Source organism: Kytococcus schroeteri, assembly GCF_042433515.1.
In the GTDB taxonomy this organism is placed as follows: Bacteria; Actinomycetota; Actinomycetes; order Actinomycetales; family Dermatophilaceae; genus Kytococcus; species Kytococcus schroeteri.
Genome location: NZ_JBHLVH010000013.1, coordinates 1 through 56,803, shown reverse-complemented (window position 1 = coordinate 56,803; position 56,803 = coordinate 1). Strand labels below are relative to the sequence as shown.

Below are 56,803 nucleotides of genomic sequence, written 5' to 3'. Positions count from 1 at the left end.
GTCGGCCCGGGTGGCGTCGTCGATGCCGTCCCAGCCCGGCTCCGCCCCCGGGCGGGTGGCCAGGGCGGTGCCGACCTCGGCGGCGGCCGCCGCGTGCGCGTGGTGCACCAGGTCGTCGGCGTGCTCACGCGGCCACGGCGCGGTCACCGGCTCGGCCCGCACCGGGTTCTCCGGCACCGGGTCGGTCGGAGGCATCGGCGCCCAGGCACCCACGGCGCACCGGTCGAGCACCTCGGTGAGGAAGTCGCTCGTGGGCGTGGGGGCGGCAGACTCCCCCCAGACCGATGCCGTGAGGTGCAGCCAGGAGCGCGCCCGGGTGACGCTCACGTAGGCCAGGCGCCGTTCCTCCTCGAGGGCGCGCGCCCCGTTGGCCCGGCCGAAGTCCTCCATCGCGGCGTCGAAGTCCGCCTTGTCCGCATCGGGCGGGAGGGTCCAGACCGGCAGGGACGGGGAGTCGCCGCGCAGCGCGAAGGGCAGCTGGCCGCTGGCCGGGGCCCACCAGGCGCTGTCGGTGGCCGGCCGCGCCACCCACTCGTCGTCCACGGCGCGCACGGTGCCGGTGCCGCTGGGGAAGGTGCCGGCCACCAGCCCGGGCACCCACACGGCATCCCACTCCAGGCCCTTGGAGGCGTGCACGGTGAGCACCTGCACGGCGTCAGGGTCCACCTCCACCGCGCCGGGCTCCAGCGCGCCGTCGTGCTCCTCGGCGGCGTCGAGCCAAGCCATGAGCGCCGAGAGGCTCGGCTCGCGGGTGCCGGCCTCGGCGAAGGTGGCCACGTGCTCGTGGAAGGCATCCAGGTGCGCCCGCGCCCGCCACACCGGCAGGTCAACCCGCGAGGCGAGCTCCACGTCCACGCCGAGGGCCTGCTCGGCCACCAGCGCCAGCTCGCCCACCCCGCGGTGCTGCGCGCCCAGGCACTGCGTCACGGCCTCGGCGAGCACGGCCAGCCGAGACCGGGCGGTCTCCCCGACGTGCTCGCCCTCCGGCCCGGTCCAGTCGGGGTCCACGGGGGTGAGCACGGCATCGAGCAGGGTGACCTGCGTCTGCAGCTGGTCGCGCCGCTCGGCCAGCCCCTCGTCACCGCGGGGGCGGGTGTTCCAGCGGCGCTCGAGCTCCCGACGCCAGGCGTGCAGGCCCACCAGGTCGGCCGCCCCGAGGCGGGTGGCCGGGCCGGTGAGCAGGCGCACCAGGTGGTCGCCGCGGGTCGGGTCGTCCACCACCGCCAGCAGGGCGCGCACGTCGGCCACCTCGGGCACCAGGAGCAACCCGCCCAGACCCACCACCTCGTAGGGCAACCCGGCGGCCTCCAACGCCTCGGTGACCAGTGGGAACCACGACCGCTTGCGGCAGAGCACCGCGGCCGAGGCCTCCCCGGGACGCCAGTGCCGGCCCAGCCAGGCCGCCCCCTCGGCGGCCTCCTGCGCCGGTGTGGTGCTGCGTACCGCGCTCACCACCGACTCCCCGTGGTGGCCGGGGCGGGGCGAGAGCTCGGGCAGGTCGAGGCGACTGGCCGCCCGCAGCGGCGCCGCCACGGCGTTGGCCACCTCGAGCACCTGCGGGGAGTTGCGCCAGCTCACCGAGAGCGAACGCTGCGTGGCACCGAAGGCCTCCACGAAGGACTCCATGGTGCGCGCCGAGGCCCCCCGGAAGCCGTAGATGGACTGGTGCGGGTCGCCCACGGCGGTGACGCTCACCCCGGCGTGGCCGGCGAACACCCCGCGCACCACCTGCAGCTGCGCCTCGGTGGTGTCCTGGAACTCGTCCAGCAGCACCGCCCGGCTGCGGGCCCGCTCCACCCGACCCACGGCCCGGTGGCCGCCGGCGAGCAGCGCCGAGAGCCGCGTCTGGTCGGAGAACTCGATGACCTGCCGCTCGGCCTTGACCTCCTGCCAGCGCTGCACCAGCGGCACCAGCGCGCGGCGGGCGGCGAGCGTCGCGCGCGCCCTGGTCACCGCGGCCGCCTCCTTGCCGCCCCGCACCGGGGCCACGGTGTCCAGCAGCGCATCGATGCGGTCGAGCTCGGCCTCCACCTGCGCGCCGGTCACGAGGTGGTCGCCCATCTGCCCGGCCAGGGTGCGCACGCCCTGCACCACCGACCCGATGGAGGTCAGCCCCTCGGGCAGGTCGCCCGGCCAGGCGGTGGCCAGGTCGGTGACGCCCTGCCACGCCTCCACCTCCGAGAGCACACGGGCACCGGGCTCCACGCCCACCCGCAGGCCGTGCTCGGCCACGATGCCGCCGCTCCACGCGTTGTACGTGGAGACCACCGGCGGCTGCAGCTCCTCCTCCCCGAGCACCCCGGCCCGGGCGAGCGCCTCGAGCCGCGCGCCGAGCCGTTCGGAGAGCTCCGCGGCGGCCTTGCGGGTGAAGGTCAGGCCGAGCACCTGGTCGGGCCGCACCACGCGGTTGGCCACGAGCCACACCACGCGGGCGGCCATGGTCTCGGTCTTGCCCGACCCGGCACCGGCCACCACGAGCTGCGCCGGCGCCGTGCACTCGATGACGGCGGCCTGCTCCGGAGTGGGCCGGTGCTGGCCGAGTACGTCGGCGAGGTCGGCGGCGCTCCAGCGCCGGCCGGCCGGCCGCGCTCCGGACCCCTGCGCCGGGTCGGTGGTGCCGGTGGGCTCGCTCATGCGACCTCCTTGCCCTCGGGGCGGGCCGGGCAGCTGGACCGGACGGGGCAGTGCCGGCAGGCCTCCCCCACCGTGGCGACGTGGCGGGCCTGCACCATCCCCACGCCGGCCTCGGCCACCCGGGCACGGTGGTCCACCGGCCCGTCGGCGAGGGCCGGCTGACGCCGGTCGATGGTGCTCACCTTCTCGCCGGAGTCCAGCTGCACCAGGGAGGCACCGCCGGAGTGGTCACCGGCCTCGAAGGCCCCCGCCTCCACGGCCACTTGGTAGGCGCCGAGCTGGGCGTTGTCCGGCAGGTCCTTGGGCGAGCCCACGTGGCCGGTCTTGAGGTCGGCCACGTGCAGCGCCCCGCTGCCGGGGTGACGTTCCAGCCGGTCCACCCGACCGGTGAGGCGCACCCCCTCGGCCTCCACGCGCAGCGCCAGCTCGGTCCCCACGAGCTCGCGCCCGCACTCGCGGCGGTAGACGTCGTAGCGGCGCAGCCACTGGGCCATGCGCTCCCCTTCCCGGCGCGACCACCACACCTCCGGCGAGCCGAGCTCCTCCCGCCGGCGTGCGGCCTCGGCCCGCAGCTCCTCCAGCGGGGCCTCGGGGTGCTCGGCCAGCAGGTCGTGGAGCAGCGTTCCGATCTCCTGCGCGCGACCGGGCGGGGTGCTGCCGCCGTGGGTGGTGAGGAACCACTTGAGGCCGCAGTCCTGCCAGGTGCCCAGTGAGGAGGGGCGCACCACCGGCAGCGTGCCGGGTGCCCAGGGGGCCTCGGCGGAAGACACCTGGCGCAGTGCCCACCACGCCTCGGGGTGGGCGTGGGGCACCTCGGCCCGCACCAGGGCGGCGAGCTCGGCGGCCCACGCAGCACGGGCCCCGGGGTCGGTGCGGGCCGTACCGGCACCCGCGGGTTCGTCGGCCTCGGGCACGGCGCCCGCGGCGTGCAGGAGCTCGCGCCGGGCGTGCGCCACCTGGTGGCGCAGGTCCACCGGCACCGACCACGGCGCGAACTCGCGCTGCTCCACCCCCTCGGGCAGCGGGTCCACGAGGTCGAGGAAGGGCGAGGGGGTCTCCTCGGCGTCCCGCACCGCCGTGACCACGAGGCGCCGGGTGGCCCGGGTGCAGGCCACGAGGAACTGCCGTAGCTCGTCGTGGCGCACGGCTGCCAGCTCCTCGGCGATGCCGCCGGTGCGCCCCTCGACCAGCTCCACCAGCCGCGAGGACCCCACGAGCGATCCGCGCAGCCGCAGGTCCGGCCACACCCCGGTCTGCACACCGACCACGGCCACCACCTCCCACTCCCGCCCGGCGGCGGCCTGCGGGGTGAGCACCTGCACGGCCTCCCGCTCCCGCCCCAGCACGAGGGAGTCGCGCGCCACCTGCGAGGAACGCATCCGCTCGGTGAACACCTCCGGCCCGGCGCCGGGGTGCCGCTCGACGAACTGCTCGGCCGCGGCGAAGAGCCCCAGCACGGCGTCGAGGTCGCGGTCGGCGCGCTGCCCGGCCGCCCCGCCGGCCAGGGCCTGCCGCTGCCAGGAGGCCGAGACCCCCAGCCCGTCCCACACCGCCCAGAGCACCGTCTCGGCATCGACCCCGACCGCCCAGCCGCGTCCACCGGCGGCCCGCGGCGCAGCGGCCACCCCCGCCTGCAGGGCGGTGGCCAGCCGGCGCAGGGCGCCGGTCTCCGCACCGCGCCGCTCCCAGGGGTGGGCCGGGTCGGTCACCGCGGCCACGAGCAACTCCCCGCTCGTGGCGCGTGAGTCGGTGCCCGCCTCGGCCCGCAGCACCCGCCGCAGCCGCCGCACCGAGGAGCTGTCCAGGCCCCCCACCGGCGAGGTGAGCCAGCGCGTCACCCGCGCCTCGTCCACCACGGGTGCCGCCGGGTCGTCGGTGCCCTGCCGCGCGAGGTCGAGCGCCGCGTCCACGAGGTCGAGCACCGTGGACACCACCGGCTGGCTGCCCGCGGGCTGCCCGCCGCCGGAGACCTGCACCGGCACCCCGGCCCGCTCCAGGGCCCGTCGCACCTGCTCGGTGCGCCCGCGCCCGCGCGCCAGCACGGCCATGCGGCGCCAGGGCACGCCACCCATCACGTGCTCACGACGCAGCAGGGTGGCCACCTGCGCGAGCTCCGCGTGCGCGCTGGGCAGCACGAGCGCCTCGGCCCGCTCGCCGTCGTCCCCCTCCTGCGCCGGTGCGGGACGCCGGTGCGCCACCGCCGTGGCCCCGATGCGGGCGGTCACCCGGTCGGCCACGGCGCGCAGCACCGGCCCGTGCCGGACCGAACGCCCCAGCACCTCCGGCTCCGGGTCACCCGCCCACTCCACGAAGGCCCCCGGGCGGGCACCCCGGAAGCCCTGCACGGCGGCGTCCGGGTCGCCCACCAGCACCCACCGCGCGTCCGGCGCCCGTACGGCCAGGGCGTCCAGCAGCGCCTGCGTCCCGGCCGTGAGCTCCTGCGCGTCGTCCACGAGCACCAGCCGCAGCGGCTCGGCCACCACCTGCGCCAGCGCGTCGTCCACCACCAGCAGGTCCGCGGCGGCGGCCACCACCCACGCCGCGTCCACCGCCTGGTGGTCGGCGAGCGCCGTGACCTGCTCGTACTCCCGCATCAGGCCCGCCGCGGCGCGCCACAACCCCGACGTGCCGCACTCCCCCTGCTGGTCGTCCAGCGCGGCGAGCTCCCCGGCGGTGACCCCGTGCTCCACCGCACGCATGAACAGGTCCCGCACCTGGTCGCGGAAGCCCTGCGTGCCCACCGCCGCCCGCACCTCCTCGGGCCAGCCTGCGGCGGCGAAGGCCGCGTCGTCACCGGCCACGCCGGCCAGCAGGTCGGCCAGCACCGCGTCCTGGTCGGCGCCCGTGAGCAGGCTCGGCGGCTCGGCCCCGGTGAGCCGCGCGTGGTGGCTGAGCACGGAGAACCCGAAGGCCTGGTGCGAGTAGACGGGCATGCCGGTGGCACCCCGCTGCCAGCGCTCCTCGAGCCGCTCGCGCAGCATCGATGCCGTGAGACGCGAGGGCGCCAGCACGAGCACCTCCGAGAGGTCTCCCCCGCCCTCGAGGTGGGCCAGGACCTCCTCGACCACCCGGGTGGAGCGGCCGGTGCCGGGGGCACCGAGCACGAGGTGGGCGCGGGGCGAGGGGGTCATGCCCCCATCGGACCACGGGCCACCGACAACCTCCGGCCCGGGCCGACTCACCAGACGGGCAGCTCGGGGTCGACCTCGCGCGCCCACTGCGTGAGGCCGCCGTCCAGGAGGAAGACCCCGCCGAAGCCCTGCGCGTGCAGCTGGCGCGCGGCCTCGGCCGAGCGGCGCCCGTTGCGGCAGTAGACCACCACGTTGTCGTGCGGCCCGAAGACCTCCTTGGCCTTCCCCTCGCGCACCTCGTCCAGCGACAGGTGGAAGGAGCCGTCCAGGGCCACCACCTCGCGCTCGTGCTCCCCGCGCACGTCGAGCAGCACGAAGGGCTCGAACTCCTCCCGGTTCTGCATCATCTGCTGGAGCGTCGAGGCGTCGAGCTCCGGCGGCTGCCACAGCTCGTCGGCCGGCGGCAGCGTGATGCCGCCGGTGTGCGCCCAAGCCCGCTCGCTGGAGGCCGCGGGACGGCACACGGGGCACTGCGGGTCGGCGGCGCGGCGGTCGTCCGTCCACTGCTGGGTGAGGGTGTCCACCTGCAGGATCCAGCCCAGCAGCGGCTCGCCGAGAGCCAGCAGCAGCTTGAGCGCCTCGGTGGCCATGACCATGCCCACCTGGCCGGTCACCGGGCCGAACACGCCGGACTCGGTGAACGACAGCGCCGAGGAGCTCGGCGGCTCGATGTCCGGGGTGCACTCCGAGCAGGGCCCGTGCGGCGCCCACCAGGTGGCCACTCGCCCGCTGAACTGCTCGACGGCGCCCCACACGTGGGGCACGGCCAGCTCCGCCGCGGTGCGGGCGATGACGCGGCGCGCCTCGGGCGTGTCGGTGCAGTCGACGATGACGTCGTAGCGCTCCAGCAGCCCCAGGGCGTTCTCCGCCGTGACGTAGCCGTCCACCATCCGCACGGCCACCCGGTCGTTGATGCGGTGCACGCCCGCGGCCGCCGCCTCCACCTTCGGCCGTCCCACCCACTCGGTGCCGAAGATGGGCTTGCGCTGCAGATTGGAGAGCTCCACCGGGTCCACGTCCACCACGAGCAGCTCCCCCACGCCGGCCCCGGCGAGGTACTCCAGCACCGGGGAGGCCAAGCCACCCAGACCCACCACGGCCACCCGGGCGGCCGACCAGCGGCGCTGCCCCACCATGCCGATGCCGGGGGTGGCGATGTTGCGGGCGTAGCGCTGCACCGTGGCGCGGTCGAACTCGGGGGCCATGTCGGCCAGGGGGGTGCCGGGGCCGGCCATCCGCCGCTCGGGCGGGGTCGACGGGGCGGTCTGGTCGGGGGCGACGGTGGACATGGCCTCCACCCTAGGCGTCAGGGCGCCGGAGCACACGACATACGCTGGGGCAGGACCCATCCCCCGAGGTGAAGACGAGGTTTGAGCATGGACATCCGCATCGGCATCCGCGAGGTCGCCCGCGAGGTCACGATCGACGTCGACCAGCCCGCCGCCGAGGTGCGCGCAGCCGTGCAGGCCGCCCTCGAGGGCAGCACCCCGGTGCTGGAGCTCACCGACGCCCAGGGCCGCTCCGTGATGGTGCCCAGCGCCCAGATCGGCTACGTGGACCTCGGCAGCGAGGACCGTGGCCGCGTGGGCTTCGGCACCGCCTGAGCCCCCACCGCCCGACGCCGCGCCCCTCCCCCGGTGGCGCGGCGTCGTCGTGCACCGGCCCCAGGTGCCGCGGTGCCCCTAGGATGGCCCGGACACCCGGTGCCCGGTCGGCACACCGTGAACGGGGCGCGACGCCCCCGGTCCGCAGCAGCGCACACCGCGCGCGGACACCCAGAGAGACCTCCGATCGGCCCGCAGACAGCGCCTCCGGCGCCCGATCAGGAGATCCATGAGCGACAAGACCTTCGCCGACTTCGGCATCCACCCCGAGATCGCCGCCGCCCTGGAAGAGGCCGGCATCACCACGCCCTTCCCCATCCAGGCCATGACGCTGCCGGTGGCCCTGGACCGCCAGGACATCATCGGCCAGGCCAAGACCGGCACCGGCAAGACGCTCGGCTTCGGGGTGCCGATGGTGCACCACGTGGTCTCGCCGCAGGACCCGGGCTTCGACGCCCTCGACCAGCCCGGGGCACCGCAGGCCCTGGCCGTGGCCCCCACCCGCGAGCTGGCCCTGCAGGTGGCCAGCGACCTGGAGCGCGCGGCCGCCCAGCGCGGCATCCGCGTGCTCACCGTGTACGGCGGCCGGGCCTACGAGCCGCAGATCGAGGCGCTGGAGCGCGGTGTGGAGATCGTGGTGGGCACCCCGGGCCGCCTCATCGACCTGTGCGAGCGCGGCCACCTGACGCTGGCCCACGCCCGCACCGTGGTGCTCGACGAGGCCGACGAGATGCTCGACCTGGGCTTCCTGCCGGACGTGGAGAAGCTGCTCTCCCTCACGCCGGCCGGCCGCCAGACGATGCTGTTCTCCGCCACCATGCCCGGCGCCGTGGTGGCCATGGCACGCCGCTACATGAACCAGCCCACCCACATCCGGGCCATGGAGGAGGTGCCCGGCGCGGGCGCCATCGTGGAGGCGATCGACCAGTTCGTCTACCGCGCCCACGCCATGGACAAGGTGGAGATGCTGGCCCGCCTGCTGCAGTCGAAGGGCCGCGGCCTGTCGATCGTGTTCACCCGCACCAAGCGCACCGCCGCCAAGGTGGCCGAGCAGCTCGTGGAGCGCGGCTTCGCGGCGGCGGCCATCCACGGCGACCTCGGCCAGGGGGCCCGCGAGCAGGCCCTGCGCGCCTTCCGCACCGGCAAGGTGGACGTGCTCGTGGCCACCGACGTGGCAGCCCGCGGCATCGACGTGGACGACGTCACCCACGTGGTGAACTACCAGTGCCCCGAGGACGAGAAGACCTACCTGCACCGCATCGGCCGCACCGGGCGCGCGGGCAAGCGGGGCACGGCCGTGACCCTGGTGGACTGGGACGACCTGCACCGCTGGGCGCTCATCAACCGGGCGCTCGACCTGGGCGCCCCGGAGCCGGCGGAGACCTACTCCACCTCCCCGCACTTCTACGCCGACCTGCAGATCCCCACCGACGTCACCGGTGAGCTCCCGGACGCCCAGCGCACCCGCGCGGGCCTGGACGCCGAGCGCCTCGACGAGGCGGGGGACCTGAAGTCCGCCCGGAAGCCCGAGGGCGGACGCGGTGGCCGAGGCGGGCGCGGCGGCTCGGGCGGGCGTGGCCGGCGAGGCGGCCAGGGCGGCCGTGGCCGCGGCGGTCGGGGCCGCGGCGGTCGGGGCGAGCAGCGCAACGCCTCGGGGGGCGACGCCCGCACCACCCCGGTGTCCGAGTCCCCCGAGGGCGGGGCGCGCCGGCCGCGTCGTCGCCGTCGCACCCGCGGCGGGTCCGCCTCCTCCGAGGGCTGAGGCCCAGCGGCGCAGGGCCCGGCCTCAGCGGCGGAGGAACTCCTCCCACACCTCCAGCGGGGTCGTGTTCTCCGCCAGGAGGTTGGGCTTGCCCGTGCCGTGGTAGTCGCTGGACCCCAGCGGGACCAGACCGAGCGACTCGGCCCACCCGGCGGCGCGGCGCCGTTCCTCGGCGTCGTGCTCGCGGTGGCGCACCTCGAGGCCGGCCAGCCCCAGGTCCACCAGCTCCTCCACCTCCTCGCGGGTGACGTTGCGGCCGCGCGACCCGGTGAGCGGGTGCGCGAGGGCCACGACGCCCCCGGAGGCCTCGGCGGCCCGCAGCACGTCCGCGGCGTCGGGCACCGGGTGGTGCAGGTGATAGCGCCCGCCGCGCCGCAGCGGTCCGGCGAAGGCCTCGTCACGGTCCCGGACCACCCCGGCGGCCACGAGCGCGTCGGCGATGTGGGGGCGCCCCGGCGTGGCGCCCGGCGGCACGTGCGCCCACACCTGCTCGGTGGTCCACCCGGTGTCCTCGGCCACCAGCTGCGCCATCCGGTCCATGCGTCGGTGGCGCCCCTCCACGGTCGCGCGCAGCAGCGCCACCAGGGCGGGACTGTCAGCGGGCACCCGGTGCACCAGCAGGTGCACGGGCACCGGCCGGTCGGGGCGCGGCACCTGCGCGCTCACCTCGATGCCGGGGTGCACCCGGATGCCGTACCGCTGGCCGGCCGCCAGCGCCTCGGACCAGCCGGCGGTGGTGTCGTGGTCGGTGAGCGCCACCGCCCCGAGCCCCAGCTCGGCGGCGCGGCGGACCACCTCGGCGGGTGGCTGCGTGCCGTCCGAGGCGGTGGAGTGGGTGTGCGGGTCGACCTGCCCGCCGAGGCCGCTCACGTCTCCACCACGCGGCTGGCCTTGCGCTCCGAGCGGCTCATGCCCGCCAGCGCACGGTGCGCCCACGTGCCCAGACTGACCCCGGCGGCCAGGGCCAGGCCGCTGGCCACGGCGCTGAGCAGCTCCTGCAGCCCGGCGAAGTAGGTGGCGGGGTCGTTGTCCATGAGCTTGAACAGCCCGCGGTAGACCGCCCCACCCGGCAGGAAGGGCGCGATGACGGCCGTGGTGAGCGCCAGCGAGGGCACGTGCAGGCCGCCGGCCAGCCAGTGGGCCAGGAAGCTCACCATGGCCACCGCCAGCATCACGCGCGTCTCGTAGGTGAACCCGCCCACCTGGAGCGCCCAGAAGAGCAGGAACGCGGTGCCGCCCAGGGCCGCGGAGAGGAAGGCGGCGCGCAGTGAGGCGTAGGTGGCGATGGCCGAGAAGAAGCAGAACACCGTGGAGCTGATGACCAGGGTGGCCAGGTCCTCCGAGAGGTAGGACCGCGTGAGCACCGTCATTCCGATGCCCGCCCGCCGCGCCGCGTCGAGCACCAGGGAGACGCCGATGGCGACGCCGGCGGTCATGACCACCACCTCCAGGGCCCGCGCCCCGGCGGTGACGTAGTACCCGTCGAGGGCGTCCTGCGCGGTGCCCACCACGCCGAGGCCGGCCAGCAGCACGATGATGCCGGCGGCCACGATGAGCGAGGGGTACTGGTCGCCCGGCGGGTCGAGCCCGATGCCCCACAGGTGGAGGTCCTCGCGTTCCACCACGTAGATGGCCACCGCCACCATCGTCGGGATGGCGGACGCCACGATCTGGGCGAAGAAGGGCGGCAGCCCCCACCGGCCCAGGCGGGCCAGCACCTGGTCGATGGCCAGGGTGGAGAAGAAGGTGAGCACCCAGGTGACCTGGTCGGCGCCGAGCAGCGCGGAGATGGCCGCACCCATCATCGCCAGGGCCACGCTGGCCACCCACGGCCGGTAGGGGCGGGGCGCGTGGAGGATCTCCTCCAGCCGGGACGAGGCCGACTCCAGCTCCCCGGGGTGCTCGGCCAGGTCGTTGACGAAGGCCTGGAGCCGCTCCACGGCCATGAAGTCGTAGGTGCGGGCGCGCACCACGCGCATCACCGACAGGGGGTCCTCCCCCATGCCGCGGTGGATGCTCACCGTGATGGAGGTGAAGGTGATGTCCACGTGGGCCGAGCGCACGCCGAAGGCGGAGGTGAGGCGCAGCACGGTGGCCACGACGTCGGCGGCGGGGGTGCCGGCACCGAGCAGGGCCTCACCGGTGCGCAGCGAGAGGTCGATGATCTGGCGGCCGCGGCGCTCGTCGAGGTCGCGGTCGCCGGACTCCACCATCGGCACCGGCGAGGCGGAGCTGGGGCGGACCACGTCGGCCAGCCGGATGACGCGGCGTCGCGTGCTGCCGCGTACCGTGCCGGGCGCCAGCTGCTGCTGCACCCCGGGCGCCAGGGCGACGTCCTCGGAGAGGCCGGTGGTGAGGTTGGTGGTCGGCGCCACGCCCGGCGGGACCGGGCCCTCCCCCTCGGTGCCGCCGGGGGCGGTGGTGGTCGGGGCACCGGTCTGGACGGGGTTCAGGACCGTGGTGGCCGCGGGCTGCGGAGCGGTCTCGGACTGCGCACCCCGGGCCACCGACGACAACGAACGGGGCGTACGCGAGGGAGACACGCGGGACACTCTCACCCGGAGGGGGCTTCGGAGACAAGTTCCGTCGCACCCCGTGGACGTGGGCACCGAAGAGGGGCCCGGGGCCGAGTTCGGCACCGGTGCCGAACTCGGCCTGACACGGCATCGAGAACCGCACCGGTGCCGAACTCGACTGTCGAGTTCAGCACCGGTGCGGAGGTGGGTTGGGGTGTCCGGTCGAGAACGGCACCGGTGCCGTTCTCGGCGCCGGGGTCGGCCACCGTGTGCAGCGTGGTGCATGACACACTGGCCGGGTGAGTGAAGAGCAGCCGAAGCAGGACCACCGCAGCCGTCCGGACTCCGAGAACTTCCGCGCGTTCATCGCCGCGGACTGGGCCGAGCGCGACCTCTCCGGGGTGCGCCCGCTGGAGGCCGCCCAGTACGCCGCGCCCCGCCGCACCGCCCTGGCCGAGAAGTTCCCCGAGCAGACCCTCGTGGTGCCCGCCGGCGGCCTCAAGGTGCGCTCCAACGACACCGACTACGTGTTCCGCCCGCACTCGGCCTTCGCCCACCTCACCGGCCTGGGCGCCGACCGCGAGCCGGACGCCGTCCTGGTGATCCGCACCGGCGAGGCCGGCAGCGAGCCCGAGGCGGTCTTCTACTTCCGGCCGATGGCGGCCCGTGACTCCGAGGAGTTCTTCGCCGACTCCCGCTACGGCGAGTTCTGGGTGGGCCCGCGCCCGGTGGAGGAGGACATCCGCCGCGAGCTCGGCCTGGACGCCCGCCACGTGGACCGTCTGGAGGCCGACCTGGCCGCCGACGCCGACCGCCTGCGCGTGGTGCCGGACGCCGACCGCGACGTGACCGAGCTGGTGCGCCGGGTGCGCGGCGACGCCGCCGACGACGCCTCGGCCACCGAGCGCGACGACGAGCTCGCCCACGCCTGCTCCGTGCTGCGCCTGGTCAAGGACGACTGGGAGGCCGACCAGATGCGCGAGGCCGTCCGGGCCACCGGGCGTGCCTTCGACGCCGTCATCGAGAACCTCGACGAGGCGGTGCGGCGTGGCCGCGGCGAGCGCTGGGTGGAGGGCGTCTTCGGCCTGCACGCCCGCCACGCCGGCAACGGGGTGGGGTACGACTCCATCGTGGCCTCCGGCGACCACGCCAACACGCTGCACTGGATCCGCAACACCGGCGACCTGGACCCGAACGAACTGCTGCTGCTGGACGCCGGCGTGGAGCTGGACTCCCTGTTCACCGCCGACGTGACGCGCACGCTGCCCATCGGCGGCACCTTCACCGACGCCCAGCGCAAGGTCTACGACGCGGTGTACGCCGCGCAGGAGGCCGGCATCGCCGCGGTGAAGCCGGGCAACAAGTTCGGCGACGTGCACGCCGCGGCCATCCGCGTGATCGCCGAGCACCTGCACGAGTGGGGCCTGCTCCCCGAGGGCGTGTCCGTGGAGGACACCCTCGCCCCCGAGGGCCAGTACCACCGCCGCTGGATGGTGCACGGCACGAGCCACCACCTGGGCATCGACGTGCACGACTGCGCGCTGGCCCGCCGCGAGGAGTACATGGGCGCCGAGCTGGTGCCGGGCATGTGCCTGACCGTGGAGCCGGGCCTGTACTTCAAGGCCGACGACCTCAAGGTGCCCGAGGAGTTCCGCGGCATCGGCGTGCGCATCGAGGACGACGTGCTGGTCACCGGAGACGGCTGCGAGAACCTCTCGGGCTTCATGCCCCGCACCTCGGCGGACGTCGAGGCGTGGATGAAGCGCCTGCGCGGCTGAGCCACGCACCGCCGGAGGGCCGGGTGGGGCATGTCCCCGCCCGGCCCTCCTCGCGTCGCGGGGTGGGGCCGGACGTAGGCTGGCGGGCATGCCGACCGCTGCGAGGGACAGCTCCGTGAGGGCCTGCGTCCTCACGGTCTCCGACCGGGTCTCCCGCGGGGAGCGCGAGGACCGCTCCGGGCCGCTCACCCGCGACCTGCTCACGTCCGGGCTGGGGGACCTGCTCGAGGGGGTGGACCTGCGCGTGGTGCCCGACGGCGAGGACCCCGTCCGCGAGGCCGTGGCCGCCGCCCTGCGCGAGGGGGCCCGCCTCGTGGTGACCACCGGCGGCACCGGCGTCTCGCCGCGTGACCGCACCCCCGAGGGCACCGCTCCCCTGCTGGACCGCGAGCTGCCCGGGGTGGCCGCCGCCCTGCACGCCGCCGGCGCCGAGGCCGGCCCGCACGCCCTGCTGACCCGCGGCCTGGTGGGCGTCGTCGACGCCGGGCCCGGTTCCCCCGGCGCGCTGGTGGCCAACCTGCCCGGCAGCACCGGCGGCGTGCGCGACGGCCTGGCGGTGCTCCTGCCGCTGGTGCCCCACGTGCTCGACCAGCTCACCGGAGGTGACCACGCATGAGCGACCCGGCCATCGTCCACACGGCCGTCACCGACGAGCCGCTGGACGCCGACGCCCTGGAGGCCGCGGTGCTCGACCCCACGCACGGCGCCGTGACGCGCTTCGTGGGCCGGGTGCGCGACCACGACCCGGAAGCCGTCGGCGAGGTGGTGGCCCTGGACTACAGCAGCCACCCCGACGCACCCGCCGTGCTGCGCCGCATCACCACCGAGGTGCTCCGGGAGCATGACGCCGGCGGCGTGACCCGGGTGGCGGTGGCGCACCGCACCGGGCACCTGGAGGTCGGCGACGTCGCCATCGTGGTGGCCGTGGCCTCCGCGCACCGCGCCCCCACCTTCGCCGTCTGCTCGGCGCTGGTGGAGGCCGTGAAGGCCGGACTGCCGGTGTGGAAGCACCAGCACGAGGCCGACGGGCGGGCCGTGTGGTCCGGGCTCGGGCTCGACGCCCGGGACGCTCCGCTGGACGACGCGCCACCGACCGAGGGCTCGCGGGCCGGCGCCGCGGAGGGGTCCTCGTGACCGGGCTCGTGGACCGCTTCGGCCGGGTGCACACCGACCTGCGCATCTCCCTCATCGACAAGTGCAACCTGCGCTGCACCTACTGCCTGCCCGCCGAGGGCGTGCCCTGGCTGCCCAAGGACGAGCTGCTGACGCGCGAGGAGATCCGCGCCGTGGCGGCAGTGGCCGTGGAGTGCGGCATCACCGAGATCCGCCTCACCGGCGGGGAGCCGCTGCTGCGCCGCGACCTCACCGAGCTCGTGGGCGACCTGGCCACCCTCGAGGGCGAGGACGGGCCGGTGGAGCTCTCACTCACCACCAACGGCATCGGGCTGGACAAGGTGGCCCCCGCCCTGGCCGAGGCCGGGCTGGCGCGGGTCAACGTCAGCCTCGACACCCTGGACCCGGCGCTCTTCCACCGGATGACGCGCCGCGACCGGCACGCCGACGTGCTGGCCGGCATCGACGCCGCGCTGGCGGCCGACCTGCGACCGGTGAAGGTCAACACCGTGCTCATGCGCGACCAGAACGACCACGAGGCCGCCGACCTGCTCGCCTGGGCGGTCGAGCGCGGGGTGGAGCTCCGCTTCATCGAGCAGATGCCGCTGGACGCCGGGCACACGTGGACCCGCGAGGGCATGGTGACCCGCGAGGAGGTGGTGGCCGCGCTGTCCGAGCGCTTCGAGCTCACGGAGCTGCCCGGCCGCGGCGCGGCCCCGGCCGAGCGTTTCCTCGTGGACGGCGGGCCGGCCACCGTGGGCGTCATCGCCTCGGTGACCGCCCCCTTCTGCGGGGCCTGCGACCGTCTGCGCCTCACGGCCGACGGGCAGCTGCGCTCGTGCCTCTTCGCCCGCTCGGAGACCGACCTGCGCGGACCGTTGCGCGACGGCGCCACCTCCGAGGAGCTGGCCGCGCTCTTCCGCGAGGCGACGCTCGGCAAGCAGCCGGGGCACGGGATCGACGACCCGGGTTTCCTGCAACCGCCGCGGCCGATGAGCGCCATCGGCGGCTGAGCAGCCGGACGGGTTCGAGCCGGGGGGTCAGCCCCGCTCGGCGAGCTCCCAGCGCCAGAGGTGGCCGGGGCACTCGGCGCCCACCTCGCTCGGCCCCCGGCCACCGCGTGACGCGCGGTCACAACCGCTCGCAGACCCTGCAGATCCGTCTGAACCCCGAGGAGCTCGAGGCCCTCGTGCTCTCGGTGGCCTGAGCGGACGGCCCCGGTCAGCCGCCGGCGAAGGGCGGCAGCACGTCAACCAACGCGCCCTCACGCACGGGGGTCGAGGGGTCGTCGACCCGCATCCCGTCCACGAGCACCGCGCACCGGCCCACCACGCGCCCCAGGCGCTCCCCGTGGCGGGCGGTCGCATCGGCCAGCAGCTCACCCAGCGTGGCGCCGGCGTACTCGCCCTCGGCGCAACCGGCGGCCTCCCCGGCGGCTGCGAACCAGCGCACCCGGGCCGTCACCGTGCACCGTCCCGGGTCACCTCGGTGAGCGGCCCCTCCTGGGCCAGCCGCTCGATGCGAGCCGTGGCCTCCTCGAGCGTCAGGGCCGGGTCGTGCTCCAGTGCGCGCCCCACCAGGTAGGTGGTCACCGGCACCAGCGGGCGCTCCACCCTGCGGGCCACCACGGTGGCGATGCGGTGCAGGGTCGGCACGTCCACGTGCCCGGGCGGCAGCCCGAGCCCGTCGGCGGCGCGGGCGGCCCAGGCGTCCCACCGGTCGGGGTCCTCGGCCAGGTCGTGCGATCGGCGGTCGCTCATGCGTCTCCTCCGGGTGTGAGGCGCGCCGTCCAGCGCGCGTGGTCCTCCCAGGTGTCCACGTCCTCGACGTCGCGCTCGTCGGGCAGGTCCACCGGGTGCAGGTCGAGCTCCCCCACCAGCTGCCGCACCGAGCGGTCGGTCGGGTCGCCCAGCGCCTCGGCGGCGCGCAGCAGCGCTTCGCGCCGGTAGAGCGCGGCCAGCCACTGCCGGTGCCCGCCGGCGTCCACCGGCGCGAAGCCGTCGGCCCCGCCGAGCCCGCCACCGTCCACGTCGGCCAGCACCTCGGCCACCCCGGCGGCCTGCAGCAGCAGCGGCACCACCCGGGCCAGGCCGGGCGCGTCGGTGGCCAGCACCAGCACCCACGGGGCGGGGTCCCCGGCAGCGGCCAGTGCGTGCAACCCCGCCACGATGCCGGCGGCGGGCCCCGAGCGCGGCGGCTCCTCCACCGTGCGCAGCACCCCCTCGGGCACGTCCACGTCACCCACCACCACGGTGCGAGTGGCACCGGTGGTGGCCGTGAGCACGCGGTCGAGCAGGCGCTCGCCGGCCAGGTCCACGTCGGCCTTGGAGACCCCGCCGAGCCGCTCGCCCGCGCCGCCGGCCAGCACTACGGCGTCGTGCACGAGTCCGCCCAGCGGCTGCGCAGGCGCCTCCGCGGGGGTGGCGCGCGGCGCGCGTGTCGCCGGGCTCACGCCTGCTCCTCGCGCACCCAGGTGCCGCTGCGGCCACCCTCCTTGCGCACCAGGCGCACGTCCGCCAGGTGGGCCGAGCGGTCGGTGCCCTTGACCATGTCGATCACCGACAGCGCGGCCACGCTCACGCTGGTGAGCGCCTCCATCTCCACCCCGGTGCGGTCGGCGGTGCGCACGGTGGCCTCCACCTCCACGCCGTCGTCCACGAGCTGCAGGTCCACCACCACGCCGTGCACGCCGATGACGTGGGCCAGCGGCAGCAGGTCCGGGGTGCGCTTGGCCGCGGCGATGCCGGCGATGCGGGCCACCGCCAGCACGTCGCCCTTGGGCACCGTGCCGTCGCGCAGCATCGACACCACCTCCGGCGCGCAGACCACCCTGCCGCGGGCGGTGGCGGCGCGGACGGTGGGCTCCTTGGCGGTCACGTCCACCATCCGGGCCTGCCCGGCGGCGTCGAGGTGGGTGAAGCGGGGCTCGGTCATCGGATGCTCCTCAGGGTCAGCAGGTCGCCGGCGGTCACGTGGGTGGTGTCCTCGGGCACCTCCACCACGGCGTCGGCCAGAGCCAGGGCGGTCACCATGTGCGATGCCGAACCGCGCCGGTGGGCGGGCACGGCCACCCGGCGGCCGGTGGCGTCGGTGGAGGTCACCACCGGCAGCACCTGGCGGCGCCCGGGCGGGCAGTCCCAGTCGGCCCCGGCCACCGCCACCTGCGGCACCGGGTCCGGCAGGCCCAGCAGCACACGCACCGCGGGGCGCACGAACATCTCGAAGGACACCGCCGCGGAGAGCGGGTTTCCCGGCACGGCCACCAGCGGCGTGCCGGCCCAGACGGCGTGGCCCTGCGGCTTGCCCGGCTGCATGCGCACGTGCACGAAGCGCCCGGCCACCCCACGCGCCCCGGCCTGCGCGGACCCGTCCCCCAGCACGATGCGGGTGACGTCGTGGTCGCCCACGCTCACCCCGCCGCTCAGCAGCAGCAGGTCGCACCGGGTGGCCAGCTCGTCGAGGCGGGCGGCGAAGGACTCGGCGTCGTCGGGCACCACCGGGCCGGTCACCACCTCGGCGCCTGCTCCCGCAGCGAGCGCCGCCAGGTGCACGGCGTTGCTCTCGTGCACCTGCCCCCGGCCCAGCGGTCGACCAGCGGGCACCAGCTCGTCACCGGTGGCCACCACGCCCACCACCGGGCGGCGGCGCACGCACACGGTGGCCACCCCGGCCCCGGCCAGGGCACCCAGCGCCCCGGGGGTCAGCAGCGTGCCCGCGGGCAACACCTCGTCGCCGGCGGCCAGGTCCTCACCGGCGTGGCGCACGTGCGCACCGACCCCACCGCGGGGCGCGGACACCACGCGCACCCGCTCGGTGGGCCCGGACACACGCTCCAGCTGCTCCACCGGCACCACGGTGTCGGTGTCGGTGGGCACCGGCGCCCCGGTCATGATCCGCACGCACTCACCGGGCCCCACCGCGGGGTCGTCCGGGCACCCCGCGGGCACCTCGCCCACCACCACGAGCACCACGCCGGCGCCGTCCTCGCCCTGTCCGGCACCGAGCAGCGGCCCCAGGTCGGCGCCGCGCACGGCGATGCCGTCCATGGCCGAGTTGGCGAGCGGTGGCACGGCCCCCGCCGCCCGGGCCGGCTCGGCCAGCACCCGCCCGGCAGCGTCCGGGACCGCCACCTCCTCGGGGCCGGTGGGTCCGGGAAGCAGGGCGAGCACCTCGGCGCGGTACTCCTCCACGGTCAGCACCTCGCGGCGGGTGGTGGTCACTCGGCTCCCATCGGGTCGTTCACGGCGGTCAGTAGCGCGGCAGGTCGGGGTCCACCTCGCGGGACCACGCGATCATGCCACCGTCGAGCACCGCCAGCTCCTCGACGCCGTGCTCGGCCAGGTGGCGCGCCGCGGCGCGGGCCCGCACTCCACCCTTGCAGACCAGCACCACCGGCCGCTCCCCCGCCCCGGCGGCCCGCAGGCGCTCCACGGCGGGAACGGGGTCGTCGGCGAGATCGCTCAGGGCCAGGTGCACGGCCCCGGGCACCTGCCCGAAGGCCAGCTCCCCGACCGCGCGCACGTCCACCACCAGCGGCGGGGCGTCCCCGGCCAACCGGTCGGCCAGCACCGCGGGCGAGACCAGCGGCCACTCGCGCGCCCGGTCCGGCCCCGGCTGGTCCGCGGCGCCCGTCGCCCCGTCCGCCGCACCGCCCCCGGCCACGGGGATCTCGTGCGTCCGCATCGTCGCGGCGTCCACGAAGAGCACCCGCCCCAGCAACGGCTCCCCGGTGCCGGTCACGAGCTTCACCACCTCGAGCGCCATCGTCGAGCCGACCACACCGCACAGCGCCCCCACGATGCCGGCGTCCCCGCACGCCGGCACGGTGGTGGGGTCCGGCGGGCTCGGGAAGAGGTCGCGCAGGGTCACACCGCCCACCGGCACCTCCCCCATCGTGCGGGGCGCGGCCCAGAAGGTGCTCACCTGCGCCCGGGTGGCCATGAGCGCCGCCCACACGTGCGGTACGCCCAGCTCGCGGCACGCGGCGTCGAGGGTGTAGCGCGTGGGGAAGTTGTCCGTGCCGTCCACCACCAGGTCGTGCCCCGCCAGCAGCGCGGCGGCGTTGCCCGGCTCCAGGCGCTCGCGCACCCCGGCCAGGGTGGTGACACCGCCCATGCGCCGCAGGGCGTCCAGGGCGCTGTCCACCTTGGGGCGCCCCACGTCATCGGTGCCGTGGAGCACCTGGCGCTGCAGGTTGCTGGTCTCCACGAGGTCGTCGTCGTAGAGCGTCACGTGCCCCACCCCGGCGGCCACGAGGTATTGCAGCACCGGGCAGCCCAGCCCTCCGGCACCCACCACGGCCACGCGGGCCGCGCGCAGCCGGCGTTGCCCCACCGGGCCCAGGTCCGGCAGCAGCACGTGGCGGGCCCAGCGCTCCAACTCGGCCCGCGACAGGTCCGGCCCCGGCTCCACCAGGGGGGCGAGCCGGGGCGGGGCGGGACGGGACGTCACGCCAGGGGGCCCTGCTCCCCCGTTGCGGTGCGGTGGGAACCGTCATCCGGCCGGGCCCGGCCGGCCTGCTCGGCGCGGGCGGCGTCCACCGCCTCGCCGTAGGTGCGCAGCGGACCGGTGTGCACCGGCGCCGGGGCGCCCAGGCCGAGCATCTCGCGCGCCGCGGCCACCTGCGGCGCCTCGGCGAGCACCTCGTAGCTCGTGGCCACCACCGCGGTCACCGAGGTGAAGTCGCGGCGGCCCTGCGTCATCGCGTAGCCGATAGCGGCCCACACCAGGCCGAAGGCGGCGCCGGCTCCCAGCGTGGTGACCATGACCGCCAGGATCGGGTCCTCGGTGAGCAGCGACATCACCAGGCCCACGAAGGCGCCCAGCCACAGGCCGCTGAGCAGGCCGCCGGCGAGCACACGCCCCCAGGTGAGTCGACCCGTCACGCGCTCCACCTGCTTGAGGTCGGTGCCCACGATGGCCAGCTGGTCCACCGGGAAGCCCTCGTCGCTGAGGTGGTCCACGGCGCCCTGCGCCTCGGCGTAGTCGGAGTAGGTGGCCACCGACCGGGGGTCGGAGAGCTCGAGCAGCGAGCGGCCGGCACCCAGTGCCCCGGGACCGCGCATTCCAGTCGGTGTGGTCATGCCCACAGTGTGACGCCTCGGGCTGGGGGTTCGCTGGGAGGCCGCTGGGCGCCCTCTCGCCGGGCCTCGGCCCACGGCCCCCACCCTCTACCCTGTGCCCGTGAGTGCACCCCGCGTCTTCGTCTCCCGCCTCATCGGCCTCGGCGTCTTCGACCCCCTCGGAGACCGGGTCGGTCAGGTCCGCGACGTCGTCGTGCAGCACTCCAGCCAGCGCCGGCTCACCCGCGTCATCGGCGTGGTCGTGGAGGTGGCCGGCCGCCGGCGCGTCTTCCTCCCGATGACGCGCGTCACCAGCATCGACGCCGGACAGGTCATCACCACCGGCCTGCTCAATATCCGCCGCTTCGAGCGCCGGCCGCGCGAGGTGCTCGTGCAGGCCGAGCTGTTCGACCGGCGGGTCGTGGTGGCCGACGACGACGAGCGCTTCGAGGCCACGGTCGAGGACATCGGCATCAACCAGCAGCGCAACCGCGACTGGCACGTCACCAAGGTGTTCGTGCGCAAGACCCCGCCGCCCTCGCGCCGCCACCGCCTCAGCCTGCGCCGCCGCGGCGAGACCCTCGTGGTGGACGTGGACGCCGTGAGCGGCCTGCACACCGAGGACGCCGCCCAGGGCGCCGACCGCCTGGTGGAGAGCTTCGACGACCTCAAGCCCGCCGACGTGGCCGACGCCCTGCAGGAGCTCACCCCCAAGCGGCGCCGCGAGGTGGCCGAGGCCCTGCCCGACGAGAAGCTCGCCGACGTGCTGGAGGAGCTGCCCGAGGAGGACCGCGTCGCCATCGTGGCCGACCTGGCCACCGACCGCGCCGCCGACGTGCTCGAGGCCATGCAGCCCGACGACGCCGCCGACCTGCTCGGCGAGCTGCCCGAGGGCACCGCCGCCATCCTGCTGGGCGCCATGGAGCCCGAGGAGGCCGAGCCGCTGCGCACGCTGCTCACCTACGACGAGGACACCGCCGGCGGCATGATGACCACCGAGCCGGTGGTGCTGGGCGCCGACAGCTCCATCGCCGAGGCCCTGGCCACCGTGCGACGCTCCGAGCTGCACCCGGCGCTGGCCGCCATGGTCTTCGTCTGCCGCGCCCCCTTGGAGGTGCCCACCGGCAAGCTGCTGGGCGTGGTGCACCTGCAGCGGATGCTGCGCGAACCCCCGCACGAGGCGATCGGCGCCATCGTCGACAGCGACATCGACCCGCTGCACGTTGACGCCAGCCTCGGCGAGGTCACCCGCACGATGGCGAACTACAACATGATCTCGCTGCCGGTGGTGGACGAGGACCGGCGCCTGCTGGGCGCCGTCACGGTGGACGACGTGCTCGACCACATCCTCCCGGACGACTGGCGCGAGGACCGCGACACCGAGGCCCCCGACGTCTCGGCCGCCCTGGACGAGGTCGAGGAGCAGGAGGTGACCCGTGGCCGCTGACATGGACCGTGAGGAGCGCGCGAGCCGCCTGCGCGAGCTGCGCGAGCGCCGGGCGCGCCGTCAGGCCGCCGGTGAGGGGAGCACCACCCGCCCCCGGACGGCCGCGGCCAAGACCGGCACGCTGAAGACCGTCGACCGGCTGGAGTCCTCCGGCGGACTGTCCACCCCGCAGACCTCCCAGCGCCGGCGCCTGCCGCGCGTGGGCATGGACTCCGAGGCCTTCGGCCGGGCCAGCGAGGCGTTCGCGCGCTTCATGGGCACGCCGCAGTTCCTGCTGTACATGACGCTCTTCGTGGGGGCGTGGCTGGCGTGGAACACCTTCATGCCGGTCAGCGCGCAGTTCGACCCGCGCGAGCTCAACTACACGCTGCTCACCCTGATCCTGTCGCTGCAGGCCTCCTACGCCGCGCCGCTCATCCTGCTGGCCCAGAACCGGCAGGACGACCGCGACCGCGTGAGCATCGAGCAGGACCGCGCCCGCGACGAGCGCAACCTGGCCGACACCGAGTACATCACCCGCGAGGTGGCCTCGCTGCGCCTCACCGTGGGCGAGATGGCCAGCCGCGACTTCGTCCGCTCCGAGCTGCGCGACCTGCTGGAGGACCTCCTCGAGGAGCTCGACGAGCGGCAGCACGACCGGGAGCAGGGCGAGCAGCCCGACCCGCGCGACGAGCCGGACGACGGGCGCTCCCCCTCGCGTGCGGGGGCCACGAGGCACCGCACGTACGATGGAGGACATGCCCACCCCTGATCCCACTGCCATCCAGCATGCCCTGAGCACGGTCCAGGACCCGGAGATCCGCCGCCCCATCACCGAGCTCGGGATGGTCGAGGAGGTCCTCACCGCGAAGGACGACCCGGGCCGCGTGCTCGTGCGCGTGCTGCTCACCGTGGCCGGCTGCCCGCTGAAGTCCACCATCGAGAAGGACGTCAAGGAGGCCGTCGGCGGCGTGGAGGGCGTCACCGCCGTGGACGTGGAGATGGGCGTCATGAACGACGAGCAGCGGGCCGCCCTCAAGCAGGGCCTGCGCGGCGGCCAGGCCGAGCGCGAGATCCCCTTCCAGCGCCCGGACAACATGACCCGCGTCTACGCCGTGGCCTCCGGCAAGGGCGGCGTCGGCAAGTCCTCGGTCACGGTCAACCTCGCCGCCTCGATGGCCACCCAGGGCCTCAAGGTGGGCGTGGTGGACGCCGACATCTACGGCTTCTCCGTGCCCCGCATGCTCGGCGTGGAGCGCCAGCCCACCCAGGTGGACGAGATGATCATGCCCCCGGTGGCGCACGACGTGAAGGTCATCTCCATCGGCATGTTCGTGCCCGGCAACCAGCCGGTGGTCTGGCGCGGCCCGATGCTGCACCGCGCGCTGCAGCAGTTCCTCTCCGACGTGTTCTGGGGCGACCTCGACGTGCTCCTGCTCGACCTGCCGCCGGGCACCGGTGACATCGCGATCTCCGTGGCCCAGATGCTGCCGGGCTCGGAGCTGCTCGTGGTGACCACCCCGCAGCAGGCCGCCGCCGAGGTGGCCGAGCGCGCCGGCGCCATCGCCCTGCAGACCAAGCAGCGCGTGGCCGGCGTCATCGAGAACATGTCCTGGCTCGAGATGCCCGACGGCACGCGCCAGGAGCTGTTCGGCTCCGGCGGCGGCCGCACCGTGGCCGAGTCCCTGGGCCGCACCATCGGCGGCGAGGTGCCGCTGCTGGGCCAGGTGCCGCTGGACACGCGACTGCGCGAGGGCGGCGACGCCGGCACCCCGGTGGTCCTGGCGGCCCCGGACAGCCCCGCCGGCGCCGCGCTCAACGACATCGCCTCCGGCCTGGCGCAGCGTGCGCGGGGCCTCTCGGGGCGCAAGCTGGGCATCAGTCCGGTCTGACCCCGACCACGTCAGAGGGCCCGGGACGCTGCGTGCGTCCCGGGCCCTCTGCGCGTGGCCACCCCGCGGTGCGCGGCCGGGCGGCGCCTCAGGTGGCGTCGGGGTCGAAGGGGGTGGGCACCAGCGGGTCGTAGGTGTGCGGGTTGCCCCAGCGGGGCGTGGGAGCTCCACCGCGCTGCTCGACGGCACCGGTGGAGCTGGCCACCCCGGTGGTCTCGCCGGCCGGCGTGGAGGTCGGGTCCTTGAGCGGGTTCAGCTCGTCGACCAGGGGCTGGTAGTCCTCCATGAGCGCCTCGCGGACGATGCGGCGCGGGTTGTACTGGCGGGGGTCCCACTTGCGCCAGTCGAGGTCCACGTCGTCGCCCACCTGCTCGCGCAGGTCGCCCTTGGCCTGGTTGGCCATGTCGCGGGCCTGGCGGACCCAGCGGCGGAGGTTGTCCATGGCGGCCGGCAGGCGGTCGGGACCGATGATGACCAGGACCGCGACCATGATCAGCAGGAGCTCCCACTGGGACATCCCGAAGATGTTCACGATCCTGCTCCTGTCGTCGTCCGTGCGTCACGGGCCCCGTCGGGCCCCCGGTGGCCGTCCCGCCCGGCGGGTGGCCAGGGGACAGTGTGCCAGCCCGCCGTCACGGGGCCACAGCCAGCGCCACCCCCGCCCCCACCGGCAGCAGCAGGGCGTCGGAGTCCCGCTCGCGCCACTCCTCCAGCACGTGGCGCACCAGCAGCGTGCCCGGGTCCCGGTCCACGGGGTCAGCCAGGCGGCCGCCGAGGCCGGCACCCACCATCGCCAGGAGCCCCCCGGGCCGCACGACGCGGCGCGCCTGCTCCACCTGGTCGGCCAGGTCGGGCGCGGGGGCGTCCACCACCACGAGGTCGTACGCGGCGTCGCGCAGGCGCGTCATCACCTCGCCGGGACGCCCGGGCATGATCCGCCAGCGGTGCTGGGGCACCCCGGCCGTGGTGGTGGCACGGCGGGTGAGCGCGGCGCGGGGCTCGTCGTCGATGCAGGTGAGCGCCCCGTCGGTGGGCATGCCCTGGAGGATCCACAGCGGCAGCGCGCCGCCCATCGTGGTGGCGGTCACCGCGGAGCGCGCCGCGGCGGTGCGCGCCACGAGGCGCAGCACGGCCCCCTCGGCGGCCACGTCCCCACCACCCGCCTGGGTGCGCGCCACGTCCGCGGCGTCGGCGGCGCCCACCGGCTCGGCGGGCCAGCGGGCGGCGTACGCGGCCAGCGCGACCTGCTCACGGTTCATGGGGCCACACTATGCGGCCGCAGACGCCGGTGGGCCCTCCCCCGCATCGGGAGAGGGCCCACCGGGTGGGGGGCGCGCAGGTCAGGCGCCGACGCAGTCATTGATGACCGCGCCCAGCTCCTTGGCCTCGTCGGGCGTCATCTCGACCACGAGACGGCCACCGCCCTCCAGGGGCATGCGCAGGACGATGCCGCGGCCCTCCTTGGTCATCTCCAGGGGGCCGTCACCGGTGCGGGGCTTCATGGCAGCCATGCCTCTACCTTTCGTCGTCGTGCCGGACGCGCGGACCGGGCCCGGCACAGGGTGGGCCTGCTCGTGCAGGTCCGCTGGTCGCAGCGACCATTATCGCCCATCGGCGGCACTGCTCGGCGCGAGAGGGGGCCCGACGGGCGGATCGTCACCGCATCGCAACACTCGCACCACCTCCCCACGGGTGCCGGCCGGGTGGCAGGCTACGGGCAGCCGACCCGACAGGAGCACACCGTGAACGACAACCCCCGCCCCGTCCTGCTCGACCTCACCGACGGCGTGGCCACCGTGACCCTCAACCGCCCCGAGGCGATGAACGCCCTCGACGTGGCCACCAAGGAGGCCCTGCTCTCCACCCTGCGCGAGGTGGCCGAGGACCCCGCCGCGCGCGTCGTGGTGCTCACCGGCGCCGGTGACCGCGCCTTCTGCGTGGGGCAGGACCTCAAGGAGCACATCGGGCTGCTCGAGGACGGCACCGCCTGGGACACGGTGCCGCAGCACTACAACCCCATCGTCACCGCGCTGGCCGAGATGCCCAAGCCCGTCGTCGCCCGCATCAACGGGGCGTGCGCCGGGGCCGGCGCGGCGTTCGCCATGGCCTGCGACGTGCGCGTGATGGCCGCCGAGGCCCAGGTCACCTTCGCCTTCGCCGGCATCGGGCTCTCCTGCGACTCCGGCACCAGCTGGCACCTGCCCCGCCTGGTGGGGCCGCAGCGGGCCGCCGAGCTGCTCCTCATGGGGGGCCGTGTGTCCGCCCAGGAGGCCCTCGCGATGGGGCTCGTGGGCACCGTGGTGCCGGCGGCGGAGTTGGACGCCACCGTGGCCGAGCTGGCGGGGCGCCTGGCCCAGGGGCCGACCGTGGCCTACGCCGCCATCAAGGCCTCGCTGCGCACCGCCCAGGGCACGGACCTGCCCGGCGCGCTGGCCTTCGAGGCCGAGCAGATGCGCCGCACCGGCAGCAGCCGCGACCACCGGGCCGCGGTGGAGGCCTTCCTGGCCAAGGAGAGGCCCGTCTTCGCCGGCGAGTGACCCCCGCACCGCCCCGGGCACGCAGGAGGGCCCGCTCCACGGGGCGGGCCCTCCTGCGTGCGTGTCCGGCGCCTCGGCTCAGGCCCGGCGGGAGGACGCCTCCGCGGCCTCGATGGCGCGCTTGACCGCCTTGTTCACCGCGCGCTCGGCCGCGCCGTCGCCCCCCATACCCGAGGGGCGCACGGACTCGCGCCACGAGATGCGGCACCCCCGCGGGTGCGGGGTCATCGTCACGTCGCACCAGCCGGCCACCCGGGAACCCACCCGGCGCAGCGAGAACGCGGCGGGGCCCCCGGCCGGCGGCGTCCAGCGCGTCACCTTGAACTCGTCCCGGGCCGAGCCCAGCCCCACGGGCGTGCGCGCCTCGAACGCCCAGCCGATCCCCACCGGGCCCGGCGCGGTGGTGGTCACCTTGTAGGGGCTGTAGGCGCTGCGGGGCGCGAACTCGGTGAGCAGCGGCCAGACCGCCTCCACCGGCGCGCTCGCGAAGCGCTCCACCTCAAACGACTTCACGGGTGTTCCTCTCTGCTCCAGGCCCCACCCGGTGTGCGACGAGGGTGGAGGCAGGGACACCTTGCCACGGTGTGGGCCGCTTCACGCGGTCGGGGGCGTGCGGCGCGCCGCCTCGAGCGCCCGGTCGCGCGCCTCCAGCTCCTCGGCCATGCGGCGCAGGGCGTCATCGACCTCGGCCATGCGGTAGCCCCGCAGGGCCACCGGCAGCCGCAGGCCCTCCACGTCCTGGGCGTGCAGCGGGCCGTCCGGCAGGTGCACGGCGGCGTCGGCCGGCAGCTCCGGGGAGAGGGCCCCCTCCCCCGCGGGCAGGCGCCCGACGGCCAGCGCGGCCACCCAGGCCACGACGCAGACGAGCAGGACGATGACGACGACCTCCATGGCGCAGATCATGGCACGCCGCGGGCGCCGCCGGCCTCACTCCGCGGGACGTCCCCGGCGGGCGGCCCCGGGGTGCTGCACCACGTGGCGGACCGCGTCGGCCGGGTCGTCGGTGAGGTACAGCAGGTCGGTGTCCTGCGGGGAGACCATGCCGCGCTCCACGAGGACGTCGCGGATCCAGTCCAGCAGCGGCTGCCAGAAGTCCACCCCGATGAGCACGATCGGGAAGTGGGTCACCTTGCCGGTCTGCACCAGGGTGAGCGCCTCGAAGAGCTCGTCGAGCGTGCCGAAGCCGCCCGGCAGCACGATGAAGCCGCTGGCGTACTTGACGAACATCGTCTTGCGCACGAAGAAGTAGCGGAAGTTCACGCCCAGGTCGACGTACTCGTTGAGCCCGGTCTCGAAGGGCAGCTCGATGCCCAGGCCCACGCTGTCACCCTCGGCCTCGGCCGCGCCCCGGTTGGCGGCCTCCATGGTGCCCGGCCCGCCCCCGGTGATGACGGCGAACCCGGCCTCCACGAGCAGGCGCCCCACCTCCAGCCCGAAGGCGTAGGCCGGCGAGTCGGGTGTGGCCCGCGCGGAGCCGAAGACGCTCACGGCCGGGCCGAGCTCGGCCAGCGCCCCGAAGCCCTCCACGAACTCGGCCTGGATGCGCATGACGCGCCACGGGTCGGTGTGCACGAAGGCCCCCAGGCCGTCGTTGCGCAGCAGGCGCTCGTCAGTGGTCTCCGACGGCACGCGCCGGCCCCGCAGGCGTACCGGACCCTTGTAGTAGCTGGACTTCCGCGATGTGGTCACCGGGCCACCGTAACCATCGGCACCGACGACCTCCCGACGACCTGCCACCGCCCCGGGACGCAGCACGCCCCCGGCCGCGCGGCCGGGGGCGTGCTCGTGGTGCGCGGTGCGTCGCGCGTCAGGCGGTCGGGTAGTCGCGCTGCGCGGACCCGGTGTAGATCTGGCGCGGACGGCCGATCTTGGTGTGCGGGTCGTTGATCATCTCGCGGTACTGGGCGATCCAGCCCGGCAGGCGCCCGATGGCGAAGAGCACCGTGAACATGTCGGTCGGGAAGCCCATGGCCTGGTAGATGAGGCCGGTGTAGAAGTCCACGTTCGGGTACAGCTTGCGCTGCACGAAGTACTCGTCCTCGAGAGCGACCTTCTCCAGCTGCATGGCGATCTCGAGCTGCTCGTCGCCGGCTCCCAGGTGCTCCAGCACCTCGTCGGCGGTCTTCTTGACGATGGCCGCGCGCGGGTCGTAGTTCTTGTAGACACGGTGGCCGAAGCCCATGAGCTTGACCCCGTCCTCCTTGTTCTTGACCTTGCGGACGAACTCGTCCACGCCGCCCTCGGACTTCTGGATGCCCTCGAGCATCTCCAGCACGGCCTGGTTGGCGCCACCGTGCAGCGGGCCCCACAGGGCCTGCACGCCGGCGGAGACCGAGCCGTAGAGGTTGGTGTTGGCCGAGCCCACCAGGCGCACCGTGGAGGTGGAGCAGTTCTGCTCGTGGTCGGCGTGCAGCACGAAGAGCATGTCCAGCGCACGGACCATGCGCTCGTCGAGCTCGTAGTTGCCGTCGGCGTCCGCGAAGGTCATGCGGAGGAAGTTCTCCACCACCGTCAGGTCGGTGTCGGCCTGCATCGGGCCGAGGCCCTGACGGTTGCGGTAGGCGTTGGCGGCCAGCACCGGCACCTGGCCCATGAGGCGGCGGGCGGCGTTCTCCAGCTGCTCGGGGTCGAAGGGGTCCAGGTTCTCGGTGTCGTAGGTGCACAGCGCCGAGATGGCCGAGGAGAGCACCGGCATCGGGTGGGCGTCGGTGGGGAAGGAGTGGAAGAAGTCCTTCATGCCCTCGGGCATGACCGCCTTGGCGCGCACGTCGCGGCGGAAGGTGTCCAGCTCCTCGGCGGACGGCAGCTCGCCGTCCATGAGCAGCTTGGCGACCTCCATGAACTCGGACTTCTCGGCCAGCTGCTCGATGGGGTACCCGCGGTAGCGCAGGATGCCCTCGTCGCCGTCGATGAAGGTGATGGCCGACGAGCAGGAGGCGGTGTTCACGAAGCCCACGTCGAGCGTGACGTTGCCGGTCTCCTTGCGCAGGGCGGAGATGTCGTAGCCGTTGTCGCCCTCGACGGACTCGACGAAGGGGAACTCCAGGGTCGTGCCCTCGTGGGTGAAGGTGGCGGGTGCCTTGTCGGCGGTCATGGTCTTCCTCTCGGCGGGCCGGCCTGTGGCCAGCAGTCAGAACGGGGGGCACCGCGCAGCGGCGCCCGTCGCGTCAGGTCAGTGGTCGCCCTGGGGCGGCAGGGCGGAGACCACCGGGTGGTCCTTGGGGATCACGCCCATCTTGGCAGCGCCTCCGGGGGCACCGAGGTCGTCGAAGAACTCGACGTTCGCCTTGTAGTAGTCGGCCCACTCGTCGGGCAGGTCGTCCTCGTAGTAGATGGCCTCCACAGGGCAGACCGGCTCGCACGCACCACAGTCCACGCACTCGTCGGGGTGGATGTAGAGCGACCGCTCCCCCTCGTAGATGCAGTCGACGGGGCACTCGTCGATGCAGGCCTTGTCCTTGACGTCGACACACGGCAGGGCGATGACGTAGGTCACGCTTTCTTCCTCCTGGCAGCTCGGCACGGCGGGCACGCAGGCCACCTCCGGCCCTTCATCCTAAGTGCACTCGCACCGGCCCACCGCCCACGGGGGCCCACGCCACTCAGCCGGCGGACGGCGAGGGCCCTGCCCCCGGCTCCCCGGAGGGCGAGGACGACGGGCTCGGCGACGCCCCACCCTCGGGGCGCCCGTCCTGCTCTGCGGCCTCCTGTTCGGCCTGCTGGTCGGCCCGTGCCTCGCGCTCGGCCCGGTCCCGGGCGTCCTGCGCCTTGTCGGCCTTCCGCTCCGAGAAGGGGCGGTAGTCCCACGAGGGCGGCACGGTGGACCCGGAGAACTCGGGCGAGGCCGGGTTGGTGCACCACACCTCGTCACTGGGCTCGTAGTGCGTGTCCACCGTCTCGGTGCGCGCCGGGCCGTCGAAGCCCTGCACCGGCTCCAGGCGGCGCTCCACGGTGACGTCGAAGCCCTTCACCCCGTGCTGGCTGATGCAGGTGGAGCTGTTGCTCCAGTACTTCCGGGGCTCCACCACGTGCTGGCGCTCCCGGGTGGTCGACTCCACGTCGTACTGCCTCACGCCGTACAGGGTGAGGGTCAGGTCCTGCCCCTCCACCCGGGTCCGCAGCAGCACCGGGGCCGGGGTGTCGTTGGTCCACCGGTTGTCGATGGAGGGGTACCACAGGGTGGCCTCGCGCCCCTCGGGGTAGCGGGCGATGTAGTAGCTGTGGGGCTTGTGCTCGTCCAACTGCACCCCGGCCTCGAAGGCCACGTTGTAGACGGCGGTGGAGACCTGCGAGAGCCCGCCGCCGACGGCGTTGGAGAGCGTCCCGTCGCTGATGACGTGCGCCTCGCGGTAGCCCTTCTCCTCGGTGGGCTCCCCCATCACCCGCACCAGGCTGAACTGGTCGCCGGCCGCCACGACGGTGCCGTCCAGCTGCCGGGCCAGCGTGCGGATGTTGTGGGTCCGGGCCGCGTTCTCCTGCCCGCCGGGCAACCGGGTGGTGAAGGTGCCCATGCGGTCGGTCCGCCAGCCCTGGCCGTCCTTGGCCGGCTGCACCACGTGCACGCCGACCGGGGCACGGCGCTCCTGGGCCCGCACGGCGTCGCGGACCGCCTTCTCCACGTCGCCCACGGAGACCTGGCGCCCGGCGCGCCCCGGCTCCACCCGGGCACCCTCCCCCGCGGTCACCAGCCGGGCGTCGCGGGCCGGCCGGTCGGCCAGCGGGTGGCCCGCGTCGAGTTCCTCCACCCAGCGCGAGGCGTCGACCTCCAGGGAGGGGCGTCCGCCCTCCCCGCCGACGGACAGCATCGAGGCGAGGACCTCGCGCGAGAGCACGACCGGCTGCTCGTGGGGCGGGGCGTCCTCCTGCGGGGCGTCGCCCGAGGGCGAGGCCGTCGGGTCGGGCGACGGCTCGGCCGCGTCCGGGGTGGCCACGAGGGTCACCGGGCCGGACAGGGCCGGGCCGAGCACGCGGTCGGCGAACTCCCGCACCTGCCGCGTGGTCACGGCAGGCCGCTGCTCCCGGATCCGCGCGTCCACCCGGCGCGTGGCGGGCCAGGCGTCACCCACCGCCTCGGCGGTCCCGCGCACGTCGAGCCCCCGGCCGGTGCGCGCCTCGGTCACCACGGTCTCGGTGCCCTCCAGGCGCACCGAGGCGTCCCGGGCCGGGGTGCCCACCTCCTGGGAGAGCCGCCCCAGCCGCTCCCGCAGGCGGGACTCGTCCACCGTGACCACCCAGTCGCGGTGCACCTCGCCGGTGGCGCGCACCCACAGGTCGCGCGGGTCCCAGGTGCGTCCCGTGGTGCCCTCGAGGCTGGCGTCCACGTCGTGGCCCAGGCCCAGCTCGGAGGCGGCGATGCGGTGCGGGCGACCGTCGACGACCACTGTCATCGGCTCCCGGTCCAGGCGGTCGGCCTCCTCCTGCAGGGTCCGGTGGGCACGCTCGTGCGACAGGCGGCTCACGTCCGTGCCGCCGACGACGAGCTGGCGCGGCGTGGTGCGCCCCACCACCAGCACGAGCGCGAGGTAGACCACGGCGAGCAGGCCGACCAGCAGGAAGACGGTGGAGGCCACGCCCTGCCAGCGGGTTCCCTGCCCGCGCGGCGCGGGCGCCGTCACCGGGTGCCCCGCATGCGGCCGCGGTGGAAGAGCAGCGGGTCGGTGTCGTCGACCCCGTCCGCGCGCCCGTCGCCCACACCCTCCACGAGGCCGACGAAGAGCGTGTGGTCACCCAGCACGACGTGGTGCACCACGCGGCACTCGGCCGTGGCGAGTGCCTCGGTGAGCAGGGGCAGTCCGGTCATCGGACCAGAGTAGGTCGGCACCCGGTCGAGCTGGCCCACCACCGGGCGGCCGGGCGTGGACAGCCACTCCCCGTGGCGGCGGGCGGAGGCCGGCAGCACGTTCACGGCGAACACCCCCGAGGCGTGCACGGCCTCGCCGAAGCGCGCCGCGTTGTCCACGAGGATCCCCAGCAGCACCGGGTGCAGGGAGACCGGCACCACGGCGTTGGCGGTCATGGCGTGCACCCCGGACCCCCAGCGGGTGGTGAGGACCGTCACCCCGGTGGGCAGCGCGGACATCGCGGCCCGGAAGGCGTCCCGGTCGGCCATGGGGCCGGCCAGCGGGGCCCGCAGGTCGCTGTCGCCGGTCACGACCCGCCCCGATGCCGGGTCGAGCCGCGAGTAGCCCTCGGCCGGGGCCGCCCGATGTGCCACGAGGTTGGTCATGGCCCACCACCCGTCGTGCTCGGTCACCTGGGTGGCGTGGGCACGGCGGGCGGCGGAGACGGCCGCCAGGCTCGAGGGGGTGCCGTGCACCTCGTGCGTGACGTCCTCGTCGGGGCGCACCCCACTGGCCCAGGCGTCGACCTCGCGGGGGTGCTCGGGGTCCGGTCCCTCCGGGCGGGGCACGACGACGCCCTCGGTGGGCCGGCCCCGGAAGGAGCCGGTGGGCTCCACGGGGTCCACGTGGTCGGCCACCCAGCGGCGCCCCTCGGCCTCCCAGGACCGTGGGGTCACGGCGGCGTACAGCTCGGGACGGGTCTCGGCCGGCAGGGAGCGCACGGCGGCCACGGTGGCGCGGTGCACGGCCACGTGGTCGGGGTGGCCGTAGCCCCCGGTCTCGTCGTAGGTGAGCACGATGCGGGCGCCGGTGCGCTCGACCTCCTCGCGGACCAGCGCCGCCAGCGCGGACCGGTCGGCGTTCACCAGGGCCCGCGGGTGGGCGGCCTCGGGGCTGCCGGCCATGCCCGAGTCGCGGAAGAGCGCCGCCGCCGGGTCGGGCCGACCCGGCTCCTCGCCCAGCACCCGCACCTGCACGCCCAGTGCCTCCGCCGCCGCCGCCAGCTCACCGCGGCGGTGCGGCGCGAGCGCCTCGGTGCCCTCCAGGTGCTGGAGTCCCGGCACCATCACCTCGCCGTGGTCCCCCAGGGTGCAGGTGAGCACGTGCACCGGGTGGCCCCGCTCGGCCAGGGTGGCCAGGGCCACACCGGTGGCGAGGGTCTCGTCGTCGGGGTGTGCGTGGACCGCCAGGACCGGGAGATCGGCGGGCGTCGGGTGCTGCATGGGGCAACCGTAGGCGTCCCGGGCACGGCCGTTCACCTCACGGTCATGTGCTGCGGCTATGTTGCACCCATGCAGATGGAACTGCGCGAGTACATCGACCGCCTCTCCGCGGAGGGCTACACCGTCCGGGACGACCAGGGGTCGGACCCCGACCTCATCGATCCGGGCGGCAAGGCGGTCGAGACCTGGCGGGAGAACTACCCGTACGACGAGCGCATGACGCGCGAGGACTACGACGTCGAGAAGTACCTGCTGCAGGTCGAGCTCATCAAGTTCCAGAACTGGACGCAGAAGTCCGGCTCGCGCCACATCCTCGTGTTCGAGGGCCGCGACGCCGCCGGCAAGGGCGGCACCATCAAGCGCTTCATGGAGCACCTCAACCCACGCTTCGCCCGCGTGGTGGCGCTCAACAAGCCCAGCGAGCGCGAGCGCGGCGAGTGGTACTTCCAGCGCTACGTCAACCACTTCCCCACCGCCGGCGAGATCGTCTTCTTCGACCGCTCCTGGTACAACCGCGCCGGCGTGGAGCGTGTCATGAACTTCACCAACGGCCCCGACTACGAGCAGTTCATGCAGCAGGCGCCGCAGCTGGAGAAGATGATCACCGACGCCGGCACCACCCTCACCAAGTTCTGGTTCTCGGTCACCGCGCACGAGCAGCGCACCCGCTTCGCCATCCGCCAGATCGACCCGGTGCGCCGCTGGAAGCTCTCCCCCATGGACCTCGCCTCCCTGGACAAGTGGGACTCCTACACCGCGGCCAAGGAGGACATGTTCGCCCGCACCGACACCGACTGGGCGCCGTGGATCACCATCAAGTCCAACGACAAGAAGCGCGGGCGCATCAACGCCATGCGCTACTTCCTCAGCCAGTTCGAGTACGAGGGCAAGGACCACGACATCGTCGGCGAGCCCGACCCGCAGATCGTGCGCCGCGCCAAGGACACCATCGGCGACTGACCGCGCGGGCCGGCCCCGGTCGACACGCCGCGGAGGTGCCGGACACCGGGGCCAACGGCTAGGGTCGCGAGGTCCCCACCCCCGCCCGGAAGGACCCATGTCCCCCTCCGCAGGACCGTCCACGCCCACCCGAGCCGTCCGGGGCCCCCACCCCGACGGCGCCCCCGGACGCTGGACCGGCGCCGACACGGCGTGGGTGATCAGTCTCTTCGGCACGGCGGTGGGGGCCGGCATCCTCTTCCTACCGCTCAACGCCGGCTCCACCTCGCTGGCCCCGCTGGTGGTGGGCACCCTGCTCATCGGGCCGATGACCTACTTCGCGCACCGGGCCCTCTCACGCCTCATCTGCGCCGCCCCGGAGAAGGGCAAGGACATCACCGAGCTCGCCCGCGGCTACTTCGGCGAGGTGCCGGGCACCCTGGTGACGGTGCTGTACTGGCTGTGCTTCTACCCCATCGTGCTCATCTACGCGGTGGCGCTCACCAACACCGTGGACGACTTCATGGTCCACCAGCTGGGCTTGGCCTCCCCGCCGCGGTGGCTGCTCTCGCTGGTGCTGGTGGGCCTGATGATGGCGGCGGTCCTCACCAGCCAGAAGCTGGTGATGGCCGTCACCCAGGCCCTGGTGTACCCGCTCATCGCCCTGCTGGCGGTCTCCACGCTGCTGCTCGTGCCGCACTGGCGCCCCGGGGCCTTCCAGTGGATGCCCGAGGGCGACTTCGGCACCACGCTGTGGATGCTGGTGCCCACGCTGGTGTTCGCGTTCAACCACTCGGCGGCCATCTCGCAGTTCTCGCTGAGCATGCAGACCGAGCAGGGTGACCGCGCCGCCGCCAAGGCCTCCCAGATCCTGCGACGCACCGCCACGCTGCTCACCGTGTTCACCATGGCCTTCGTCTGGTCCAGCGTGCTCGCCCTGGGGCCCGACGGCCTGGAGCGCGCGGAGGGCTCCAACCTCTCGGTGCTGTCCTACCTGGCCAAGGAGATGGACAACGCGTTCTTCCTGTGGGCCGGCCCGATCATCGCCGTGGCGGCCATCGCGTCCTCCTTCTTCGGCCACTACCTCGGTGCCGCGGAGGGCGGGCGCGGCCTCGTGCGCGCCCTGGTGGACCGGCGCGAGCGGATCGGCGACCGGACGCTGGACCTGGGCATCGCGGGGGTCTACGGCCTCACCGCGTGGCTGGCGGCCGTGCTCAACCCGACCATCCTGGACATCATCGAGGCGCTCTCGGGCCCGGTCATGGCGGCCTACCTGTACCTCATGCCGATCGTGGCCATTCACACGGTGCCGGCGCTGAAGCCCTTCCGCCACCGCGTGGCAGCGCACTCGTTCGTGGTGGTGATGGGCCTGGTGGCCGTGAGCGCCGCCGCCTACGCCGTGCCGAAGGCCCTCCAGCCGTACCTCTAGGACCTGCCCTCGCCGGCGCCACCCCCGGCCCCCGGAGGGTGACGGGTCACAACTCGGTTGCGATCGGTGGACGGGCCGGGCGGCGGCGGGCGCCCCGTGCCGGCCCGCGGTTACATTCCGCGCCATGACCTCTGACTCCCCCTCGCGCAGCCGCTGGTTCGGACTGCTGCCCCGCATCGTCCTGGCGATCGTGCTGGGCATCCTCGTCGGCCGGATCGCCCCCGAGGCACTCACCCGCACGGTGGCCACCTTCAACGGCCTGTTCAGCAACTTCCTCGGCTTCGTGATCCCGCTGATCATCCTGGGCCTCATCGCCCCGGCCATCGGCGAGCTCGGCCGCGGCGCCGGCAAGTGGCTGGCCCTCACCGCCGCCCTGGCCTATGGCTCCACCCTGTTCGCCGGTTTCCTCGGCTACGCCGTGAGCTCGGCCGTGCTGCCGGACCTGCTGCGCGGCCGCTCGACCCCCCAGCTGGGCAACCCGGAGGACGCGCTGCTGGCACCGTGGTTCGAGATCGAGATGGACCCGGCCTTCGGCGTCATGACCGCCCTGCTGCTGGCCTTCACCGTCGGCGTCGGCATGACCATGATCAAGGGCGACACCCTGCAGCGCGGCTTCGAGGAGTTCCGCGAGATCGTCAACAAGGTCATCAGCGGCATCATCATCCCGCTGCTGCCGGTCTACATCTTCGGCGTCTTCCTGAACATGACCGCCGCGGGCGAGGTGTGGAACGTCATCACCACCTTCTCCGGCGTGATCCTCCTGGTCTTCGCGCTCACCGTGGCGCTGCTGCTCATGCAGTTCGGCGTGGCCGGCGCCGTGTCGGGGCGCAACCCGCTGGTGCTGCTCAAGAACATGCTCCCGGCCTACGCCACCGCCCTGGGCACCTCCTCGTCGGCGGCCACCATCCCGGTGACCCTGCGCCAGAGCCTGAAGAACGGCGTCTCCGAGCCGGTGGCCTCCTTCGTGGTGCCACTGTGCGCCACCATCCACCTGGCCGGCTCCACGGTGAAGCTCACCTGCTTCTCCATGGCCGTGATGATGCTCTCGGGCATGGAGGTGCACCCCGGCACGATGGTCGGCTTCATCCTGCTGCTGGGCATCATGATGATCGCCGCCCCCGGTGTGCCCGGTGGTGCGGTCATGGCCGCCGTGGCGCTCATGGAGAGCAACCTCGGCTTCAACGAGGCCCAGGTGGGCCTGATGATCGCCACCTACATCGCCATCGACTCCTTCGGCACGGCCACCAACGTCACCGGCGACGGCGCCATCGCGCAGGTCGTGGACCGTCTGGCCCGCAACCGCGGCTTCGGTCGCCACGGCCAGGAGGAGACCGCGCGCGACGAGGCGACCACCGGCGTCAGCCCCGCTGCGGGTGTGGCCGCCACCCGCACGGCCTGACGCACCACATGCCGGAGGCCGGCACCCCCTAGGGGGTGCCGGCCTCCGGCATGCGCGGGCCTGCTCAGGCGTTCTTCGCGCGGCGCGCCTCGCGGCCGCGGGCCACCTGGTCGAGCACCACCTTGCGGATGCGCACGGCCTCCGGCGTGACCTCCACGCACTCGTCCTCGCGGCAGAACTCCAGCGACTGCTCCAGGCTCATCGCGCGCGGCGGGGCCAGGCGCTCCAGCACCTCGGCACCGGCGGAGCGCACGTTCGTGAGCTTCTTCTCCTTGGTGATGTTCACGTCCATGTCATCGGCGCGCGAGTTCTCGCCGACGATCATGCCCTCGTACACCTCGGTGGTGGGGTGGATGAAGAGGGTGCCGCGCTCCTGCAGGTTGAACATGGCGTAGGAGGTGGCGTTGCCGGCCCGGTCGGCCACCAGCGAGCCCGCGATGCGCGTGCGGATCTCGCCGAACCACGGCTCGTAGCCGTCGAAGATGTGGTGGGCGATGCCGGTGCCGCGCGTCTCGGTGAGGAACTCGGTGCGGAAGCCGATGAGGCCGCGGCTCGGCACGCGGAACTCCATGCGCACCCAGCCGGTGCCGTGGTTGCTCATCTCCTCCATGCGGCCCTTGCGGTTGGCCATCACCTGGGTGATCGTGCCGAGGAACTCCTCCGGGGCGTCGATGGTCAGGGCCTCGACCGGCTCGTGCACCTTGCCGTCGATCTCCTTGGTGACCACCTGCGGCTTGCCGACCGTGAGCTCGTAACCCTCGCGACGCATCTGCTCCACGAGGATGGCCAGCGCCAGCTCGCCGCGGCCCTGCACCTCCCACGCGTCGGGACGGTCGGTCGGCAGGATGCGCAGCGACACGTTACCGATGAGCTCGGAGTCGAGGCGGTCCTTCACCAGGCGGGCGGTGACCTTGCTGCCCTTCACCTTGCCGGCCAGCGGCGAGGTGTTGGTGCCGATGGTCATGGAGATGGCCGGCTCGTCCACGTGGATGAGCGGCAGCGCCACCGGGTTCTCCGGATCGGCCAGGGTCTCGCCGATCATCACCTCGGCGATGCCGGCCACGGCCACGATGTCGCCCGGGCCGGCGGACTCGGCCGGCTGGCGCTCCAGCCCCTCGGTGACGAGCAGCTCGGACAGGCGCACGTTGGAGACGCTGCCGTCGCGCTTCATCCACGCCACGGTCTGGCCCTTGCGCAGGGTGCCGTTCTTGATGCGCAACAGGGCCAGGCGGCCGAGGAAGTTGGACGAGTCGAGGTTGGTGACGTGGGCCTGCAGCGGGGCCTCGTCGTCGTACACCGGGGCCGGCACGGTCTCCAGGATGGTGCGGAAGAGCGGCTCGAGGTCCTCGTTCTCCGGCAGCACCCCGTCGCCCGGGGCCTCCAGGGAGGCGCGACCGGCCTTGCCGGAGGCGTAGACGATCGGGAAGTCGATCTGCTCCTCCTCGGCACCCAGGTCCATGAAGAGCTCGTAGACCTCGTCGATGACGGCCGCGCAGCGGGCGTCCGGGCGGTCCACCTTGTTGATGACCAGGATCACCGGCATCTTGGCCTCGAGGGCCTTGCGGAGCACGAAGCGCGTCTGGGGCAGCGGGCCCTCGGAGGCGTCCACGAGGAGCACCACACCGTCCACCATCGACAGGCCGCGCTCCACCTCGCCACCGAAGTCGGCGTGGCCGGGGGTGTCGATGATGTTGATGACCACGCCGTCCTCGCCCACCCCCTCGAGGTCCTGGGCGGCCGGGCCGCGGTAGTGCACCGCGGTGTTCTTGGCGAGGATGGTGATGCCCTTCTCCCGCTCGAGGTCGCCGGAGTCCATCGCCCGCTCGTCGACCTTGGAGTGCTCGCCGAACACCCCCGACTGGTGGAGCATGGCGTCGACCAGCGTGGTCTTTCCGTGGTCGACGTGGGCAACGATGGCGACATTGCGCCGGTCAGCGCGGGAGGTCTGCGTCATAACCTCCAGTATCCCCCCGATCGCGGTCGCTCGCCCCACCCCCGGGATGTCGCGCAGGTCACGAATTGGTGTCAATCGGATTGCGACTTGCCCAAGATGTGGCCCGCTGCGCGCCCGACGCCTAGCGTCTGATCCACACACGGCCGCCCCCGCGGCCCCGGGTCGCGCAGGTCACACGCCCTGCGCGAGACACGTGAGGAGAGCCCATGAGCACCCACCGCAAGTCCGCGGCCGTCGCAGCCGCCGTCTGCGCCGCCGCACTCACCCTGTCCGGGTGTGCGGAGTCCCAGCGCGACAAGGGGGGTGAGGGCTCCGGCGGGGGTGAACAGGCCGCCGGCGGCACGCTGACCTTCGGCGCGGCCGGCGAGCCCAAGCTCTTCGACCCCTTCTACGCCACCGACGGCGAGACCTTCCGCATCACCCGCCAGGTCTTCGAGGGGCTGCTGGAGATCGAGCCCGGCACCGCCAAGGTGGGCCCGGGGCTGGCCACCAAGTGGGAGTCCAACGACGACGGCACCCAGTGGACCTTCACCCTCAAGGAGGGGGTGACGTTCCACGACGGCACCCCCTTCAACGCCGAGGCCGTGTGCAAGAACTTCGAGCGCATGTACAACCAGACCGGTGCCGGCCAGAGCCCGTCGGTCTCCGCCTACTGGCAGGACACCATGGGCGGCTTCGCCGACGGCAAGGTCGACTCCCTCTACAAGGGCTGCAAGGCCCCCGAGGACAACAAGGCCGTGGTGACCATCACCGAGCCCACGTCCAAGTTCCCCACCATGCTGACGCTCTCCTCGCTGGCCATGCAGTCCCCCACGGCCATGGACAAGTACAAGGCCAACGACGTGAAGGCCCAGGGCGAGGGCTTCGCCTACCCGGAGTACGCCACCAAGCACCCGACCGGCACCGGCCCGTTCACCTTCGCCGGCTACGACCGCGCCAACAAGACCATCAAGCTGAAGCGCAACGAGGACTACCACGGTGACAAGGCCAAGCTCGACGAGCTGATCTTCAAGGTCATCCCCGACGAGTCCACCCGCAAGCAGGAGCTCAAGGCCGGGTCCATCGACGGCTACGACCTGCCCAACCCCATCGACTGGAAGTCGCTGGAGGACGAGGGCAACCAGGTCATGAAGCGCGACCCCTTCAACATCCTCTACCTGGGCCTCAACGCCAAGGAGAACCCGAAGCTCAAGGACCCGAAGGTGCGCCGGGCCATCGCCATGGCCATCAACAAGGAGCAGCTGGTCAAGAGCCAGATGCCCGAGGGCGCCAGCGTGGCCACGCAGTTCATGCCCGACACCGTGAAGGGATACAACTCCGAGGTCGAGGCGATCCCGCACGACACCGAGGGCGCCAAGAAGCTGCTCAAGGAGGCCGGCGCCGAGGACCTGACCCTCGAGGTGTGGTGGCCGTCCGAGGTGTCCCGCCCCTACATGCCGGACCCCCAGAAGATCTTCGAGGCCATCCAGGGTGACCTCGAGGCGGCCGGCATCACCGTCAAGGCGAGCTCCAAGCCGTGGAACGGTGGCTACCTCGACGGCGTGGACACCGGCAAGGCGCAGGCCTACCTGCTGGGCTGGACCGGCGACTACGACTCCCCGGACAACTTCATCGGCACCTTCTTCGGCACCACCGACAACCGCTTCGCCACCGGCGAGTACCCGTGGGGCAAGAAGCTGGCCACCGACCTGAAGAAGGCCGACGCCATCGTGGACGACGCCGAGCGGGAGAAGCGCTACCAGGAGCTCAACGCCGAGCTGATGGACGAGCAGCACCTGCCCGCCGTGCCGCTCACCCACTCGCCGCCCGCCCTCGTGGTGAGCTCCAAGGTGCAGGGCCTCGTGGCCTCCCCGCTCACCGCCGAGCGCTTCGCCTCCGCCTCGCTCTCGGAGTGAGCCACCCGGGGGCCGTGCACCTCGGCCCCCGCCGACCGGCGCCCGGGGCGTCACCCTGACGCCCCGGGCGCACCCGTACCCCGGACCACCCCGACAGGAGTGCGCCTGTGATCCGCTTCATCGCGCGCCGTCTGCTCCAGATGGTGCTCGTCCTGGTCGTCCTGAGCGTCCTGCTCTTCTTCTGGCTGCGCTCGCTCCCCGGCGGCGCCGTGTCCGCCCTGCTGGGCGACCGCGGCACCCCGGAGGCCCGCAAGGCCCTCGAGGCACAGCTCGGCCTGGACCAACCCCTGCCCCTGCAGTACGTCGCCTTCCTCAAGCGCTGCCTCTCCGGCGACTTCGGCGTCTCCACCGGCCTCGTGCCCGGCACGCCCGTCACCGAGATCCTCGTGCAGCGCGCCCCGGCCACCATCGAGCTGACCGTCGTGGCCATCACCCTGGCCTGCCTGGCCGGCATCCCCCTGGGCTACCTCGCGGCCCGTCGCCGCGGTGGCCTGTTCGACAACCTCTCGGTGGTCAGCTCGCTGGTGGGTGTGGCCGTGCCGGTGTTCTTCCTGGCCTTCGTGCTCAAGTGGATCTTCGCCACCGAGCTCGGCTGGCTGCCGGTCTCCGGCCGCCAGGACCCGAGCCTGCACGCCACGCACATCACCAACTTCTTCGTGCTCGACGGGCTCATGACCCGCGAGTGGGACGCCGCCTGGGACGCCCTGCTGCACCTCGTGCTGCCCGGCCTGGCCCTGGCCTCCATCCCGTTCGCCGTGATCTTCCGCATCACGCGCGCCTCGGTGCTGGACGTCCTCGACGAGGACTACGTGCGCACCGCGCAGTCCAAGGGCCTGGCCTCCCGCGTGATCCGCGGCCGCCACGTGATGCGCAACGCGCTCATCCCCGTGGTGACGGTCATCGGCCTGCAGATCGGTGCGCTCCTGGCCGGTGCCGTGCTCACCGAGACGGTCTTCTCCATCGCCGGCATCGGCGAGGCGCTGGCCATCTCCTTCCGCCAGCGCGACTACCCGATGCTGCAGCTGCTCGTCATGGTGGCCGCCGCCGTGTACGTGCTCGTGAACCTGATCGTCGACATCCTCTACGCGGTCATCGACCCGCGCGTCCGGACGAGGTGACGCCATGACCCAGCCGAATCCCAGTGCCCTGGTCGACCAGTCCGTCCGCGAGGCGGGCACCGTCGACGACGCCAAGGGCGAGTCCCTGTGGATGGGCGCCTGGCGGCGCCTGCGCACCAACGTCGCCTTCCTCATCGGTCTGGCGATCGTGGTGGCCTTCCTGCTGCTCGCGCTCGTGGCCCCGTGGGTCGCCCCGCACGACCCCATCGCCGGGGTGATGCTCGACTCGGTGACCCCCTCCACCCCCATCCCCGAGGCCGCCCCCGGGCACCCGCTCGGCGGCGACAACAGCGGGCGCGACCTGCTGAGCCGCCTCATCGTGGGCAGCCAGCAGACGCTCATGGTGGGCGTGCTGGCCACCGCCGGCGGCCTGCTCGGCGGCCTCGTCCTGGGCACCCTGGCCGGTGCCTTCGGTGGCTGGGTGGACGCGCTGGTCATGCGTGTGGTGGACGTGATGCTCTCGATCCCGTCCATCCTCATGGCCTTCTCCGTGGCCGCCCTGTTCTCGCAGCCGACGCTCAAGACGGTGATCCTCGCCATCGCCATCGTGCAGGTGCCGATCTTCGCCCGCCTGCTGCGCGGCTCGATGCTGGCCCAGCGCGACGGCGACCACATCCTGGCCGCGCGGGCCGCGGGCGTGAAGTTCGGGCCCATCGTGTTCCGGCACATGATCCCCAACGCGCTCGGCCCGGTGATCGTGCAGACCACCCTGGTCATGGCCACGTCCATCATCGACGCCGCAGCGCTGAGCTTCCTGGGCGTCGGTGCCGCCGACACCCGCCGGCCCGAGTGGGGCCAGATGCTCGGTGAGGCCCAGGAATTCATCGACTCCTACCCGCACATGGCCGTCTACCCGGCCCTCTGCATCATCGTCGTGGCCCTCGGGTTCACGCTGATGGGCGAGGCGCTGCGTGAGGCCCTCGATCCGAAGAGCCGGAGGTGACGCGCATGGCGACCCCCGCCACCCGCCCGTCCGCCCACCCGTCCGACCGTCCGAGCCGCCCCGGCGAGCCGCTGCTCTCCGTGCGGGACCTCACCGTGGAGTTCCACCGTCGCGGACGTGAGCCGTTCACGGCCGTGGACGGCGTCTCGTTCGACGTGCACCCCGGCCAGACGGTGGGCCTGGTCGGCGAGTCCGGCTGCGGCAAGTCGGTGACCTCGCTGGCCGTCATGGGCCTGCTGCCCGAGCGCGGCACGAAGGTCTCCGGCCAGGTGCTCTTCGAGGGCACCGACCTGCTGCCGCTGGGCTACGACAGGATGCGCGACCGCCGCGGACGCGACCTGGCCATGATCTTCCAGGACCCGCTGAGCTCGCTGAACCCGGTGGTGCCGATCGGCCTGCAGGTCAGCGAGGTCATCGAGCGCCACAAGGGACTGAAGCGCAAGGAGGCGATGGCGCAGGCCAAGGTGATGCTCGACAAGGTGGGCATCCCCGACCCGGACCGGCGCCTCAAGGAGTACCCGCACCAGCTGTCCGGCGGCATGCGCCAGCGCGCGCTCATCGCCATGGCGCTGGCCTGCGAGCCGCGGCTCCTCATCGCCGACGAGCCCACCACCGCCCTGGACGTGACCATCCAGGCGCAGATCCTGCAGCTGCTCAAGGACCTCGTGCGCGACTCCGGCACGGCGCTCATCATGATCACGCACGACATGGGCGTGGTCGCCGGGCTGTGCGACGAGGTGAACGTGCTCTACGGCGGCCGCGTCGTGGAGCGCGGCGAGCGGCACCCGCTGTTCGCCCACCCCCGCCACCCGTACACCACCGGGCTGCTGGGCTCCATCCCCAGCCTCGAGGGGGATCGCGGCGCCGAGCTGACGCCGGTGCCCGGGTCCGTGGTGGACAACCTGCCGTGGACCAGCGCGTGCGCCTTCGCGCCACGCTGCAGCCAGCCGGTGGAGCTGTGCACCCGGCAGAGCCCCGAGCTCGTGGCCGACGACGCGGTCGCCGACGACCGCCGGCTGCGCTGCTTCAACCCCGTCCAGGAGGCGCGATGAGCACCAGCATCGACGAGTTCGACGGCACCGTGGCCGCCGGTGAGGACACCCGTGTCCCCGCCGGGGCCGGGAACGCGGGGCGCACCGGGCAGGACGACCTGCTGGTGGACGTGCGCGACCTCAAGGTGCACTTCCCCATCAAGCGCGGCATCGTGTTCGACCGCACCGTGGGCCACGTCAAGGCGGTGGACGGCATGAGCCTGACCATCCGCCGCGGTGAGACCTACGGGTTGGTCGGCGAGTCCGGCTGCGGCAAGTCCACCTTCGGGCGGGCGCTGCTGCAGCTGGAGCCGATCACCGACGGCTCCGTGCACTTCGCCGGACGCGACCTCACCGAGTACAAGGGCGAGGAGCTGCGCAGGCAGCGCCGCCACATGCAGATGGTGTTCCAGGACCCCTACGGCTCGCTGGACCCGCGGCAGACGGTGGAGTCCCTGCTCTGGGAGGGCATGAGCGCCCACGGCATGACCAAGGACAAGGCGGCGGCCCGCCAGAAGCTCAAGGACCTCCTCCGCGAGGTGGGGCTGCCGGCCAGCGCGCTGGGCAAGTACCCGCACGAGTTCTCCGGCGGACAGCGCCAGCGCATCGGCATCGCCCGGGCGCTCTCGCTGGACCCCGAGCTCATCGTGGCCGACGAGCCCGTCTCCGCCCTCGACGTCTCGGTGCAGGCGCAGGTCATCAACCTGCTGCGCACGGTGCAGCGCGAGCGCGGGCTGACCTACCTGGTGATCGCCCACGACCTCGCCGTGGTGCGGCACATCTCCGACACCGTGGGCGTCATGTACCTCGGCGGGCTGGTGGAGGAGGCCGACGCCGAGGAGCTCTACGCCGAGCCGCTGCACCCGTACACGCGGGCGCTGATGTCGGCCGTGCCGGTGCCGGACCCGGTGGTGGAGGACAGCCGCGAGCAGATCCTGCTCTCCGGCGACCTGCCCTCCCCCGCCGACCCGCCCTCGGGCTGCCGCTTCCGCACCCGGTGCCCGTTCGTGCAGGAGGACCGCTGCTCCACCGAGCGGCCCGCGCTGCGCACCGTGGACCTGCCGGGCGTCTCGGCCTCGCACACGGTGGCCTGCCACCACGTGGAGCGGATCGTCCACGGGGAGATCCAGCCGCGGCGGGTGGAGGCCGAGGTGGTGCAGCAGGCCGCCGACGCCGGGCTCACCGCCCGCGACACCGTGGCCTGACGCCGGCCGCCCACCGCACGGCCCAGAGGGCCGGGACCCCCGTCGCACAGGGGTCCCGGCCCTCTGGGCGTAGGGTCGGCGCATGACGAACCCCCGCATCCTGGTGGTGCAGCACGAGGACAACTGCCCGGTCGGCCTGCTCGGCGAGGTGTGGACCTCGCGCGGCATCGAGCTCGACGTCATCCGCGCCTGGGAGGGCTGGCCGCAGGACGCCTCGGTGCGCCTGGGGGCCGCCGACGGCCTGCTCGTGCTCGGTGGCGAGATGGGCGCCCACGACGACGACCGCTTCGCCTGGCTGACCCCCACCAAGCAGTTGCTGCTCACCGCCGAGGAGGCCGGCGTCCCGCAGCTGGGCACCTGCCTGGGCCACCAGCTCATGGCCGTTGCCCACGGCGGGCGCGTGGCCCCCAACCCGCACGGCCACGCCACCGGTCTGGCCACCGTGGAGCTCACCCCCGCCGGGGAGCAGGACCCCGCCACCGCCCCGTTCGGCGGCGAGCAGGTGGTGATGTGGAACAACGACGTGGTCACCGAGCTGCCGACAGCGGCCACGGTGCTGGCCACCTCCCCCGACGGGACGGTCGGTGCCGCCCGCTACGGCCGCCACGGCATCGGCTTCCAGGGGCACCCCGAGGCGGGTCCGGTGGTCTTCAACGCCTGGACCGTGGACAAGCCGAGCGCCGAGCAGGTGCGTGAGGACGGCATCGACGTGGCCGAGGCCGCGCGCCGCGTGGGCGAGGCGGGCGACCGGTTGCGTGCCACGTGGACGCCGCTGGCGCACTGGTTCGCCGACCAGGTGGAGGAGCGGGCGGCCAGCCGCGCCTGAGTCCCCGTCCCCGCCACGACGCGCCGCGGCCCCCTCCCAGCACCGGGAGGGGGCCGCGGCGTGCAGGGGTGCCGCTCAGTGCGTGAGGACGGCGACCGGGCAGTGGGCCTCGGCGAGCACGCCCTGGCTCACCGAGCCGAGCAGGGCGCCGGCCACGCCGCCGCGGCCGCGGGAACCGACGACCACGAGGTCGGCCTCGGCGGACGCCTCGGTGAGCGCGGTGACGGGGCGACCGTGCAGGGCCGTGACCTCCACCTGCACGTCGGCCAGCGCCGGCTCGTCGGCGCGGACCTGGTCCACCTGCGCCTGCACCGACTTCTCGAGGTCGGCCACGATGTCCTTCCACTCCTGGGAGTCCGGCTCGGTGACCACGTAGCCGTTGACCACGGCCATGTTCCAGGTGGTGACGGCGCGGACCCGCTGGCCCCAGTTGGAGGCCGCGTGCATCGCGAAGCGCAGGGCCTTGGTGGAGTCGCGCGAGCCGTCCACGCCCACCACGAGCAGGCCCTTCTCCGGGGGCACGCCCTCGGGCCCCACGACGATGACGGGGCAGCGCGCGTGCATCGCGACGGTGAGGCTGGTGGAGCCCAGCAGGAAGCGGGTGAGGCCGTGCTTGCGGGCGGTGCCCACCACGATGAGCTGGGCGTGCTCCTCGGCCTCCAGGAGGGCCTGGGAGCCGGTGTTCCACGGGGCGCTGAAGGTGAGCTCCGGGGCCCGGTCGAGCGAGGCGAGGATGTCCTCGACGTGCTGGCGCACCTCGGCCCCCTCGTCCACCTCGTCGCCGGCCTGGGTGAGCAGCGGGGCGTCCATGCCGAAGCCGACCGGCGCATAGGCGGTGGCCATGGTCTCCTGGGCGTGGACGGCGTGCAGCCCCACCCCGCGGCGCAGGGCGGAGCGGGCGGCCCACTCCACGACCGCGCGGTCGCGGTCGGTGCCGTCGACACCCACGACGACGGCGTTCTGCGGGACGGTGCTGGCTCGGTGCTCGGTCATGGTGCCTCCCTGTTGTGTACCGCCAGCCTATGCCGCGGCAGCCCGCGGCCACGAGGGGGTCCGGCGGGTCACGCGGCGTGCATTCCCGCGGGCCGGCGAAACCCTTCTCACCCCATATGTGGTGACGCCCGATGTGACTCGATCATGACCCCTCGTTATGGTCGAGGGAGCCAGATCGCACGATGACCCCGCCCCCGACCCCTGGAGAGTGCATGTCCCTCGTCGTCCAGAAGTACGGCGGGTCCTCCGTGGCAGACGCCGAGAGCATCCGGCGCGTCGCCCGGCGGATCGCCGCCACCCGGGCCGCCGGACACGACGTCGCCGTCGTCGTCTCGGCCATGGGAGACACCACCGACGAACTGCTCGACCTCAGCCGCGAGATCACCGACTCCCCCAGCCAGCGCGAGCTCGACCAGCTGCTCACCTCCGGCGAGCAGATCTCCATCGCCCTGCTGGCCATGGCCCTGCACGAGATGGACGTGGCCGCCACGAGCTTCACCGGCCGGCAGGCCGGGCTGCGCACCACCGACGCCTTCGGCTCGGCCCGCATCACCGAGATCGACGCCAGCCGGCTGCGCACCAGCCTGGATGCCGGGCAGGTCGCCATCGTCGCCGGCTTCCAGGGCTGGACCGCCGACGAGCACACCACCACCCTGGGCCGCGGTGGCTCCGACACCACCGCCGTGGCCGTGGCCGCCGCGCTCGAGGCGGACGTGTGCGAGATCTACTCCGACGTGGACGGCATGTTCACCGCCGACCCGCGCATCGTGCCCACCGCGCACCGCATCGGGTGGATGGGCTACGCCGACGCCACCGAGCTGGCCGCCCACGGCGCCAAGATCCTGCACCTGCGCGCCGTCGAGTTCGCCCAGCGCCACGACGTGCCCCTGCACGTCCGCTCCAGCTTCACCGACCAACCCGGCACCTGGGTCAGCGCCTCCCGCGACCAGGTGCCCGCCGACCACCTCGACCCCCAGGAGGACCCCGTGGAGGAACCCCTCATCCAGGGCGTGGCCCACACGCACGACCAGGCCATGCTCACCGTCGTCAACGTGCCGGACAAGCCTGGCCGCGCCGCCTCGATCCTCGCCGCCATCTCCGAGGTGGTCTCCGTGATCGACGTGCTGGGCCAGACCCACACCGCCCGCGAGAACGGCCTGTGCGACTTCTCGTTCTCCCTGCCGGCCGACGACGCGCAGCGCGCCCGGGAAGCCCTGGAGGCCCAGCAGGACGCGCTGGAGTTCGCCCACGTGGCCGTGGACGAGAACGTGGGCAAGGTCTCGGTGAGCGGCCACGGCGTGCGCTCCCACGCCGAGGTGCCCGCGATGCTGCTCAAGGCCCTGGCCGACGCCGGCATCACGGTGAACATGTTCACCACCTCCGAGGCCCGCATCTCCGTGGTCGTGGCCGACGACCAGGTGGAGGACGCCGCCCGCGCGATCCACACCGCGTTCGGGCTCGACAGCGACCAGACGGCCGTGGTGCACGCCGGCACCGGTCGGTGAGGAGGACGACCCCCATGGACTCGACCCAGAACGACACCGCCCCCACCATCGCCGTCGTCGGCGCCACCGGCCAGGTCGGCACCGTGATGCTGCGCCTGCTCACCGAGCGGAAGGTGCCCGTGGGCACCCTGCGCCTGTTCGCCTCGGCCCGCTCGGCCGGCAAGCAGGTGGAGTGGACCGACGGCACCGGCGCCACCCGCACCCTCACCGTGGAGGACGTGGCCGCCACCCCCACCGAGGAGCTGCGCGGCATCGACATCGCGCTGTTCTCCGCCGGCGGGGGCACCTCCCGCGAGCACTCCCCCCGCTTCGCCGAGGCCGGTGCCGTGGTCATCGACAACTCGTCGGCCTTCCGCGGCGACCCCGAGGTGCCGCTGGTGGTCAGCGAGGTGAACCCCGAGGCGGCGAAGGACCGCCCCAAGGGCATCGTCGCCAACCCCAACTGCACCACCATGGCCGCGATGCCGGTGCTCAAGGTGCTGCACGACGAGGCCGGGCTGGAGGCCCTGCAGGTGGCCACCTACCAGGCCGTGTCCGGCTCCGGGCTGGCCGGCGTGGACGAGCTCGCCGGCCAGGTGCGCGCCGCCACCGGCGCCGGGGAGGGCGCCCTCGAGCAGCTGGTGCACGACGGCTCCGCCCTGGACGGCACCCTGCCCGCGACCTCGACCTACCCGCGCACCATCGCGTTCAACGCCCTGGCCATGGCCGGCGACCTCGTGGACGACGGGTCCGGCGAGACCTCCGAGGAGCAGAAGCTGCGCCACGAGTCGCGCAAGATCCTCGGCATCGAGGACCTGGCCGTGAGCGGCACCTGCGTGCGCGTCCCGGTGTTCACCGGCCACGCCCTGGCCGTGCACGCCCGCTTCTCCCGCGAGCTCACCCCCGAGCGCGCGCTGGAGCTGCTGGCCGAGGCGCCCGGCGTGACCGTGGCCGAGGTCCCCGCCCCGCTGGAGGCCGCGGGCCGCGACGACGTGCTGGTGGGCCGCGTGCGCACCGACCAGTCCGTCGAGGGTGGCCGGGGCCTGGTGCTCTTCGTGGCCGGTGACAACCTGCGCAAGGGCGCCGCCCTCAACGCCGTGCAGGTGGCCGAGGTGCTGCTGGAGCAGGGGGTGGGCGCGTGAGCGAGCTGATCCTGCGCCGCCCCACGATGGACGACGGCGCCGCCATGTGGCGCATCGCCCGCGACTCCGGCGTGCTGGACCTCAACACCTCCTACGCCTACCTGCTCATGGCCCACGACTTCGGCGCCACGAGCACCGTGGCCGAGGCCGACGGGCAGGTGGTGGGCTACGTGATGTCCTACCTGCGCCCCGCCGCACCGGACACGCTCTTCGTGTGGCAGGTGGGCGTGGACGCCTCGCAGCGTGGGCAGGGGGTGGCCGGGCGGATGCTGCAGGCCACCGTGGAGGCCACCGGCGCCACCGCCCTGGAGACCACCGTCACGGCCGACAACGACGCCTCCAACGCGCTGTTCGCCGGGTTCGCCCGCCGCCACGGCGCCACCGAGGAGGTGACGGAGTTCATCACCCCGGCCCATTTCCCGACCGACGACGTGCACGACGCCGAGCTGCTGCACCGCATCGCGCCACTGGACCCGGCGGCCGCTGCACCCGGGCGCACCCCCTGAGCGCCCGACCACCCGCTGGACGCCCGACCGACTTCCCAGGAGGGACGACATGACCCAGACGACCCCGAGCACGAACTCCCCGAGCACCACCACCCCGCACACCGCGGGGGACACCAGCATCTTCGAGGCGCGCGAGTCCTCCGTGCGCTCCTACTGCCGCCAGTGGCCGGTGGTCTTCACCACCGCCCGCGGCGCCGAGCAGCACACCGAGACCGGCGAGACCTACCTGGACTTCTTCGCCGGCGCCGGCGCCCTCAACTACGGGCACAACGACCCGGCGCTCAAGGGCGCGCTCATGGAGCACCTCTCGCAGGACGTGGTGATCCACTCCATGGACATGCACACCCCGGCCAAGCGCCGCTTCCTGGAGGCCCTCACCCGCACCGTGCTGGAGCCCCGCGGCATGGACCACAAGGTGCTCTTCCCCGGCCCCACCGGCACCAACACCGTGGAGGCCGCCCTCAAGGCCGTGCGCAAGGCCACCGGCCGCACCGAGGTGGTGTCCTTCACCAACGGCTTCCACGGCATGACCCTGGGCTCGCTGTCGGTGACCGCCAACAAGATGAAGCGCGCCGGCGCCGGTGTGCCGCTCACCGACGTGACGCAGGTGGCCTACGACGGGCACGAGGGCGCCGCCTCGGCGGACCTGGCCGACCTCGAGGCGCTGGACGCCGCGTGGGCGCAGGCCGGGGACGACCTGCCCGCCGGCGCCATCGTGGAGCTCGTCCAGGGCGAGGGCGGCCTGAACGCCGCGTCCATGGAGTGGGTGCAGCAGCTGGCCGAGGTGTGCGCCAAGCACGACGTGAAGCTCATCGTGGACGACGTGCAGGCCGGCTGCGGCCGCACCGGCACGTTCTTCTCGTTCGAGCCGGCCGGAATCACCCCGGACGTGGTGTGCCTGTCCAAGTCCCTCTCCGGCCTGGGTCTGCCGCTGGCGGTGACCTTGGTGCGCCCGGAGCTGGACCAGTGGGAGCCCGGCGAGCACAACGGCACCTTCCGCGGGTTCACCCCCGCCTTCGTGACCGCCGCGGCGGCCCTGGAGACCTACTGGGCCGACGACGCGTTCGCCGCCGGGGTGCGCGCCACCGCCGAGCGCCTGCACGCCGGCCTGGCCGAGCTGGCCGGCAAGGCCTCCGGCGAGGCCGAGGTGCGCGGGCGCGGGCTGATGTGCGGCATCGCGTTCGCCGACACCGAGGCCGCGGAGAAGATCGCCGCCGCTGCGTTCGAGCGCGGGCTGATGGTGGAGACCTCCGGCCCCGCCAGCGAGGTGGTCAAGCTGCTGCCGCCGCTGAACGTCACCGAGGAGCAGGTGGACCGCGCACTGGCCGTGCTGGCCGAGTCCGTGGCCGCCGTGGGGGCCTGAGCGCCCCACCCCCTGACGCGGGCGCCGGGACACCTCCGGCGCCCGCCCCCATCGACCGACCTGACCCGACCCCCTGACCCGACCGACACGACGAAGGAGACGAGCATGAAGGTCATCCACCTCGAGGAGCTCAACGGCACCGAGAACGACGTCGAGCACGGCAACTGGCGCTCCCGCCGGTTCTTCCTGGCCGACGAGGGCGTGGGTTTCTCGTTCCACCAGACGATCCTCAAGGCCGGTACGAGCACCGACATGTGGTACGCCAACCACATCGAGGCCGTGTACGTCTACAAGGGCAAGGGCACGCTCACCAACCGGGAGACCGGCGAGGAGTTCGAGCTGCGCCCGGACACGATGTACCTGCTCAACGACCACGACAAGCACACCGTGACCGTGGAGGAGGACATCCACTGCGTGTGCACCTTCAACCCGCCGGTGACCGGCCGTGAGGTGCACGACGAGCACGGCGTGTACCCGCTGCTGGACGCCGAGGGCAACCGCCTGGACACCCCGCAGGGCTGACTGGACGGACCCCGGGGCACGTCCCCGAGCCCGACCGATCGGGCACCGCGGCAGGTGCCGTGGTGCCCGATCGGTCGTTCCCGCCGAGAGGAAGAACACCACAGACCACCCGACCGCGTGATGCGAGGAGGCACACCGTGACGACCACCCCGAACCACACGACCCGCACCGCCGCCGACAGCCGCACCGACCACTACCCCACCCGCCTGGCCGACCGCCCCGCCGTGCTGGAGCGCCGCGACCCGGTCGTCGCCGGCGGACCCCAGGACGGCCCCTTCGAGGGGGACGAGCTGGAGCAGGTCGAGCAGCGGGGCTACACCCAGGTGCCGGACCTGTTCACGCCTGCGGAGATCGAGCGGATGCGCACCGAGCTGGACGAGCTCTCCCGCAACCCGGAGGTGCTGGCCGACGAGCGCACCATTACCGAGGCGGCCTCGGGGCAGCTGCGCTCGGTCTTCGAGGTGCACCGCACCAACGAGCTGTTCCGCTCCGTGGCGCACGACCCGCGGCTGGTGCGCCGCGCACAGCAGGTGCTGGGCGGGCCGGTGACCATCCACCAGAGCCGGGTGAACTTCAAGCCCGGTTTCGGCGGGGCGCCGTTCTCCTGGCACTCGGACTTCGAGACCTGGCACGCGGAGGACGGCATGCCCTCGCCGCGCGCGATCAGCGTCTCCATCGCCCTGACGGACAACCACCCGTACAACGGGCCGCTGATGATCATGCCGGGTTCGCACCGTCGTTACGTCTCCTGCGTCGGGGAGACGCCGCGGGACAACTACAAGTCCTCGCTGGTGGCCCAGGGCGCCGGTACGCCGGACCCGGACGTGCTGACGCGCATGTACGACGAGTTCGGCATCGACGTGCTCACCGGCCGGGCCGGGAGCGCGACCTGGTTCGACTCGAACTGCATGCACGCGTCCAACGGCAACGTCACCCCGGCGCCGCGGTCGAACGTGTTCATCGTGTTCACGGCGGCGGACAACGCCTGCGGTGAGCCCTACGCCGCCCCGGCCCCGCGGCCGGAGTTCCTCGGAGCCCGCGAGCACCGTGAGGTGCTGCAGGCGGACTGAGCCGGCTGACCGGGCTGGTGGCCGGGTGAGGGCGCCGCGGCCCGGTGGGCGGGCTGGCCCGGCCACATGGCCCGGCATCGTGCTGGCCAGCCTAGCCAGCGCCCGCCCTCATGACGCGTGGGTGGGGTGACCGTGACAGATCGCCCCACCCACGCGTCGTGCGCGTCCGGCAGGCGCTCTGTCAGGCGCGGCGCGAGGCAGCCAGCGCCGTGAGCTCCTCCAGCTCGCCGAGGGTGGTGCGCAGCGTGGTCACCAGCTCCTCCGGGGCGGTGAAGGTGCCGTCCGGCGAGAAGGCCGTGAACACGTTGACGCCGGCCTGGTTGCGGGCCTGCAGCATCGAGGCGTTGGCCACCACCGCGCGCACGCCGTTGGCGGCGCCGTAGCCGACGAAACCGATGGCCTTGTGGCGCCACTCCACGAACAGCACGTCGAAGGCGTTCTTGAACGCTGCCGGGATGGAGTGGTTGTACTCGGCGGTCACGAACAGGTAGCCGTCGAAGGGGGCGATGGTACGGGCCCAGGCCGCGGTGGCGGGGTTCTCGTACTGGCCGTTGGCCGCACCGGGGACGGTGGGCTCGGAGAGCAGCGGGAGGTCGAACCCGGCCAGGTCGACGAGCTCGTACTCCACGCCCTCGGCGGCCTCGCCGGCCTGCACGCGGGCGGTGGCCTGCTCGGCGACCCAGCGACCGACGGCCTCGCCCTTGCGGCCGGGGCGGGTGGATCCGATGACGACGGCGATGCGCATGACTCTCCAGGAGTGGGGGGGCGGGGTCGGCCCCGGCGGACGCACCGGACCGGTGACCTGTCCCCCATCATGCCGGGACCCCGCCCCGAGTTCCGCACCGGTGCGCATCTGGGCCTGCCGCCGCTCCGAGAACCGCACCGGTGCGCATCTGGGCCTGCCGCCGCTCCGACTTCAGCACCGGTGCCGAACTCGACTGTCGAGAACCGCACCGGTGCCGATGTGGGGCCACCGCCCCATCGAGAACCGCACCGGTGCGGAACTGGCTGATCGGGGACGACCGTGGGCACCGCATCGGGCGGCCAACTAGGCTGGGGCACCAGTACGCCACCCGTACCGCCCCACTCGCACGCACCGCGCCCCGTGGTGCCGCGTGCCCACGGAGCGGGGCGGGACCACCCGAGACGAGGGAGAACACGACAGATGGCCACCATCAGCTGGACCCGGACGGACGAGGCGCCGCTCCTGGCGACCTACTCGCTCAAGCCGATCGTCGAGGCGTTCGCCGGAGCCGCCGGCATCGACGTGGAGACCCGTGACATCTCGCTGGCCGCCCGCATCCTGGCCCAGTTCCCCGAGCAGCTGACCGAGGACCAGCGCGTCGAGGACGCCCTGGGCAACCTGGGCGAGCTGGCGACGACGCCGCAGGCCAACATCATCAAGCTCCCGAACATCTCCGCCTCGGTCCCGCAGCTCAAGGAGGCCGTCGCCGAGCTGCAGGGCCAGGGCTACGCGATCCCGGACTACCCCGAGGACCCGCAGACCGACGAGGAGCGCGCCGTCCGCGCCAAGTACGACGCGGTCAAGGGATCGGCCGTCAACCCGGTGCTGCGCGAGGGCAACTCCGACCGCCGCGCCCCGCAGGCCGTCAAGAACTTCGCCCGCAAGCACCCGCACTCCATGGGTGAGTGGTCGGCCGACTCCCGCACCCGCGTGGCCACCATGGGCGAAGACGACTTCGCCAGCCACGAGAAGTCCGTGGTCATCGACGGCGACGACTCCCTGACCATCCAGCTGGTCACCGACTCCGGTGAGACCACCGTCCTCAAGGAGGGCGTGAAGGTGCTCGACGGCGAGGTCGTGGACGCCACCTTCATGGACGTCGCCCGCCTCAACAGCTTCCTCGCCGAGCAGGTGCAGATCGCCAAGGACGAGGACCTGCTCTTCTCGGTGCACCTGAAGGCCACGATGATGAAGGTCTCCGACCCGATCATCTTCGGCCACGCCGTACGGGCCTTCCTGCCCGAGGTGTTCGCCGAGCACGGCGAGGCCCTGCGCGCCGCCGGCCTGTCCCCCAACGACGGCCTCGCCGCCATCCTGGCCGGCCTGGACCAGCTGCCGGGCGACACCGGCGCCGCCGTGAAGGCCATGGTCGAGAAGGGCCTGGACGAGGGCCCGGACCTGGCGATGGTCAACTCGCACAAGGGCATCACCAACCTGCACGTGCCCAGCGACGTCATCATCGACGCCTCCATGCCGGCGATGATCCGCACCAGCGGCCAGATGTGGAACAAGGACGACGCCCAGCAGGACACGCTGGCCGTCATCCCGGACTCCTCCTACGCCGGCGTCTACCAGACCGTCATCGAGGACTGCCAGGAGAACGGGGCCTTCGACCCCACCACGATGGGCTCGGTGGCGAACGTCGGCCTGATGGCCAAGAAGGCCGAGGAGTACGGCTCCCACGACAAGACCTTCGAGGTGCCCGCCGCCGGCACCGTGCAGGTCGTCGACTCCTCCGGTGAGGTGCTGATGCAGCACAAGGTCTCGGCCGGTGACATCTGGCGTGCCTGCCAGACCAAGGACGAGCCGATCCGCGACTGGGTGAAGCTCGCCGTCGCCCGGGCCCGCGCCTCGCAGACCCCGGCCGTCTTCTGGCTGGACGCCGAGCGGGCCCACGACTCCCAGCTCATCGCCAAGGTGGAGAAGTACCTCAAGGACCACGACACCGAGGGGCTGGACATCCGCATCATGTCCCCGGAGGACGCGACCCAGTTCTCGCTGGACCGCATCCGCAAGGGCGAGGACACCATCAGCGTCACCGGCAACGTGCTGCGCGACTACAACACCGACCTCTTCCCGATCCTGGAGCTGGGCACCAGCGCCAAGATGCTGTCGGTGGTGCCGCTGATGAACGGCGGTGGCCTGTTCGAGACGGGCGCCGGCGGCTCGGCCCCGAAGCACGTCGACCAGCTGACCTCCGAGAACCACCTGCGCTGGGACTCCCTGGGCGAGTTCCTGGCCCTGGCCGAGAGCCTGGACCACGTGGCCTCGCACGAGGACAACCGCAAGGCGCAGGTGCTGGCCGACGCGCTCGGCCGCGCCACCGAGACGCTGCTCAACGAGGGCCGCTCGCCCAGCCGCAAGGTCGGCGAGATCGACAACCGCGGCAGCCACTTCTACCTGGCCCTGTACTGGGCCAAGGAGCTGGCGGCCCAGTCGGACGACGCCGAGCTGGCCAAGAAGTTTGCCCCGCTGGCCGAGCAGCTGGGCGCCCAGGAGGAGGCCATCGCCGGTGAGCTGCTCGCCGCGCAGGGCTCCGCGGCGGACCTCGGTGGCTACTACCACCCGGACGACGCGAAGACGACGGCCGTGATGCGCCCGTCGAAGACCTTCAACGAGATCGTGGACGGCTTCACCGCCTGACCGATGCCGGCTCATCCCAATCCAGGGTGGGTTCGGAAGCCGCCTGTCTCGAGCAGGCTGCGGGCGATGTAGTTGGTG

51 protein-coding genes (1 of these 51 cut by a window edge) are annotated in these 56,803 nt (G+C 73.6%); 26 read left to right on the top strand and 25 right to left on the bottom strand.

What is annotated here, in order from left to right; genetic code table 11:
* The 3 genes in view from ACFFHC_RS06030 to ACFFHC_RS06020 are tightly spaced (at most 47 nt apart) and all read right to left on the bottom strand, a layout consistent with a single transcriptional unit that may run on beyond the window.
* Nucleotides 1-2,634, bottom strand: partial view of a UvrD-helicase domain-containing protein gene (locus ACFFHC_RS06030; RefSeq protein WP_379803803.1) — the 5' portion only. Its footprint begins 723 nt before the window's first position; the window shows 2,634 of its 3,357 coding nt (coding positions 1-2,634); the start codon lies at nt 2,632-2,634; its stop codon lies off the left edge, out of view.
* Nucleotides 2,631-5,765: an ATP-dependent helicase gene (locus tag ACFFHC_RS06025; protein WP_379803800.1), complete on the bottom strand. Its 3,135-nt coding sequence runs from the start codon at nt 5,763-5,765 to the stop codon at nt 2,631-2,633. The genes ACFFHC_RS06030 and ACFFHC_RS06025 overlap by 4 nt, the downstream gene beginning before the upstream one ends.
* Before the next feature lie 47 nt (nt 5,766-5,812).
* Complete coding sequence (locus tag ACFFHC_RS06020) at nt 5,813-7,054, bottom strand: ThiF family adenylyltransferase (protein ID WP_379803797.1); 1,242 nt, start codon at nt 7,052-7,054, stop codon at nt 5,813-5,815.
* An 87-nt stretch (nt 7,055-7,141) separates the two neighbouring features.
* Between ACFFHC_RS06020 and ACFFHC_RS06015 the strand changes: the two genes are divergently transcribed.
* Complete coding sequence (locus tag ACFFHC_RS06015; RefSeq protein ID WP_070705273.1) at nt 7,142-7,369, top strand: DUF3107 domain-containing protein; 228 nt, start codon at nt 7,142-7,144, stop codon at nt 7,367-7,369.
* 229 nt (nt 7,370-7,598) lie between these two features.
* Nucleotides 7,599-9,131 carry a DEAD/DEAH box helicase gene (locus ACFFHC_RS06010; RefSeq protein ID WP_379803792.1) on the top strand — a complete coding sequence of 511 codons (1,533 nt, stop codon included), beginning with the start codon at nt 7,599-7,601 and terminating at the stop codon, nt 9,129-9,131.
* A 24-nt stretch (nt 9,132-9,155) separates the two neighbouring features.
* Here the strand turns inward: ACFFHC_RS06010 and ACFFHC_RS06005 are convergent, their stop codons facing one another.
* On the bottom strand, nt 9,156-10,001 hold the full coding sequence (locus ACFFHC_RS06005; RefSeq protein WP_379803789.1) for a PHP domain-containing protein: 846 nt from the start codon (nt 9,999-10,001) through the stop codon (nt 9,156-9,158).
* Nucleotides 9,998-11,674, bottom strand: a complete 1,677-nt coding sequence (locus ACFFHC_RS06000) for a threonine/serine exporter family protein (RefSeq protein ID WP_141762050.1) — start codon at nt 11,672-11,674, stop codon at nt 9,998-10,000. Before ACFFHC_RS06000 ends, ACFFHC_RS06005 begins: the two co-directional genes overlap by 4 nt.
* A gap of 272 nt (nt 11,675-11,946) precedes the next feature.
* On the opposite strand from ACFFHC_RS06000, the gene ACFFHC_RS05995 reads away from it, so the two are divergent.
* The 4 genes from ACFFHC_RS05995 (at nt 11,947) to moaA (ending at nt 15,551) form a co-directional block, all read left to right on the top strand.
* Entirely contained in the window at nt 11,947-13,425 is a 1,479-nt protein-coding gene (locus ACFFHC_RS05995) for an aminopeptidase P family protein (RefSeq protein ID WP_070705766.1), read from the top strand.
* 88 nt (nt 13,426-13,513) lie between these two features.
* Nucleotides 13,514-14,041 carry a MogA/MoaB family molybdenum cofactor biosynthesis protein gene (locus ACFFHC_RS05990; protein WP_141494250.1) on the top strand — a complete coding sequence of 176 codons (528 nt, stop codon included), beginning with the start codon at nt 13,514-13,516 and terminating at the stop codon, nt 14,039-14,041.
* Complete coding sequence (locus tag ACFFHC_RS05985; RefSeq protein ID WP_070705628.1) at nt 14,038-14,559, top strand: molybdenum cofactor biosynthesis protein MoaE; 522 nt, start codon at nt 14,038-14,040, stop codon at nt 14,557-14,559. Before ACFFHC_RS05990 ends, ACFFHC_RS05985 begins: the two co-directional genes overlap by 4 nt.
* Nucleotides 14,556-15,551 carry a GTP 3',8-cyclase MoaA gene (gene moaA, locus ACFFHC_RS05980; protein WP_070705627.1) on the top strand — a complete coding sequence of 332 codons (996 nt, stop codon included), beginning with the start codon at nt 14,556-14,558 and terminating at the stop codon, nt 15,549-15,551. The genes ACFFHC_RS05985 and moaA overlap by 4 nt, the downstream gene beginning before the upstream one ends.
* Before the next feature lie 208 nt (nt 15,552-15,759).
* Here the strand turns inward: moaA and ACFFHC_RS05975 are convergent, their stop codons facing one another.
* From ACFFHC_RS05975 to ACFFHC_RS05945, 7 genes are read right to left on the bottom strand one after another with little or no spacing between them, the layout of a single operon-like run.
* Nucleotides 15,760-16,002: a MoaD/ThiS family protein gene (locus tag ACFFHC_RS05975; RefSeq protein WP_070705626.1), complete on the bottom strand. Its 243-nt coding sequence runs from the start codon at nt 16,000-16,002 to the stop codon at nt 15,760-15,762.
* Nucleotides 15,999-16,298 carry a DUF6457 domain-containing protein gene (locus tag ACFFHC_RS05970; RefSeq protein WP_070705625.1) on the bottom strand — a complete coding sequence of 100 codons (300 nt, stop codon included), beginning with the start codon at nt 16,296-16,298 and terminating at the stop codon, nt 15,999-16,001. Before ACFFHC_RS05970 ends, ACFFHC_RS05975 begins: the two co-directional genes overlap by 4 nt.
* On the bottom strand, nt 16,295-16,990 hold the full coding sequence (gene mobA / locus ACFFHC_RS05965; RefSeq protein WP_238329875.1) for a molybdenum cofactor guanylyltransferase: 696 nt from the start codon (nt 16,988-16,990) through the stop codon (nt 16,295-16,297). The genes ACFFHC_RS05970 and mobA overlap by 4 nt, the downstream gene beginning before the upstream one ends.
* Entirely contained in the window at nt 16,987-17,472 is a 486-nt protein-coding gene (moaC, locus tag ACFFHC_RS05960; protein WP_070705846.1) for a cyclic pyranopterin monophosphate synthase MoaC, read from the bottom strand. The genes mobA and moaC overlap by 4 nt, the downstream gene beginning before the upstream one ends.
* Entirely contained in the window at nt 17,469-18,758 is a 1,290-nt protein-coding gene (locus ACFFHC_RS05955) for a molybdopterin molybdotransferase MoeA (RefSeq protein WP_141494249.1), read from the bottom strand. Before ACFFHC_RS05955 ends, moaC begins: the two co-directional genes overlap by 4 nt.
* Nucleotides 18,759-18,786: 28 nt before the next feature.
* Entirely contained in the window at nt 18,787-19,989 is a 1,203-nt protein-coding gene (locus ACFFHC_RS05950; RefSeq protein WP_379803777.1) for a ThiF family adenylyltransferase, read from the bottom strand.
* Nucleotides 19,986-20,621, bottom strand: coding sequence for a YflT domain-containing protein (locus ACFFHC_RS05945; protein ID WP_083323714.1), 636 nt, complete (start codon nt 20,619-20,621; stop codon nt 19,986-19,988). Before ACFFHC_RS05945 ends, ACFFHC_RS05950 begins: the two co-directional genes overlap by 4 nt.
* Before the next feature lie 100 nt (nt 20,622-20,721).
* On the opposite strand from ACFFHC_RS05945, the gene ACFFHC_RS05940 reads away from it, so the two are divergent.
* The 3 genes from ACFFHC_RS05940 to ACFFHC_RS05930 are packed head-to-tail and all read left to right on the top strand — an operon-like array spanning nt 20,722 to nt 23,918.
* Nucleotides 20,722-22,047 carry a magnesium transporter MgtE N-terminal domain-containing protein gene (locus ACFFHC_RS05940; protein WP_101849106.1) on the top strand — a complete coding sequence of 442 codons (1,326 nt, stop codon included), beginning with the start codon at nt 20,722-20,724 and terminating at the stop codon, nt 22,045-22,047.
* The gene (locus tag ACFFHC_RS05935) at nt 22,037-22,798 is read left to right on the top strand and encodes a DUF1003 domain-containing protein (protein ID WP_070705914.1); all 762 of its coding nucleotides are present in this window, start codon (nt 22,037-22,039) and stop codon (nt 22,796-22,798) included. Before ACFFHC_RS05940 ends, ACFFHC_RS05935 begins: the two co-directional genes overlap by 11 nt.
* A complete protein-coding gene (locus ACFFHC_RS05930) occupies nt 22,785-23,918 on the top strand; it encodes an Mrp/NBP35 family ATP-binding protein (protein ID WP_101849108.1) in 1,134 nt (377 codons plus the stop codon). Before ACFFHC_RS05935 ends, ACFFHC_RS05930 begins: the two co-directional genes overlap by 14 nt.
* Nucleotides 23,919-24,006: 88 nt before the next feature.
* Here ACFFHC_RS05930 and ACFFHC_RS05925 read toward each other — a convergent pair whose 3' ends face one another.
* The 3 genes from ACFFHC_RS05925 to ACFFHC_RS05915 all read right to left on the bottom strand — a co-directional run bounded on the left by ACFFHC_RS05925 (nt 24,007) and on the right by ACFFHC_RS05915 (nt 25,429).
* A complete protein-coding gene (locus ACFFHC_RS05925; RefSeq protein ID WP_141494745.1) occupies nt 24,007-24,450 on the bottom strand; it encodes a twin-arginine translocase TatA/TatE family subunit in 444 nt (147 codons plus the stop codon).
* Nucleotides 24,451-24,550: 100 nt separating this feature from the next.
* Nucleotides 24,551-25,177: an O-methyltransferase gene (locus tag ACFFHC_RS05920; protein ID WP_101849079.1), complete on the bottom strand. Its 627-nt coding sequence runs from the start codon at nt 25,175-25,177 to the stop codon at nt 24,551-24,553.
* A gap of 81 nt (nt 25,178-25,258) precedes the next feature.
* The gene (locus ACFFHC_RS05915; RefSeq protein WP_070704863.1) at nt 25,259-25,429 is read right to left on the bottom strand and encodes a DUF3117 domain-containing protein; all 171 of its coding nucleotides are present in this window, start codon (nt 25,427-25,429) and stop codon (nt 25,259-25,261) included.
* Between the two features lie 231 nt (nt 25,430-25,660).
* On the opposite strand from ACFFHC_RS05915, the gene ACFFHC_RS05910 reads away from it, so the two are divergent.
* Entirely contained in the window at nt 25,661-26,455 is a 795-nt protein-coding gene (locus tag ACFFHC_RS05910; RefSeq protein WP_070704866.1) for an enoyl-CoA hydratase/isomerase family protein, read from the top strand.
* A gap of 78 nt (nt 26,456-26,533) precedes the next feature.
* Here the strand turns inward: ACFFHC_RS05910 and ACFFHC_RS05905 are convergent, their stop codons facing one another.
* From ACFFHC_RS05905 to ACFFHC_RS05875, 7 genes are all read right to left on the bottom strand, one after another.
* Nucleotides 26,534-26,968 carry an SRPBCC family protein gene (locus ACFFHC_RS05905; protein ID WP_379803768.1) on the bottom strand — a complete coding sequence of 145 codons (435 nt, stop codon included), beginning with the start codon at nt 26,966-26,968 and terminating at the stop codon, nt 26,534-26,536.
* Nucleotides 26,969-27,049: 81 nt separating this feature from the next.
* On the bottom strand, nt 27,050-27,346 hold the full coding sequence (locus ACFFHC_RS05900; RefSeq protein ID WP_070705496.1) for a DivIVA domain-containing protein: 297 nt from the start codon (nt 27,344-27,346) through the stop codon (nt 27,050-27,052).
* A 36-nt stretch (nt 27,347-27,382) separates the two neighbouring features.
* A complete protein-coding gene (locus tag ACFFHC_RS05895) occupies nt 27,383-28,144 on the bottom strand; it encodes an LOG family protein (protein WP_379803764.1) in 762 nt (253 codons plus the stop codon).
* Nucleotides 28,145-28,262: 118 nt separating this feature from the next.
* Entirely contained in the window at nt 28,263-29,549 is a 1,287-nt protein-coding gene (locus ACFFHC_RS05890; protein ID WP_070703320.1) for a citrate synthase, read from the bottom strand.
* 78 nt (nt 29,550-29,627) lie between these two features.
* Nucleotides 29,628-29,951 carry a ferredoxin gene (gene fdxA / locus ACFFHC_RS05885; RefSeq protein ID WP_070703319.1) on the bottom strand — a complete coding sequence of 108 codons (324 nt, stop codon included), beginning with the start codon at nt 29,949-29,951 and terminating at the stop codon, nt 29,628-29,630.
* 106 nt (nt 29,952-30,057) lie between these two features.
* On the bottom strand, nt 30,058-32,070 hold the full coding sequence (locus ACFFHC_RS05880; RefSeq protein WP_379803759.1) for a VanW family protein: 2,013 nt from the start codon (nt 32,068-32,070) through the stop codon (nt 30,058-30,060).
* A complete protein-coding gene (locus ACFFHC_RS05875; RefSeq protein ID WP_101849082.1) occupies nt 32,067-33,518 on the bottom strand; it encodes a flavin reductase in 1,452 nt (483 codons plus the stop codon). Before ACFFHC_RS05875 ends, ACFFHC_RS05880 begins: the two co-directional genes overlap by 4 nt.
* Nucleotides 33,519-33,587: 69 nt before the next feature.
* On the opposite strand from ACFFHC_RS05875, the gene ppk2 reads away from it, so the two are divergent.
* The 3 genes from ppk2 to ACFFHC_RS05860 all read left to right on the top strand — a co-directional run bounded on the left by ppk2 (nt 33,588) and on the right by ACFFHC_RS05860 (nt 37,285).
* On the top strand, nt 33,588-34,478 hold the full coding sequence (ppk2, locus tag ACFFHC_RS05870) for a polyphosphate kinase 2 (RefSeq protein ID WP_070703523.1): 891 nt from the start codon (nt 33,588-33,590) through the stop codon (nt 34,476-34,478).
* Between the two features lie 97 nt (nt 34,479-34,575).
* On the top strand, nt 34,576-35,886 hold the full coding sequence (locus ACFFHC_RS05865) for an SLC5/6 family protein (protein ID WP_379803754.1): 1,311 nt from the start codon (nt 34,576-34,578) through the stop codon (nt 35,884-35,886).
* 124 nt (nt 35,887-36,010) lie between these two features.
* Nucleotides 36,011-37,285, top strand: coding sequence for a dicarboxylate/amino acid:cation symporter (locus ACFFHC_RS05860; protein ID WP_101849083.1), 1,275 nt, complete (start codon nt 36,011-36,013; stop codon nt 37,283-37,285).
* Nucleotides 37,286-37,349: 64 nt separating this feature from the next.
* Here the strand turns inward: ACFFHC_RS05860 and typA are convergent, their stop codons facing one another.
* A complete protein-coding gene (gene typA / locus ACFFHC_RS05855; protein ID WP_379803750.1) occupies nt 37,350-39,239 on the bottom strand; it encodes a translational GTPase TypA in 1,890 nt (629 codons plus the stop codon).
* 206 nt (nt 39,240-39,445) lie between these two features.
* Between typA and ACFFHC_RS05850 the strand changes: the two genes are divergently transcribed.
* From ACFFHC_RS05850 to ACFFHC_RS05825, 6 genes are all read left to right on the top strand, one after another.
* Nucleotides 39,446-41,134: an ABC transporter substrate-binding protein gene (locus ACFFHC_RS05850; protein WP_070705556.1), complete on the top strand. Its 1,689-nt coding sequence runs from the start codon at nt 39,446-39,448 to the stop codon at nt 41,132-41,134.
* A 107-nt stretch (nt 41,135-41,241) separates the two neighbouring features.
* Entirely contained in the window at nt 41,242-42,252 is a 1,011-nt protein-coding gene (locus ACFFHC_RS05845) for an ABC transporter permease (protein ID WP_070705557.1), read from the top strand.
* 4 nt (nt 42,253-42,256) lie between these two features.
* The gene (locus ACFFHC_RS05840) at nt 42,257-43,195 is read left to right on the top strand and encodes an ABC transporter permease (protein ID WP_141494433.1); all 939 of its coding nucleotides are present in this window, start codon (nt 42,257-42,259) and stop codon (nt 43,193-43,195) included.
* A gap of 5 nt (nt 43,196-43,200) precedes the next feature.
* Nucleotides 43,201-44,247, top strand: coding sequence for an ABC transporter ATP-binding protein (locus ACFFHC_RS05835; RefSeq protein WP_070705559.1), 1,047 nt, complete (start codon nt 43,201-43,203; stop codon nt 44,245-44,247).
* Nucleotides 44,244-45,431, top strand: a complete 1,188-nt coding sequence (locus ACFFHC_RS05830) for an ABC transporter ATP-binding protein (protein WP_083323638.1) — start codon at nt 44,244-44,246, stop codon at nt 45,429-45,431. The genes ACFFHC_RS05835 and ACFFHC_RS05830 overlap by 4 nt, the downstream gene beginning before the upstream one ends.
* Nucleotides 45,432-45,513: 82 nt before the next feature.
* Nucleotides 45,514-46,257, top strand: a complete 744-nt coding sequence (locus tag ACFFHC_RS05825; protein WP_070705560.1) for a type 1 glutamine amidotransferase — start codon at nt 45,514-45,516, stop codon at nt 46,255-46,257.
* Nucleotides 46,258-46,332: 75 nt separating this feature from the next.
* On the opposite strand, the gene ACFFHC_RS05820 is transcribed toward ACFFHC_RS05825, so the two are convergent.
* Entirely contained in the window at nt 46,333-47,250 is a 918-nt protein-coding gene (locus tag ACFFHC_RS05820) for a universal stress protein (protein WP_070703221.1), read from the bottom strand.
* Nucleotides 47,251-47,462: 212 nt separating this feature from the next.
* Here ACFFHC_RS05820 and ACFFHC_RS05815 point away from each other — a divergent pair, with 212 nt between their 5' ends.
* The 6 genes from ACFFHC_RS05815 (at nt 47,463) to thpD (ending at nt 53,337) form a co-directional block, all read left to right on the top strand.
* Nucleotides 47,463-48,755 (top strand): aspartate kinase, encoded by a 1,293-nt coding sequence (locus tag ACFFHC_RS05815; protein WP_070703220.1) that lies wholly within the window; start codon nt 47,463-47,465, stop codon nt 48,753-48,755.
* 14 nt (nt 48,756-48,769) lie between these two features.
* On the top strand, nt 48,770-49,876 hold the full coding sequence (locus tag ACFFHC_RS05810; RefSeq protein WP_379803739.1) for an aspartate-semialdehyde dehydrogenase: 1,107 nt from the start codon (nt 48,770-48,772) through the stop codon (nt 49,874-49,876).
* Nucleotides 49,873-50,382 (top strand): diaminobutyrate acetyltransferase, encoded by a 510-nt coding sequence (gene ectA, locus ACFFHC_RS05805; protein WP_379803736.1) that lies wholly within the window; start codon nt 49,873-49,875, stop codon nt 50,380-50,382. The genes ACFFHC_RS05810 and ectA overlap by 4 nt, the downstream gene beginning before the upstream one ends.
* 49 nt (nt 50,383-50,431) lie before the next feature.
* Nucleotides 50,432-51,745, top strand: coding sequence for a diaminobutyrate--2-oxoglutarate transaminase (gene ectB, locus ACFFHC_RS05800; RefSeq protein WP_070703218.1), 1,314 nt, complete (start codon nt 50,432-50,434; stop codon nt 51,743-51,745).
* A 105-nt stretch (nt 51,746-51,850) separates the two neighbouring features.
* Nucleotides 51,851-52,267 (top strand): ectoine synthase, encoded by a 417-nt coding sequence (locus ACFFHC_RS05795; RefSeq protein WP_101849086.1) that lies wholly within the window; start codon nt 51,851-51,853, stop codon nt 52,265-52,267.
* 137 nt (nt 52,268-52,404) lie between these two features.
* Nucleotides 52,405-53,337, top strand: a complete 933-nt coding sequence (gene thpD, locus ACFFHC_RS05790) for an ectoine hydroxylase (protein WP_070703216.1) — start codon at nt 52,405-52,407, stop codon at nt 53,335-53,337.
* A gap of 181 nt (nt 53,338-53,518) precedes the next feature.
* Here the strand turns inward: thpD and ACFFHC_RS05785 are convergent, their stop codons facing one another.
* The gene (locus tag ACFFHC_RS05785) at nt 53,519-54,082 is read right to left on the bottom strand and encodes an NADPH-dependent FMN reductase (RefSeq protein WP_379803731.1); all 564 of its coding nucleotides are present in this window, start codon (nt 54,080-54,082) and stop codon (nt 53,519-53,521) included.
* Between the two features lie 420 nt (nt 54,083-54,502).
* Between ACFFHC_RS05785 and ACFFHC_RS05780 the strand changes: the two genes are divergently transcribed.
* Nucleotides 54,503-56,725, top strand: a complete 2,223-nt coding sequence (locus tag ACFFHC_RS05780; protein WP_379803728.1) for an NADP-dependent isocitrate dehydrogenase — start codon at nt 54,503-54,505, stop codon at nt 56,723-56,725.
* Nucleotides 56,726-56,803 lie beyond the last annotated feature (78 nt).

Bases quoted from the DNA above. Each gene is read 5' to 3' on its own strand.
- ACFFHC_RS05920 (WP_101849079.1), bottom strand. From the start codon at position 25,177: ATGAACCGTGAGCAGGTCGCGCTGGCCGCGTACGCCGCCCGCTGGCCC.
- ACFFHC_RS05970 (WP_070705625.1), bottom strand. From the start codon at position 16,298: ATGAGCGACCGCCGATCGCACGACCTGGCCGAGGACCCCGACCGGTGG.
- ACFFHC_RS05890 (WP_070703320.1), bottom strand. From the start codon at position 29,549: ATGACCGCCGACAAGGCACCCGCCACCTTCACCCACGAGGGCACGACC.
- ACFFHC_RS05835 (WP_070705559.1), top strand. From the start codon at position 43,201: ATGGCGACCCCCGCCACCCGCCCGTCCGCCCACCCGTCCGACCGTCCG.
- ACFFHC_RS05860 (WP_101849083.1), top strand. From the start codon at position 36,011: ATGACCTCTGACTCCCCCTCGCGCAGCCGCTGGTTCGGACTGCTGCCC.
- ACFFHC_RS05930 (WP_101849108.1), top strand. From the start codon at position 22,785: ATGCCCACCCCTGATCCCACTGCCATCCAGCATGCCCTGAGCACGGTC.
- typA (WP_379803750.1), bottom strand. From the start codon at position 39,239: ATGACGCAGACCTCCCGCGCTGACCGGCGCAATGTCGCCATCGTTGCC.
- ACFFHC_RS05810 (WP_379803739.1), top strand. From the start codon at position 48,770: ATGGACTCGACCCAGAACGACACCGCCCCCACCATCGCCGTCGTCGGC.
- ACFFHC_RS05795 (WP_101849086.1), top strand. From the start codon at position 51,851: ATGAAGGTCATCCACCTCGAGGAGCTCAACGGCACCGAGAACGACGTC.
- ACFFHC_RS05990 (WP_141494250.1), top strand. From the start codon at position 13,514: ATGCCGACCGCTGCGAGGGACAGCTCCGTGAGGGCCTGCGTCCTCACG.
- ACFFHC_RS05915 (WP_070704863.1), bottom strand. From the start codon at position 25,429: ATGGCTGCCATGAAGCCCCGCACCGGTGACGGCCCCCTGGAGATGACC.
- ACFFHC_RS06020 (WP_379803797.1), bottom strand. From the start codon at position 7,054: ATGTCCACCGTCGCCCCCGACCAGACCGCCCCGTCGACCCCGCCCGAG.
- ppk2 (WP_070703523.1), top strand. From the start codon at position 33,588: ATGCAGATGGAACTGCGCGAGTACATCGACCGCCTCTCCGCGGAGGGC.
- ACFFHC_RS05815 (WP_070703220.1), top strand. From the start codon at position 47,463: ATGTCCCTCGTCGTCCAGAAGTACGGCGGGTCCTCCGTGGCAGACGCC.
- ACFFHC_RS05875 (WP_101849082.1), bottom strand. From the start codon at position 33,518: ATGCAGCACCCGACGCCCGCCGATCTCCCGGTCCTGGCGGTCCACGCA.
- ACFFHC_RS05985 (WP_070705628.1), top strand. From the start codon at position 14,038: ATGAGCGACCCGGCCATCGTCCACACGGCCGTCACCGACGAGCCGCTG.
- ACFFHC_RS05840 (WP_141494433.1), top strand. From the start codon at position 42,257: ATGACCCAGCCGAATCCCAGTGCCCTGGTCGACCAGTCCGTCCGCGAG.
- ACFFHC_RS05850 (WP_070705556.1), top strand. From the start codon at position 39,446: ATGAGCACCCACCGCAAGTCCGCGGCCGTCGCAGCCGCCGTCTGCGCC.
- ectB (WP_070703218.1), top strand. From the start codon at position 50,432: ATGACCCAGACGACCCCGAGCACGAACTCCCCGAGCACCACCACCCCG.
- ACFFHC_RS06025 (WP_379803800.1), bottom strand. From the start codon at position 5,765: ATGACCCCCTCGCCCCGCGCCCACCTCGTGCTCGGTGCCCCCGGCACC.
- ACFFHC_RS05785 (WP_379803731.1), bottom strand. From the start codon at position 54,082: ATGCGCATCGCCGTCGTCATCGGATCCACCCGCCCCGGCCGCAAGGGC.
- ACFFHC_RS05945 (WP_083323714.1), bottom strand. From the start codon at position 20,621: ATGACCACACCGACTGGAATGCGCGGTCCCGGGGCACTGGGTGCCGGC.
- ACFFHC_RS05865 (WP_379803754.1), top strand. From the start codon at position 34,576: ATGTCCCCCTCCGCAGGACCGTCCACGCCCACCCGAGCCGTCCGGGGC.
- ACFFHC_RS05820 (WP_070703221.1), bottom strand. From the start codon at position 47,250: ATGACCGAGCACCGAGCCAGCACCGTCCCGCAGAACGCCGTCGTCGTG.
- ACFFHC_RS05830 (WP_083323638.1), top strand. From the start codon at position 44,244: ATGAGCACCAGCATCGACGAGTTCGACGGCACCGTGGCCGCCGGTGAG.
- ACFFHC_RS06010 (WP_379803792.1), top strand. From the start codon at position 7,599: ATGAGCGACAAGACCTTCGCCGACTTCGGCATCCACCCCGAGATCGCC.
- ACFFHC_RS05780 (WP_379803728.1), top strand. From the start codon at position 54,503: ATGGCCACCATCAGCTGGACCCGGACGGACGAGGCGCCGCTCCTGGCG.
- moaC (WP_070705846.1), bottom strand. From the start codon at position 17,472: ATGACCGAGCCCCGCTTCACCCACCTCGACGCCGCCGGGCAGGCCCGG.
- ACFFHC_RS05900 (WP_070705496.1), bottom strand. From the start codon at position 27,346: ATGGAGGTCGTCGTCATCGTCCTGCTCGTCTGCGTCGTGGCCTGGGTG.
- ACFFHC_RS06015 (WP_070705273.1), top strand. From the start codon at position 7,142: ATGGACATCCGCATCGGCATCCGCGAGGTCGCCCGCGAGGTCACGATC.
- ACFFHC_RS05825 (WP_070705560.1), top strand. From the start codon at position 45,514: ATGACGAACCCCCGCATCCTGGTGGTGCAGCACGAGGACAACTGCCCG.